This is a genomic window from Streptomyces sp. SID4985, assembly GCF_009863025.1.
Taxonomy (GTDB): domain Bacteria; phylum Actinomycetota; class Actinomycetes; order Streptomycetales; family Streptomycetaceae; genus Streptomyces.
Window position 1 is genome coordinate 1 of record NZ_WWIR01000696.1, and the last position, 46,346, is coordinate 46,346.

The 46,346-nt window shown below is 70.4% G+C and carries 39 protein-coding genes and 2 tRNA genes; 11 read left to right on the forward strand and 30 right to left on the reverse strand.

Translation table 11 applies throughout. From position 1 onward, the window contains the following. The 4 genes from GTW40_RS32870 to GTW40_RS30765 form a co-directional block, all read right to left on the reverse strand. The coding region (locus GTW40_RS32870) for a hypothetical protein (RefSeq protein WP_202486650.1) at positions 1–186 on the reverse strand (186 nt) is incomplete at its 3' end. 261 nt (positions 187–447) lie between these two features. Next, positions 448–1,230 (reverse strand): TIGR03936 family radical SAM-associated protein, encoded by a 783-nt coding sequence (locus GTW40_RS30755; RefSeq protein ID WP_161183414.1) that lies wholly within the window; start codon positions 1,228–1,230, stop codon positions 448–450. A 46-nt stretch (positions 1,231–1,276) separates the two neighbouring features. Further along, entirely contained in the window at positions 1,277–2,395 is a 1,119-nt protein-coding gene (locus GTW40_RS30760; RefSeq protein ID WP_161183415.1) for a hypothetical protein, read from the reverse strand. 42 nt (positions 2,396–2,437) lie between these two features. Next, entirely contained in the window at positions 2,438–3,052 is a 615-nt protein-coding gene (locus GTW40_RS30765; RefSeq protein ID WP_161183416.1) for a hypothetical protein, read from the reverse strand. Between the two features lie 183 nt (positions 3,053–3,235). Here GTW40_RS30765 and GTW40_RS30770 point away from each other — a divergent pair, with 183 nt between their 5' ends. From GTW40_RS30770 to GTW40_RS30780, 3 genes are all read left to right on the forward strand, one after another. Then, complete coding sequence (locus tag GTW40_RS30770) at positions 3,236–4,453, forward strand: dipeptidyl aminopeptidase (protein ID WP_161183417.1); 1,218 nt, start codon at positions 3,236–3,238, stop codon at positions 4,451–4,453. An 85-nt stretch (positions 4,454–4,538) separates the two neighbouring features. After that, positions 4,539–4,892 (forward strand): DUF805 domain-containing protein, encoded by a 354-nt coding sequence (locus GTW40_RS30775; RefSeq protein ID WP_161183418.1) that lies wholly within the window; start codon positions 4,539–4,541, stop codon positions 4,890–4,892. A gap of 193 nt (positions 4,893–5,085) precedes the next feature. Continuing rightward, a complete protein-coding gene (locus GTW40_RS30780) occupies positions 5,086–5,580 on the forward strand; it encodes a hypothetical protein (protein WP_161183419.1) in 495 nt (164 codons plus the stop codon). A gap of 45 nt (positions 5,581–5,625) precedes the next feature. Here the strand turns inward: GTW40_RS30780 and GTW40_RS30785 are convergent, their stop codons facing one another. The 3 genes from GTW40_RS30785 to GTW40_RS30795 all read right to left on the reverse strand — a co-directional run bounded on the left by GTW40_RS30785 (position 5,626) and on the right by GTW40_RS30795 (position 9,317). Next, positions 5,626–7,668 carry a restriction endonuclease gene (locus GTW40_RS30785; protein ID WP_161183420.1) on the reverse strand — a complete coding sequence of 681 codons (2,043 nt, stop codon included), beginning with the start codon at positions 7,666–7,668 and terminating at the stop codon, positions 5,626–5,628. Between the two features lie 185 nt (positions 7,669–7,853). Next, positions 7,854–8,981, reverse strand: a complete 1,128-nt coding sequence (locus GTW40_RS30790) for a hypothetical protein (protein WP_161183421.1) — start codon at positions 8,979–8,981, stop codon at positions 7,854–7,856. A gap of 9 nt (positions 8,982–8,990) precedes the next feature. Next, complete coding sequence (locus GTW40_RS30795; RefSeq protein ID WP_202486640.1) at positions 8,991–9,317, reverse strand: helix-turn-helix transcriptional regulator; 327 nt, start codon at positions 9,315–9,317, stop codon at positions 8,991–8,993. Between the two features lie 78 nt (positions 9,318–9,395). On the opposite strand from GTW40_RS30795, the gene GTW40_RS30800 reads away from it, so the two are divergent. After that, the gene (locus GTW40_RS30800; protein ID WP_161183423.1) at positions 9,396–9,599 is read left to right on the forward strand and encodes a hypothetical protein; all 204 of its coding nucleotides are present in this window, start codon (positions 9,396–9,398) and stop codon (positions 9,597–9,599) included. 55 nt (positions 9,600–9,654) lie between these two features. Here GTW40_RS30800 and GTW40_RS30805 read toward each other — a convergent pair whose 3' ends face one another. The 11 genes from GTW40_RS30805 to GTW40_RS30855 all read right to left on the reverse strand — a co-directional run bounded on the left by GTW40_RS30805 (position 9,655) and on the right by GTW40_RS30855 (position 25,430). Next, a complete protein-coding gene (locus GTW40_RS30805) occupies positions 9,655–11,580 on the reverse strand; it encodes a TIGR03960 family B12-binding radical SAM protein (protein WP_161183424.1) in 1,926 nt (641 codons plus the stop codon). 102 nt (positions 11,581–11,682) lie between these two features. Then, complete coding sequence (locus GTW40_RS30810; protein WP_161183425.1) at positions 11,683–13,182, reverse strand: CYTH and CHAD domain-containing protein; 1,500 nt, start codon at positions 13,180–13,182, stop codon at positions 11,683–11,685. Positions 13,183–13,449: 267 nt separating this feature from the next. Further along, the gene (gene rodA / locus GTW40_RS30815; RefSeq protein WP_161183426.1) at positions 13,450–14,649 is read right to left on the reverse strand and encodes a rod shape-determining protein RodA; all 1,200 of its coding nucleotides are present in this window, start codon (positions 14,647–14,649) and stop codon (positions 13,450–13,452) included. Then, complete coding sequence (gene mrdA, locus GTW40_RS30820; RefSeq protein WP_161183427.1) at positions 14,646–16,895, reverse strand: penicillin-binding protein 2; 2,250 nt, start codon at positions 16,893–16,895, stop codon at positions 14,646–14,648. The genes rodA and mrdA overlap by 4 nt, the downstream gene beginning before the upstream one ends. A 140-nt stretch (positions 16,896–17,035) precedes the next feature. Further along, positions 17,036–17,710 (reverse strand): rod shape-determining protein MreD, encoded by a 675-nt coding sequence (gene mreD / locus GTW40_RS30825; protein WP_161183428.1) that lies wholly within the window; start codon positions 17,708–17,710, stop codon positions 17,036–17,038. A 13-nt stretch (positions 17,711–17,723) separates the two neighbouring features. Then, the gene (gene mreC / locus GTW40_RS30830) at positions 17,724–18,668 is read right to left on the reverse strand and encodes a rod shape-determining protein MreC (RefSeq protein ID WP_161183429.1); all 945 of its coding nucleotides are present in this window, start codon (positions 18,666–18,668) and stop codon (positions 17,724–17,726) included. A gap of 169 nt (positions 18,669–18,837) precedes the next feature. Then, positions 18,838–19,857, reverse strand: a complete 1,020-nt coding sequence (locus GTW40_RS30835; RefSeq protein WP_014672705.1) for a rod shape-determining protein — start codon at positions 19,855–19,857, stop codon at positions 18,838–18,840. Between the two features lie 337 nt (positions 19,858–20,194). Next, on the reverse strand, positions 20,195–20,608 hold the full coding sequence (gene ndk, locus GTW40_RS30840; protein WP_161183430.1) for a nucleoside-diphosphate kinase: 414 nt from the start codon (positions 20,606–20,608) through the stop codon (positions 20,195–20,197). Between the two features lie 63 nt (positions 20,609–20,671). Further along, positions 20,672–21,031: a DUF4233 domain-containing protein gene (locus GTW40_RS30845; protein ID WP_161183431.1), complete on the reverse strand. Its 360-nt coding sequence runs from the start codon at positions 21,029–21,031 to the stop codon at positions 20,672–20,674. Between the two features lie 11 nt (positions 21,032–21,042). Continuing rightward, positions 21,043–22,548 carry a folylpolyglutamate synthase/dihydrofolate synthase family protein gene (locus GTW40_RS30850; protein WP_161183432.1) on the reverse strand — a complete coding sequence of 502 codons (1,506 nt, stop codon included), beginning with the start codon at positions 22,546–22,548 and terminating at the stop codon, positions 21,043–21,045. A gap of 257 nt (positions 22,549–22,805) precedes the next feature. After that, on the reverse strand, positions 22,806–25,430 hold the full coding sequence (locus GTW40_RS30855; protein ID WP_161183433.1) for a valine--tRNA ligase: 2,625 nt from the start codon (positions 25,428–25,430) through the stop codon (positions 22,806–22,808). Positions 25,431–25,567: 137 nt separating this feature from the next. Here GTW40_RS30855 and GTW40_RS30860 point away from each other — a divergent pair, with 137 nt between their 5' ends. Then, the gene (locus GTW40_RS30860) at positions 25,568–26,602 is read left to right on the forward strand and encodes a hypothetical protein (protein ID WP_161183434.1); all 1,035 of its coding nucleotides are present in this window, start codon (positions 25,568–25,570) and stop codon (positions 26,600–26,602) included. 85 nt (positions 26,603–26,687) lie between these two features. On the opposite strand, the gene clpX is transcribed toward GTW40_RS30860, so the two are convergent. The 5 genes from clpX to GTW40_RS30885 all read right to left on the reverse strand — a co-directional run bounded on the left by clpX (position 26,688) and on the right by GTW40_RS30885 (position 31,433). Then, the gene (clpX, locus tag GTW40_RS30865) at positions 26,688–27,974 is read right to left on the reverse strand and encodes an ATP-dependent Clp protease ATP-binding subunit ClpX (protein ID WP_161183435.1); all 1,287 of its coding nucleotides are present in this window, start codon (positions 27,972–27,974) and stop codon (positions 26,688–26,690) included. A gap of 168 nt (positions 27,975–28,142) precedes the next feature. Next, on the reverse strand, positions 28,143–28,808 hold the full coding sequence (locus GTW40_RS30870) for an ATP-dependent Clp protease proteolytic subunit (protein WP_161183436.1): 666 nt from the start codon (positions 28,806–28,808) through the stop codon (positions 28,143–28,145). Positions 28,809–28,878: 70 nt separating this feature from the next. Then, positions 28,879–29,484, reverse strand: a complete 606-nt coding sequence (locus GTW40_RS30875; RefSeq protein WP_161183448.1) for an ATP-dependent Clp protease proteolytic subunit — start codon at positions 29,482–29,484, stop codon at positions 28,879–28,881. 333 nt (positions 29,485–29,817) lie between these two features. Then, positions 29,818–31,182 carry a trigger factor gene (gene tig, locus GTW40_RS30880; RefSeq protein ID WP_161183437.1) on the reverse strand — a complete coding sequence of 455 codons (1,365 nt, stop codon included), beginning with the start codon at positions 31,180–31,182 and terminating at the stop codon, positions 29,818–29,820. Positions 31,183–31,356: 174 nt separating this feature from the next. After that, a tRNA-Pro gene (locus tag GTW40_RS30885) sits at positions 31,357–31,433 on the reverse strand. 159 nt (positions 31,434–31,592) lie between these two features. On the opposite strand from GTW40_RS30885, the gene GTW40_RS30890 reads away from it, so the two are divergent. Beyond that, a tRNA-Gly gene (locus tag GTW40_RS30890) sits at positions 31,593–31,666 on the forward strand. An 88-nt stretch (positions 31,667–31,754) separates the two neighbouring features. On the opposite strand, the gene GTW40_RS30895 is transcribed toward GTW40_RS30890, so the two are convergent. From GTW40_RS30895 to GTW40_RS30915, 5 genes are all read right to left on the reverse strand, one after another. Further along, positions 31,755–31,949: a hypothetical protein gene (locus tag GTW40_RS30895; protein WP_018545110.1), complete on the reverse strand. Its 195-nt coding sequence runs from the start codon at positions 31,947–31,949 to the stop codon at positions 31,755–31,757. Positions 31,950–32,388: 439 nt separating this feature from the next. Continuing rightward, positions 32,389–32,865: an HD domain-containing protein gene (locus GTW40_RS30900; RefSeq protein WP_161183438.1), complete on the reverse strand. Its 477-nt coding sequence runs from the start codon at positions 32,863–32,865 to the stop codon at positions 32,389–32,391. Between the two features lie 9 nt (positions 32,866–32,874). Next, positions 32,875–34,044 carry a PP2C family protein-serine/threonine phosphatase gene (locus GTW40_RS30905; protein ID WP_161183439.1) on the reverse strand — a complete coding sequence of 390 codons (1,170 nt, stop codon included), beginning with the start codon at positions 34,042–34,044 and terminating at the stop codon, positions 32,875–32,877. 198 nt (positions 34,045–34,242) lie between these two features. Then, positions 34,243–35,052 carry a DNA-formamidopyrimidine glycosylase family protein gene (locus GTW40_RS30910; protein WP_161183440.1) on the reverse strand — a complete coding sequence of 270 codons (810 nt, stop codon included), beginning with the start codon at positions 35,050–35,052 and terminating at the stop codon, positions 34,243–34,245. 131 nt (positions 35,053–35,183) lie between these two features. Then, positions 35,184–35,669, reverse strand: a complete 486-nt coding sequence (locus GTW40_RS30915) for a ribose-5-phosphate isomerase (protein WP_161183441.1) — start codon at positions 35,667–35,669, stop codon at positions 35,184–35,186. Between the two features lie 247 nt (positions 35,670–35,916). On the opposite strand from GTW40_RS30915, the gene GTW40_RS30920 reads away from it, so the two are divergent. Beyond that, positions 35,917–37,341 (forward strand): amino acid permease, encoded by a 1,425-nt coding sequence (locus tag GTW40_RS30920; protein ID WP_161183442.1) that lies wholly within the window; start codon positions 35,917–35,919, stop codon positions 37,339–37,341. Between the two features lie 1,719 nt (positions 37,342–39,060). Next, positions 39,061–41,274 (forward strand): trypsin-like serine protease, encoded by a 2,214-nt coding sequence (locus GTW40_RS30925; protein WP_161183443.1) that lies wholly within the window; start codon positions 39,061–39,063, stop codon positions 41,272–41,274. 108 nt (positions 41,275–41,382) lie between these two features. Here GTW40_RS30925 and GTW40_RS30930 read toward each other — a convergent pair whose 3' ends face one another. Continuing rightward, positions 41,383–41,964 (reverse strand): biotin transporter BioY, encoded by a 582-nt coding sequence (locus GTW40_RS30930; RefSeq protein WP_161183444.1) that lies wholly within the window; start codon positions 41,962–41,964, stop codon positions 41,383–41,385. A gap of 321 nt (positions 41,965–42,285) precedes the next feature. Between GTW40_RS30930 and GTW40_RS30935 the strand changes: the two genes are divergently transcribed. Further along, on the forward strand, positions 42,286–43,671 hold the full coding sequence (locus GTW40_RS30935; RefSeq protein WP_161183445.1) for an amino acid permease: 1,386 nt from the start codon (positions 42,286–42,288) through the stop codon (positions 43,669–43,671). A gap of 138 nt (positions 43,672–43,809) precedes the next feature. Then, positions 43,810–44,457, forward strand: coding sequence for a superoxide dismutase (locus tag GTW40_RS30940; protein ID WP_161183446.1), 648 nt, complete (start codon positions 43,810–43,812; stop codon positions 44,455–44,457). A gap of 124 nt (positions 44,458–44,581) precedes the next feature. On the opposite strand, the gene GTW40_RS30945 is transcribed toward GTW40_RS30940, so the two are convergent. Then, entirely contained in the window at positions 44,582–45,244 is a 663-nt protein-coding gene (locus GTW40_RS30945; protein ID WP_161183447.1) for a DsbA family protein, read from the reverse strand. Between the two features lie 138 nt (positions 45,245–45,382). Between GTW40_RS30945 and GTW40_RS30950 the strand changes: the two genes are divergently transcribed. Then, positions 45,383–46,346 (forward strand): M1 family aminopeptidase (locus GTW40_RS30950; RefSeq protein WP_343245829.1); only part of this gene is annotated, 964 nt, incomplete at its 3' end.

The following is a 46,346-nucleotide window of genomic DNA, read 5'->3' on the forward strand; positions in this document are numbered from 1 at the left end:
GGCCTGCGACTGCTGGGCCGCGGACTCGTCGGCCCCGGTGGCGGGCGTGACGACCTCGGTGGGGGCCTCGGCGGCGGTGGGCGAACCCGCCGGCCGGGAGGCGGCTCGGCGACGCCTGCGCGGGGGCAGGGTGTCGCTCGGGGTGTTCAGTTCGGAACCCTCGTTGGGCTCGGTCGGTTCGAGCATCCGGGCATTTCTCCCGTCAGGCTCCCGGGCGCCGCGCCTGGTCCGGCGCCGGCCTCTTCGGGCCGTCCGCCGTTGACGTCCGCGGCCCGCGCGATGCGCGATGACCGCCGTCCGGGGCGCGGGCGCCGCACGGGAGCACTCAGTGTCCTGTCTCGCCGGTTCCGTACGCCTTGTCGGTACGGCCTGGCGAAAGTCTTCTGGTAGGTGCACCGCCCGACCCAGGTGGCTCCCGAGTACGAGGGCGGCGCTACGGCGTGTGTCCTACACGGAACCTTCCGGCGTCGCCGCCGTCGCGGCGGCAGCCGGTTCGGCCGTCTTGGCCTGGGCTGCCTCGCGGTCGGGCGCGAGCGGGTCGGTCACCGTGCCGGTCTCTTCATCGAAAGGCCCCTGCGCCAGCCTGGTCACCGCTGCGGGGACCGGCGGCGCCAGGTCGGCCACGGCGCGGAGACCGGACAGGACGTCGTCGGGTCGTACGGCAGGCGTCACGTGCCGAACAACCAGGCGCAGTATCGCACAGGGCCGGTCCTCCGGCCTATCAGCCTGCGGCTGCGTCTCCACGATCTCCAGGGAGGAGACGGCGGAACGGCAGTCGAAGGTGCGCACGCCGTTCTTGGTCGTGCGCTGCACCTCGACCGTGTCGGCCGCGTGGAAGGCGTCGACCGCGCGGCGGGCCTCGGCCGGGTCCACGCCGTCCAGCCGCAGCTCCCACAGGGAGGCGGCGAGCCGGTCGGCGAGGCCGGAGGTGTGGGCCTCGACCGCGTCGGTGATGTCCAGTCCGGCGGGCATCGACTCGTCGAGCAGGCCGCGCAGGGCCTCGGGGTCGCGCGGCGCGGTCAGGGCGATCTCGAGGTACTCCGCCTCACTGCCCGTGCCGGTGGGTGCGGCATTGGCGTACGACACCTTCGGGTGCGGCGTGAACCCCGCCGAGTAAGCCATGGGCACCTCGGCGCGGCGCAGCGCGCGCTCGAAGGCGCGCTGGAAGTCGCGGTGGCTGGTGAACCGGAGGCGGCCGCGCTTGGTGTAACGCAGTCGGATGCGCTGCACCGCGGGTGCGGGCGGTGGGCCTTCGGGCTGTCGCTTGCCCAGTGTCCTAGTCCTTCGTGAGTGCGGTCGTACTGCTACCAAGAGTACGTGTGCCGGGCTCGTGAGGTTCCCGCCGGTCCACCGCGACCGGGGGGCGGGGGTCGCCGAGGAGCATCCGGCGCAGGTCCCGGCGGGCCTGGCGGACGGTGTCGCGGGCGGTGGTGAGGGCCTGCCGCGAAGCCTGTCCCACGGCGCGCGCGACCTGTGCGGCGGGCCGCAGGACGTAATCGCGCACGACGTGTCCGACGGGGGTGAGGACGGTGCGGTACACCCATCGGACGGGTTCCACGAAGATCCACCGGAAGAGTGTGCCGAGCGCGCGTCCGACCGCCAGCGAGATGCGTCCGGCGATCCGCCAGGCGTGTCCGAGGGCGTCCGCGATCTCCCGCCCGACGACGGCGAGAACCCGGCCGACGGGCAGCAGGACCCGGCGCCAGAGCCACCCCGCGGGCAGCACCAGCAGGACGCGTGCGGTCCAGTACAGGGCGGTGCCGACCCCGGTGACGACCACGTCCGCGAGCCAGGACAGCCCGTGCCCGGCCGGTACGAGCACCCAGGTCCACAGCCAGAGGGCGGGCAGCACGAGCAGCACGCGCGCCGTCCAGTACAGGGCGATGCCCACTCCGGCCGCGACGGCCCGCGCGCACCACGCGACCGCGCGTCCGACGGGCGCGAGCACCCGGGCGTACAGCCACCCCGCCGGGACGACCAGCAGGTAGCGCCCCAGCCAGGCCAGCGCCGTGTACACCGCCGTGCCGACGACTCGCGCGAGCCACCCGGTCCCCCGGCCCAGCGGAGCGAGCACGCGCGCGTACAGCCACCGCGCCGGTACCACCAGGAGGAGGTGGCCCAGGAATCCGATCCCCTGGGCGACCGGCACGACGACCCAGCGCCACAGCGCCACCCACGGCCACACGAAGAGCGCCCGGCCCAGCCACAGCAGCGCGCGGCCCAGCGGGCGCAGCAGGGCGTCCCTCAGGAAGCGGCCGACGACGGTGAGGGCGTCCCACACAAGGCGTACCGGCACCACGAGCACGAGGACGACGATCCGCACGGGAACGCGGATCGCCACGGCGAGGCATCCCCCGGAGTACGCGGGCGTGGTGGGCGGCTTGTCCAGGTCCATGCCCGTACAGACGCAGGAGCGGCCGCCATGGATGCCTCCGTCTCACCCCTCCGCCACGGCGGTACGGCTCGCCTTGTACCGGTCCGGATACCACTGGGTGAAGCGGACGGCACCGACCAGCAGCGCGATCGGGACGACCCAGTTGAACCAGTCGTCCTGGTCGGGGAAGCGGATCGCGAGCCAGGTGAAGAGCGTCATCAGGGCGAAGGCGAGGCCCCACACCGCCGTCAGGACCATGTTGATGTGTTTGAAGACGGGCGAGTCCCAGTACTGACGTGGGGTCGACTCGCGCGCGTACTGCGCGGTGAAGGGGTCGGCGAGCAGGGAGCCGAGCGCCACGACGGCGACCAGGCCGTTGGAGATGACCTGGGCGTACGTCTCCACCCACAGCAGCTCGTCCCGGCTCAGGGCGAGCGCGAGGACCGCGAGTACGGCGAAGAAGACGATGCCCGTCACGTCGAGGACGCGGATCCTGCCGTGCAGCAGGTCCTGCGCGGCGAGGAGGAGGGAGGCGACCAGGGCGGCGAGCGCCGCGTACTCCCAGGTACTGGGGCTCGCGACGACGCCGAAGATGATCCAGGGGGCGAAGGAGAGGAACACACTGCCCGTGCCGACGGGCTTCTTGGCGGGGGCCTTCGTCGCCGTCTGCTGGACCATGGGGTTCCTCCGGTGACTCGCGTTTCCCTCGTTCGGCTCACGCTTTTCTCGTTTCATGGTCGCGCCGAGCGGGCCGGGCCGCACGCGCGCCGCCCGTGTGCGCACGGCCCGCGCCGCCCCTACCGTGGAAGGTGCGTTCCGGATGCGCGGGGGTCGGCACGGTCTGTCCCGGGAGCAGCCTCCATGAGCTACCGCTTCAACGAGAACGACCAGTTCAACTACGAGGTCCAGCTCGCCCTCGGCTCGGTGTGGCGGCGCGGCGCCGACGCGGGCGAGGTGCTGGCCACCGCCGCGGGGGTGGCCGACGGGGACGGCGCGGCGTGGTTCGACGCCTGGACGGAACTGGGGCGCCGGGTCAGCGAGGACGCCGACCGCTGCGCGGCCATGGGGCATCCGCTCAGTGCCCGCGCCGCCTGGCTGCGCGCGGCGGGCTACTTCGGCACCGCCCTGGTCGCCGCCGACGCGCTCCAGGGCGGCGGGAAGCGGGCCGCCGAGGTGTTCGCGGAGCACCGGGCCTGCCTCGACCGCTTCCTGCACGCCTGCGACCCGCCCGCCGAGCGGGTCGCGATCCCGTACGAGGACACGACGCTGCCCGGCTATCTGATCAGCCCGCCCGGCGCCGACGACGCCCCGCTGCCGACCCTGATCGTCAACAACGGCAGCGACGGCCCGCTGACCGCCGCCTGGACGCTGCTCGGCGCGCCCGCCGTGGAGCGCGGCTACCGCGTCCTGCTCTTCGACGGCCCCGGCCAGCAGTCGATGCTCTTCGACCGCGGGGTGACCTTCCGGCCCGACTGGGAGAACGTCATCACCCCGGTCGTCGACTATCTCCTGCTCCGCCCCGACGTCGACCCGCGCCGACTGGCCCTGGCCGGGATCAGCCAGGGCGGCTACTGGGTGCCGCGCGCGCTCGCCTTCGAGCAGCGCGTCGCCGCCGCCGTCGCCGACCCGGGGGTGGTCCGGGTGTGCGACAGCTGGTGGCAGCAGCTCGGCCCCGATCTGCGCGGGCTGTGGGAGTCCGGGGACCGGGACGCCTTCGACGCGATCATCGGGGAGGCGCTGGAGCAGAACCCGTCGCTGGCCGCGGTGTGGCGGTGGCGGGCCCGGCCGTACGGCATCGATGCGCCGTACGACCTGTTGACCGAGGTGGCCCGGTACGACCTCACGTCCGTCCTCGACCGGATCACCACTCCCCTGCTGATCACCGACCCCGAGGGCGAGCACTTCTGGCCGGGCGCCTCCCGGCGGCTGTACGACGCGCTGCCCGGCCCCAAGTGGCTGGTCCGCTTCACCGAGGAGGAGGGAGCGGACCTGCACTGCGAGCCGCTGGGACGCGCGCTGTTCGAGCAGCGGATCTTCAACTGGCTGGACGCGCGGCTGGGGACTCCGGCACGCACCTGAAACAGGGACACACCAGACTCTGGCGATCAATCATGACCGCTGCTTCCATGGAGCTCAAAACCAGAAACTTCACTGGGGGGCGAGTATGCACTGGTACGTCGACGTCCTGAAGAAGTACGCCGTCTTCACCGGCCGCGCACGGCGGCAGGAATACTGGATGTTCTTCCTGGTCAACCTGGTCATCGCGATCGTCCTGTCGATCGTCAGCCGGATCATCGGCACCATGGCCCTCAGCTGGATCTACAGCCTGGCCCTCTTCCTGCCCGGCCTCGGCGTCGCCGTCCGCCGCCTCCACGACACCGGCCGCTCCGGCTGGTTCGTTCTCATCGGCCTGATCCCCTTCATCGGCTGGATCATCCTGATCGTCTTCCTGGCCCAGGAGGGCCGCCCCGACCCCAACGAGTACGGCCCGAACCCGAAGTACGCGCCTGCGGTCTGACGATCAGTCAGATATAGGGAGGGGGCCCCGCCCGAGCATCCGGCCGGGGCTCCTTCCGCGCGCCGGGCCCACCCTCAGGTTCCCCTCAGAAACAGCCCCACTCGCTTGTGGCGGGCACGAACGCGCCCCTAGCGTCCGGGTGTCCGACGGCGACCACGGCGGACGCCTGGAGACTCACGAGGGGGAAGCGCATATGAGGTTCGGTGTGGGCCGGGCAGGGGTTCTCGCGGCCGTGCTGGTGTCCGTGTGCTTGACGGGCTGTACGGCCGGCACCGGCGGCTCGGGCGGCCAGCCGCACCACCGGGTGACCGCCTCCGCGTCGCCGGGCGCGACCCCGGCGGCCGAGAGGAAGCTCGCGGCGCAGGCGCGGGCGGCGCTCGACGCGAGCGGCGCCGGGCACGCGTCCATGGTCGAGTCAGGCGTGGAGCGCGTCTCCGAGGGCGTTCACACCGAGCCCGGGACGCAGTCGGGACGCGTCTACCGGCTCACCGTCGTCTGTGCCGGACAGGGCACGGCGAAGGTCACGCTCACGTCGGGCACGCCGGGCGCGCCGGTGCGAGCGAGGGCGGTTCCCTGTGATCGGTCCGAGGTGTTCGAGCGGTTCACGGGCGCACGGGGTGTACGGATCGATGTCGACGGGGACACCGGGGCGACCGGCATGATCGCTTGGCGGATCAACAAGGTGTGATCATCTGTCGCCCCGGTCACGGTCGCCGGGGCGATGGAAGCCGCCTCACTCCACCGCGATCCCGTGGTCCGCGAGCAGTTCGGCCAGGCCGCCCGGGTAGCCGCGGCCGCCGAGGACGAAGTCCCAGTCGCCGGTCGGGCGGCGGCGGAAGGAGCCGAGGACCAGGGCGGTTTCGCCGGGGCGGCCCTCGGAGACCTCCAGACGGCCGAGTTCGGCGAGGGCCGGGTCCAGGAGGCGGATGAAGGGGGCCGTGAAGCCCGAGAGGTCGGCGTGGGGGTCGGCCTCCGGGTCGACCGCGGCGACCAGGACGAGCCGGTCGGCCTCGGCGGGCAGGGCGTCGAAGGAGACGCGGACGGCCGCCTTGTCGGGCGGTGGGGCGGGCACCGAGCGGACGGACCCGTCCGGGGTGGCGGGGTTGTTGAAGAACACGAAGTGGTCGTCGCCGAGCACCCGGCCGCCCCTGCAGACCAGCGCGCACACGTCCAGCGCCACCTCGCCGGACCAGGACATGCCCAGCACGTTGTAGTCGCCGAGCGGCGCATCGGCGGCGGGACGGCCCGCGCGCTCGCCCAGCCGGCCGTGCAGCCCGTGGCGGTGCAGCAGGTCGACCAGTTCGGGGCCCGAGATCAGCTCCAGCGGCTTGCCCCGCGCGAAGGTGCGCGAGCCGGGCCCGAAGCCCGAGGTGGTCACGAGGACGCCCTTGTTCGCGCCGGTGTCCTGCACGGTCCCGTACAGATCCCGCACCGCCGTCGGCGGCACCGTGTTGCGGTACCGCTTGACCTGCACGACGATCTGCCCGCCCCGGATCGGAGCCGGATCGACGGCGTGCACGTCCACCCCGCCGTCGCCCGACCGCTCGGTCGTCACCGCCTCCATGCCCATGGCCCGGAACAGTTCGGCCACCAGCGACTCGAAGGCGATCGGGTCCATCTCGTAGAGGTCCGGCTCCTCCCCCGTGGGCGCGTGCTCGCCGGGGCCGACGCGTACGTCCTCCGGCCTGCGGCCCGCCCGTACCGCCACGAGCTGGTCCGGCCGCGCCGAGAGCAGACCCCGCAGGGCCTCCGTCAGACAGCTCACCGGGTCGGCCTGGGCGAGGTGGAGAGCGGTGAAGGTGTCCTTCGGCGCCATGACCGTCGCCAGACAGATCAGGGCCTGTCTGCCCGTCGCCGGATCGTGGTCGTCGACGACGCCGTTGACCGCGACCGAGTCCAGCGCCCCGAACTCGTCGGCAGCGAAGACCTGTTGGACCACCAGGAGCAGACACTGCGCCAGCACCTCGCGGTACAGCGTCCGCCGCTGCCCCACCGGGCGCGGTGTCTCCTTCTCCTGGTCCAACGTGGGCATGTACCGCACCGACTTGGCCTCCGGCACCACGGCGAACCCCGGCAACTCCCAGTCCAGCACCAGCTGTCGGGCCACCGGGTCGTACGCCGCGCGCGGCACGCACGGGAAACCGCCGGGCCACGCCGTGGAAGCCCGCAAGGCGGCCCCGAAGTACGCGACCACCGCCTCCGGTTCACCCCGCCGCACACTCTCGGCGGCCTCCGCGACCCCCGCGTTGTGCCGCCGGACCTCGGCCAGCCGGACCGCCATCCGCTGCTCGTACTCCCGCTGCCGCACGGCGAGTTGCAGCTGACGCCGGGACTCGGCCGCCTGCGCCGCGAACCAGTCGTGCTCGAACCGGGTCCGCGCGTCCGCCTCCGCCTGCGCCCGCTGCGCCGCCGTCCAGCCGCCCCGCGCCGCCCGGTACCGCTCCGGATCGGGCATCCGCACCGGCCACCCCAACGGCCCCGGATCGAACGGCTCGACCTCCTCCGCACGCATCAACCGCGCCACCCGGAACACCGGAGCACCGCACCCGGCCGCCAGCAGCCCCCGCAGCGCGGCCACCCGGGCCTCCAGCTCCTCCGTACGCCGCCGCGCCTCGGCCTGCCGGAACTCCCGCTGACTCTGCGCGAGTTCCCGCTCCCTGGCCCGCGCCAGGCGCTCCCGTTCCCGCTCCCGCCGCGCCTCGTCCTCACGCAGACGCTGCTGCTGACGCTGCGCCTCCGCCCAGACCCCCGCCAGACCAGAAGAGCGACGACTCATCCCCTGCAAGCCCTCCCCAGGACATCGGCACCGCCGACCCCACCCTCCGGCTGCCCCCAACCGGACGTAACCGGACGACTCTAACCGCACGGAACGATCCGTACATCCCTTTGGAGCATGGAGGTTCGGAACCCTGCCGGATCGCACCGGATCCCGGCGGATCCAGCCGGGTTCCGCACCCGGTTCTACGTCGGCTCCTCCGTCCCGTCGTCCGGGCGCAGGGTGCGCCAGGCCCTCCGCGCCCGCGACTGGACGTACGCGCTGAGAAGGGCGAGCGGAAGGGCGGCCCAGGTGACGAAGGTCAGACCGAGCCAGCCACGGACGAACAGGAGGACGATCGTGTCCACCACGACCGTGAAGCCCGCGCAGACGAGATCGGACGCGACGATGCAGTCGATCAGCTGGAGCAGACCCGGGCGGCGCCTGCCCTCGCGGGGCGCGAGCAGCCCCTGCAGGAAGGGGATGGTGCGCAGGATCAGCCGCAGCCGGAACGCCCCGATCACGTTGCTCAGCGCATAGGCGAGCCGGACCAGACGCTTCCTGGCGCCCGCGAGGTCCTGGGCCATCTCGGTCTCGTAGTCCGCCGCGTACTCACCGCCCACGATGTGTCCGGCCAGGATCGCCAGCCGGGCACACACCGCGTCCACGAGCGCGTCGACGCGCCGACGGCGCGGCGGAACGGCGACCGGAGGGACGGGGGCTGGAGAGACGGGGGATGGAGAGACGGGGGATGGAGGAACAGCCGTCGGCGGGACGGCCGTCGGAGGATCGACCACCGGAGCGACGGCCACCGGCGCAAGGGTCGTCGGAGGAACAACCGTCGGCGGAACCGTCGTTGGAGGGTCGGCCACCGGAGCGGTGGTCGACGGGGGTCCGGCCGCCGGGGGACGCACCGGCGACGGGTCGGCCGCCGGGTCGCCGTCGCCGTCCGGTCCGGCGGCCTGCCGAGGAGGCGTCGCATCGGGCACGGTACCGGCAGAGGCGTCCTCTCCAGCACCACCCTGCGGCGGCGAGGACGGCGGGCCGTCGGCCGCCAGCAGCCTGCGGCCTTCCCGAATGATCATCAACGCGTAGAAGAAGCGGAGGAGTCGGGGTGCCTCGAGATGGTCGTTGACCATCTCCTCGATCCGTTCGTGGAGCGCGTCGTCGCCGACGGACCGGGCGAAAGCCTTGACGCGCTGCTCGACGCGGCGGACGGACCGCCGGGTCAGCCAGTGGAACAGCTCCAGGGGGAACCTGCTGAGCATCAGCACGGTGCCGATGATCACTTGCACGACCCAGAAGTTCGGGTCCTGCAGGTACTCCAGCCCCATCCTCACTCCTTAGGCAAGTCCCGTCTCCGGGCGGTGGTGGGCGGTCCGGGACTCGCGCGCGGCACGCTCCCGCAGCGCGGCGCGGGCGTGTTCCCGCCCCATGGGGGTCAGCTGGTAGAACCGGCGCCGCGCGCCGCGCACATCCGGCCCCTCGTCCTGCTCCCAGACACTGGTGACCCACCCGATGTTCTCCAGGCGGGCCAGGATCGGGTACACCGTGCCGGTCATCAGGCCGGTGCCCTGCGCGATCTTCAGTCCGTACAGCTTCTCCGGGCCCTGATAGAGGACATCAAGCACCTCCAGGGTCGCCTTCGTCATCCTCGGGTTCTGCGCCATGCCGCCAACTCTACACATCTAGAGTCTAGATATGTAGAGTTGGGCTCCTAACTCTATACATCTAGAGATGGAGGCGACATGGCGCGCGATCACCGCCTGACGGGGCTGTGGGTGGCCGTCTCGGTCCTGTTCGGCCTGTTCATCGGCGCGGCGGCGGCCCTGCTCAAGTGGAGCGACAGCCACGGGGTGGCGGCGGCCCTGCTCACCGGCGGAACCGCCTGCGGCGGGGCGATCACGCTCGCCCTCGTCGTCATCAACACCCTGCGGCGCGGCACACCGTAGGCCAGAAACGGCTGAACCCCCCTCGGAGCGAGGGGGGTTCAGCCATGCGTGCGGGCTACTTCTTGACCGCGAGCGGCAGCAGCTTCTTGCCCGTGGGGCCCACCTGGATCTGGGTGTCCATGGCGGGGCAGACACCGCAGTCGAAGCACGGGGTCCAGCGGCAGTCCTCGACCTCGGTCTCGTCGAGGGCGTCCTGCCAGTCCTCCCAGAGCCAGTCCTTGTCGAGACCGGAGTCGAGGTGGTCCCAGGGAAGGACCTCCTCGTAGGTGCGCTCGCGGGTGGTGTACCAGTCGACGTCGATGCCGAAGGGGGCGAGCGCCTTGTCGGCGCAGGCCATCCAGCGGTCGTAGGAGAAGTGCTCACGCCAGCCGTCGAAGCGGCCGCCGTCCTCGTAGACCGCGCGGATCACGGCGCCGGTGCGGCGGTCGCCACGGGAGAGCAGGCCCTCGACGATGCCGGGCTTGCCGTCGTGGTAGCGGAAGCCGATGGAGCGGCCGTACTTCTTGTCGCCCCGGATCTTGTCGCGGAGCTTCTGGAGGCGGGCGTCCGTCTCCTCGGCGGAGAGCTGCGGGGCCCACTGGAACGGCGTGTGCGGCTTGGGCACGAAGCCGCCGATCGACACCGTGCAGCGGATGTCGCCGGAACCGGAGACCTCGCGGCCCTTCTGGATGACGTGCGTCGCCATGTCGGCGATCTGCAGGACGTCCTCGTCGGTCTCCGTCGGCAGACCGCACATGAAGTACAGCTTCACCTGGCGCCAGCCGTTGCCGTAGGCGGTGGCGACCGTGCGGATCAGGTCCTCCTCCGAGACCATCTTGTTGATGACCTTGCGCATGCGCTCGGAGCCGCCCTCGGGGGCGAAGGTGAGACCGGACCGGCGGCCGTTGCGGGTCAGCTCGTTGGCCAGGTCGACGTTGAACGCGTCGACGCGGGTCGAGGGCAGCGAGAGGCCGATCTTGTCCTCGGTGTAGCGGTCCGCGAGGCCCTTGGCGATGTCGCCGATCTCGGAGTGGTCCGCGGAGGACAGGGAGAGGAGGCCGACCTCCTCGAAGCCGGTCGCCTTCAGGCCCTTGTCGACCATCTCGCCGATGCCGGTGATCGAGCGCTCGCGCACCGGACGCGTGATCATGCCCGCCTGGCAGAAACGGCAGCCGCGCGTGCAGCCGCGGAAGATCTCGACCGACATCCGCTCGTGGACCGTCTCGGCCAGCGGCACCAGCGGCTGCTTCGGGTACGGCCACTCGTCCAGGTCCATGACGGTGTGCTTCGACACGCGCCACGGGACGCCGGAGCGGTTGGGGACGACGCGGGCGATACGGCCGTCGGGCAGGTACTCCACGTCGTAGAAGGCCGGGATGTACACCGCGCCGGTCTTCGCCAGGCGGAGCAGCACCTCCTCGCGGCCGCCGGGGCGGCCCTCCGCCTTCCACTTGCGGATGATCTCCGTCATGTCCAGCACGGCCTGCTCGCCGTCACCGATGATCGCCGCGTCGATGAAGTCCGCGATCGGCTCGGGGTTGAAGGCCGCGTGGCCGCCCGCGAGGACGATCGGGTCGTCGATGGTGCGGTCTGCGGCGTTGAGCGGAATGCCCGCGAGGTCCAGCGCCGTGAGCATGTTGGTGTAGCCCAGCTCGGTGGAGAAGGACAGCCCGAACACGTCGAACGCCTTCACCGGGCGGTGGCTGTCCACCGTGAACTGGGGCACCTTGTGCTCGCGCATCAGGGCCTCCAGGTCCGGCCACACACTGTATGTGCGCTCGGCGAGGACGCCCTCCCGCTCGTTCAGTACCTCGTAGAGGATCATGACGCCCTGGTTGGGCAGACCGACCTCGTACGCGTCCGGGTACATGAGGGCCCAGCGGACGTCTGAGGATTCCCACGGCTTCACCGTGGAGTTCAGTTCCCCACCGACGTACTGGATCGGCTTCTGCACATGCGGGAGCAAAGCTTCGAGCTGCGGGAAGACCGACTCGACGGACATCGCGGCATTACCTTCGTGAGCTGACGGGGGTGCCCCCGGCCGGAGGCTGGGGGGAGGGGTGACCATCCAGCGTAACCCGGTCGGCGCAGTCCTCCGTACCCTTCAGAGCGGGAAGCGGGACACGATCTTCCGCCACCGTCCGGGCAGCTCCGCCTCCACCCGCTCCGCCCGCCGCTCCTCGCGCCCGTACAGCACCCCGTAGGGAAACGCGTTCTCCCCCGCCCCGTGCGCCACCGCCGCCAGCTCGCGCAGGGTGCGGCGGGCCATGACCGCGTCCTGGTGTTCACCGAGGAGGGTGGTGAGGGACTTCATGGACTTGACGAGGGCGCGGGCCGGGGCGCCGAGGGCGTCTGCGGCCGCCTCCGCGCCGTACCGGGTGCGCTTGGCCTTCTTGCGGGCCTCGTGCAGCGTGCGGTCGCGCTCCTCGCCGGGCGGCAGCTCCAGGGCGGTGTCCATCAGCCGGGAGAGCTTGGCGAAGTCCGTCCGCAGGGCTTTGCTCAGGGTCTTCCCCGGCTTGCGCGCGGCGCCCTTCAGCAGGGGCGGGTCGGTGAGCAGGGCGTCCAGGGTGTCGAGGAGGGCGAGGTAGCGCGCGGAGTCGAGTACGCCGATCAGCTGGGCCCGGGTGCTGTGGTGGCGGGCGGTGGCCCAGCCGGTCAGGCGCTCGTGGACGGGTCCGGTGACCAGGTCGTCGGGGAGACCGGCGAGGTCGGCGGTCAGGCGCTCGGCCAGCACCTCCTGGTCGCGGTCGAGGCCGAGCTCCCCGGCGAGCCACTTCAGCTCGGCCGCGAGCGGGGCGGTGACGGCGGGGTCGAGCACGCTGGGGAGGCCGCGCAGGGCGGAACGGGCCCTGCGGGTGGCCACGCGCATCCGGTGCACGGCGTCGGGCAGGTCGCGGCGGACGGCGGGGTCGCCGGAGAGGATCGCCTCGCGCTGCTCGCGCAGATAGGCGAGGACGTGGTCGCCCGCGGTCACCGGAGCGGCGGGGGCACCGGCACCACTCCCCCGGCCGCCGGTCTCCGCCAGCGCGCGGGCGAGCTTGGACGGCGACTTCGACGGCGTGAGCCCCGCCGCCCGCAGCCGCTTCTCGATCCGGTCCAGGAGGGCGGGGTCGCCGCCATCGGCCAGTTCCACCTCGGTCTCGGTCCAGTGGGCGGTGCCGCCCGCGCGGTTGAGCCGCTCGGCGGTCACGGTGTCGGTGCTCGCCTCGGCCAGCAGGGTGCCGTCGGCGTCGAGCAGGTCGAGGACATGGCGGGCGCTGCGGAGCCGGATCACGGGGACCAGCCCGACGCCGCGGACCCGGGAGCGGACCAGCGCGGCGATCTCCTCGGGCACGGTGTCCGACAGCGGCGCCCGGATCTCGTCCCGGACCCCGGGGGCGACGGGGAACTTCACATGCCACCCGGCGTCCCCGCCCCCAGTGCGGCGGCGCAGGGTGAGGGAGGCGGCGGCGAGCCGTTCGTCGGGGGTGTCGTAGTAGGTGGCGTCCAGTTCGGCCACGCCCCGGTCGGCGACCCGGGCCACCCCGGCGGTGCCGGTCACCTCGGGGAAGCCGCCGTCCCCGCCCTCGTACTTCCGCTCCACTTCACGCGTCACGTCCGCCATGCACCGAATCTAGAACGCCCCCGCGACCGCATCCACCCCCCGGACACGCCGAAGGGGCGGGAGTGGACCTCCCGCCCCTCGCCGCACCTCCGAGCCCGACCGAAGGCCGCCGGTGAGCCGCGCCGTATGCCTCGCCCGGCCCCGACCGTCCACCCCCGACCGGTTCGCCCCCACTCGTGGGCCCCGCTCGTGGGCCCCGGCCGTAAGCCTCGGCCGAACCCCGACCGTATGCCCCAGCCGTGAGCCCCCGTCGAACCGCCGGAGGCACTACGCCGACATGGGCCGCTGCACCCTGATCGACTGCAACAGCCCCACCGCGATCCAGACCGCGAACATCGACGAGCCTCCGTAGGAGACGAACGGCAGGGGGAGACCGGTGACCGGCATGATGCCGAGGGTCATGCCGATGTTCTCGAAGGACTGGAAGGCGAACCAGGCGACGATCCCGGCGGCCACGGTCGTGCCGTACAGCTCGGGGGAGTCCAGGGCGATACGGCAGGCCCGCCACAGGATGACGCCGAGGAGGACGATTATCAGGCCCGCGCCGAGGAAGCCCAGTTCCTCGCCCGCGACCGTGAAGACGAAGTCGGTCTGCTGCTCGGGCACGAACTGGCCGGTGGTCTGCGAGCCGTGGAAGAGGCCCGCGCCGGTCAGTCCGCCGGAGCCGATGGCGATGCGGGCCTGGTTGGTGTTGTAGCCGACGCCCGCCGGGTCGAGGTCGGGGTTGGCGAAGGCGGCGAAGCGGTTGATCTGGTATTCGTCCAGGATGTGCAGCTGCCAGATGGCGACGCAGCCGAGGACTCCGGTGAGGAGCAGGCCGAAGATCCAGCGGTTGGAGGCGCCGGAGGCGAGCAGCACGCCCAGGATGATGGCCACCATGGCGAGGACCGTGCCGAGGTCGGGCATGAGCAGCACGATCATGATCGGCACGGCGGCCAGGCCGAGCGCCTGGAGGACGGTGCGGTGGTCGGGGTACGGCTTGTCGCCCGCGTCGACCCGGGCCGCGAGCAGCATGGCCATGCCGAGGATGATCGTGATCTTCACGAACTCGGCGGGCTGGAGCGAGAAGCCGCCGCCGAACACGATCCAGTTCCGGCTGCCGTTGATGGTGGCGCCGAGCGGGGTGAGGACCAGCAGCACCCCGAGCAGGGAGACGCCGTAGAGGACCGGCACGGCGTTGCGGAGGGCGCGGTGGCCCAGCCAGACCGTGCCGATCATCAGGGCGACCCCGATGCCGAGGTTCATCAGATGCCGGAGCAGGAAGTAGTACGGGTCGCCCTGGTTGATCTCCGTGCGGCCGCGGGTCGCGGAGAAGACCAGCAGGGAGCCGATCAGGGACAGCGCCAGGGCCGCGAACAGTATCGGCCAGTCGAGCCGCCGGGCCACGGAGTCGCGGGCGAGGAGCCTCGTCCAGCCGGCCCGCTCGGGGCCGTATCCGGAGACGGAGAAGCTGTTGGTGCCGGTCATGTGCGCGTCCTCCGGCTTCCCCTCCGGCGGGGCCGCCTGCGGGTGTTGCTGTTGGTGTTGTCCGTGGGCGCGGTGGCCGCGGGCTGGTCGTCCTCGGCGTTGGTCGCGTTGTTCTTCTGGGCGGCCTCGACGTCCTTGGCGGGGTCGCCGACGATCTTGGGTGCGACGACGGTGCCGTCGGTGCGGACCTTCGGCAGGGTCTTCTGCGGCTGGGGCAGCAGGGCCTTCTTGTTGTCGATGGAGCCGTCGCCCTGGACGCCGTAGAGCGCGCTGTAGATGTTGCGCACGGCCTCACCGGAGGCTCCGGAACCCGTACCGGCCTGGGCGATCGTCATGATCACCGTGTAGTCCTTGGAGTAGGTGGCCAGCCAGGAGGTGGTCTGCTTGCCGTAGACCTCGGCGGTACCGGTCTTGGCGTGCAGCGCGATCTTGTCCTGCGGCCAGCCGCCGAACTTCCAGGCGGCGGTGCCTCGGGTGACGACGCCCGCGAACGCCTCGTTCATGCCCTTGAGGGTGGCCTTGCTGACGGGCAGTCGGCCGGTCTTCTTCGGCGGGATCGGCGTGACCGTCTTGCCGTCGGGGCTGATGACCGCCTTGCCGATGGTCGGCTGGTACATCGTGCCGCCGTTGGCGACGGCGCCGTAGATCACGGCCTCCTGGATCGGCGTGACGAGGGTGTCGCCCTGGCCGATGGAGTAGTTGATCGAGTCACCCTCGCGCATCTTGTTGCCCTCGAGGCAGTTCTCGTACGCGATCATCTCGACGTAGGAGCCGTTCTTCTTGCCGTACTTGCACCAGGCGTCCTTGTTGGCCTTCCAGTAGTCCTGCTTCCACTGGCGGTCGGGGACGCGGCCGGTGACCTCGTTGGGGAGGTCGATGCCGGTCTCCTTGCCGAGGCCGAACTGGTGGGCGGCCTTGTAGAAGAAGTCCTTCGGCTGGCCCTTCTTGGGGTTGATGCCGCCGTCCTTCTTCCACTGCTGGTCGGCGAGGTAGTAGAAGACGGTGTCGCAGGAGACCTCGAGCGCGCGGCCCAGCGGGATCGGGCCGAAGCTCTCGCCCTCGAAGTTCTTGAAGACCTGGCTGCCCACCGAGTAGGAACTCGTGCAGGGGTAGCGGCCGTCGAAGTCGTAGCCCGCCTCGACCGCGGCGGCGGTGGAGATCACCTTGAAGGTGGAGCCGGGTGCGGCCTGGCCCTGGATGGCCCGGTTGAGCAGCGGGTAGTCGGAGTTCTTGCCGGTGAGGGTCTTGTAGTCCTTGGCGGAGATGCCGCCGACCCAGACGTTCGGGTCGTAGGTGGGGGCGGAGGCCATGGCGACGATGCGGCCGGTCTTGGCCTCCATGACGACCACGGCGCCGGAGTCGGCCTTGTAGTTGGTGCCGGTGATCTTGTCGAACTGCTGGCGGGCGACCTTCATGGCCTTGTCCAGTTCGTACTCCGCGACGCGCTGGACGCGGGAGTCGATGCTGGTGACCAGGTTGGAACCGGACTCGGCCGGGTCGGCCTTGGCCCTGCCGATGACGCGGCCGAGGTTGTCCACCTCGTAGCGGGTGACACCGGCCTTGCCGCGCAGTTCCTTGTCGTACTGCCGCTCCAGGCCGGAGCGGCCCACCATGTCCGAGCGCAGATAGGGCGAGTCGGTGTCCTTGGCCTTCTGGATCTCGTCGTCCGTGACGGGCGAGAGATAGCCGAGGACCTGGGAGGTGTTGGACTTGCCGGGGGCGCCGTAGCGGCGCACGGCCTCGGGTTCGGCGGTGATGCCGGGGAAGTCCTCGGCGCGCTCGCGGATCTGGAGGGCCTGCTTGGGGGTGGCCTCGTCGGTGATCGGGATCGGCTGGTACGGCGAGCCGTTCCAGCAGGGCTGGGGGGTCTTCGCGTCGCAGAGGCGGACCTTCTGCACGACGTCCGCGGCCTTCAGGCCGAGCACCCCGGCGAGCTTGGCGAGGACCGCCTTGCCGTCGTCCTTCTGCTTGAGGAGGTCGGTGCGGGAGGCGGAGACGACCAGGCGGGTCTCGTTGTCCGCGAGGGGGATGCCCCGGGCGTCGAGGATGTCACCGCGCACGGCGGGGTCGACGACCTGCTGGACGTGGTTGCCGGAGGCCTCGCGCTGGTACGCGGCGCCCTCGCGGATCTGGAGGTACCACAGGCGGCCGCCGAGGGTGCCGAGCAGGGAGAGGACGAGGATCTGGATGACGACGAGCCGGATCTGGACCCTTGGGGTCCGTCCGGTCTCGGGAATGTTGGTCACTGCGGCTGCCTCCCCCTCTCAGTGCGCGGACGCGGATGCGTGGACGCGTACGTGAACGTGTGTGCGTACGAACGATGAACGCGGGGCCGGTGTCGGCCCGTTCCCCCAAAGCTGACTCTTTCGGGTGAAGTCGCCCGCTGTCACAGCCGCTTGACCCCCTTGATGCGTCCGACCCGGGCGGAGCGGGTGCGGGCCTTGGCCTTGAGGGTGCCGAGGCCGCTCCGCCCGCCGACGCGCAGGCCGGTGCCGGAGGAGAGCCAGCCCGAGGAGATGTTCCCGGCCTTGACGGACGGGCCGTTCTCGGTGAGCGGGTCGTTGTCGGTGCGGCGGGCCAGCCACATGACGCCGGGCACGACGAACGGCGCGAGCAGCAGGTCGTAGAGCGCGGCGGAGAACAGCAGCCCGGTCAGGCCGACGTGGCGGGCGGCGGTGTCCCCGACGAGGGCGCCGACGCCCGCGTAGAGCAGCGTGGAGCCGACGGCGGCGGCGACCACGACGGCCATCGGGCCGGTCGCGGACTTCAGCCGGCCGTTCTCCGGCCTGACGAGCCCGGCGCAGTAGCCGATGACGCAGAGCACGAGCGCGTAGCGCCCGGCCGCGTGGTCGGCGGGCGGGGCGAGGTCGGCGAGGAGTCCCGCACCGAAGCCGACGAGGGCGCCGCCGACATGGCCGTAGACCATGGCGAGGCCGACGACGGTGAGCAGCAACAGGTCGGGCACGGCGCCGGGCAGGTGCAGCCGGGCGAGGACGCTCACCTGGATCACCAGGGCGACGACGACCAGTGCGGCGGCGAGCAGAATGCGGTTGACGCGCATGGTGGTTCGGCTCCTACTGCTGCTGCTCGTCGGTGGACTCGGGCGCGTCGGCCGAGGGGGTGACCGTCACGGTCACGGTCGGCGTCGGGACCGGCTTGGGCTTGCTGGGCAGGACCTCGTCGCGCGGGTCCTTCTTGGGTCCGGAGACGACGACGCCGACGATGTCGAGCTTGCTGAAGCCGACGTACGGCGTGACGTACAGGGTGCGGGTCAGGCCGCCGCCGGAGGGGTCGACGCGGGAGATCACGCCGACGGGCACGCCGGGCACGAACGGCTTGTCGGCCTGCGAGCCGAAGGTGACGAGACGGTCGCCCTTCTTCACCTCGGCCTTGCCGTTGAGGAGTTCGACGCGCAGCGGACGGTCGCCCTGCCCGGAGGCGAAGCCGAGTTCGTCGCTGCCCTCCAGCCGCGTGCCGACGGTGAAGTCGGGGTCGTTGGCGAGGAGGACGGTGGCGGTGTCGGGGCCGACGGTGGTGACCCGGCCGACCAGTCCGTCCCCGTTGAGCACCGTCATGTCGCGCTTGATGCCGTCGTTCGCGCCCGCGTCGATGGTGATGGTCCAGGAGAAGCCCTGGGCCGCTCCTATGGCGACGACCTGGGCGCCCTTGATGCCGTACTGGCCCTCACCGGCGATCTTCAGCATCCGGTCCAGCTGGTTGAGGCGGCTGCGGTTGCGGTCGTCGCTGCCGAGCTTGGCCTTGAGGGCCGCGTTCTCCTTCTCCAGTACGGCGAGCCGGTCGTGGCGGGTGCCGGAGTCACGGACGGCGGAGACGGCCTCTCCGACCGGATCGACCGCCGAGGCCAGTCCGTTCTCGATCGGGCCGAACGCCGCGGCAGCGGCATGCCGGGCGCCGTCGACCGGCGAGTTCCGGCCCCCGCGGATGTCCACCGTGATCAGTGCGAACGCGATGGCGATCAGCAGGACCAGGAGCAGCCGGCTCTCTTTCGTGTCCCTCACGTGCGGCGGCCGTGCCTTCCTCTAATAGGAATTCGAGGACTGCCGGAAAAACGCCAACACGAAAGGAAGCGCCAATCCGAGCGGTCCGTTTGCGGGAGCTTATGCCTCTATATCAACGATCCGCCGCACGAGCGAAGAACGTCTCGTACGGCGGAATCGAAGTGTTACGTCATCTGCGCGGCTGCGCGTCCAGCACCTGCTGGAGTGCCTCGAACTCCTCGACGCACTTGCCGGAACCCAGCGCGACGCTGTCGAGCGGGTCCTCGGCGATGTGGATCGGCATTCCGGTCTCGCGGCGCAGCCGCTCGTCGAGGCCGCGCAGCAGGGCGCCGCCGCCGGTCAGCACGATGCCCCGGTCCATGATGTCGCCGGACAGCTCCGGCGGGCACTTGTCCAGGGTCGTCTTGACGGCGTCGACGATCGCGTTGACCGGCTCCTCGATCGCCTTGCGCACCTCCGCGGCGGAGATGACGACGGTCTTGGGCAGGCCGGACACCAGGTCGCGGCCCCGGACTTCGGTGTGCTCGTCGGTGTCGAGGTCGTACGCCGAACCGATCGTGATCTTGATCTGCTCGGCCGTGCGCTCACCCAGCAGAAGGCTGTACTCCTTCTTGATGTACTGGATGATCGCGTTGTCCAGTTCGTCGCCCGCGACGCGGATGGACTGGGCGGTGACGATGCCGCCGAGCGAGATGACCGCGACCTCCGTGGTGCCGCCGCCGATGTCCACCACCATGTTGCCCGTGGCCTCGTGGACCGGCAGGCCGGAGCCGATGGCGGCCGCCATGGGCTCCTCGATGATGTGCACCTGGCGCGCGCCGGCCTGCGAGGACGCCTCGATGACGGCGCGGCGCTCGACGCCCGTGATGCCCGAGGGCACGCAGACGACGACGCGCGGACGGGCGAGATACCGCCGCTTGTGGATCTTCAGGATGAAGTAGCGGAGCATCCGCTCGGTGATCTCGAAGTCGGCGATGACGCCGTCCTTCAGCGGGCGCACGGCGACGATGTTGCCCGGCGTCCGGCCGATCATCTTCTTGGCTTCGGCACCGACCGCGAGGATGCCACCGGTGTTGGTGTTGATGGCGACGACGGACGGCTCGTTGAGTACGATCCCGCGACCCCTGACGTACACCAGCGTGTTGGCGGTCCCGAGGTCGACAGCCATGTCACGGCCGATGAACGACATTGAGTTCCCCATCAGGATTCGTCTGGCCTACCCACGAGCTTTTGAGGGCTTTTCAGGTAGGCGAGGTGGGTGCGGTGACGTGAAGGGTTCCATCGTAGACGCGCCTTCACGGACATCGCGCGAGGGTCTTCGCCATTGTCAGCAGATGACGCGGCGCCTCGCTTGTGGAGACGGCCCATCGGGGGCACACGTTCCCCCGATCGCCAACGCATATGCCGAGGGACGGCCGAAATCGTACGGCCGTCCCAGGTCCGGGGCTTCGGCCGGTCTGACGATCCCTCAGAAAAATTCTTGGAAACTCCGCACGGCGTAGCCCGGACGGGCCGCCGGGCACCGGTCAGACACGGCCCGGGAAGAAGATCTTCACCTCGCGTTCGGCCGACTCCTCGGAGTCGGACGCGTGGATCAGGTTCTCGCGGACGATGACGCCGTAGTCACCGCGGATGGAACCGGGCGCCGCGGCGATCGGGTCCGTCGGACCGGCGAGCTGCCGCACACCCTCGATGACCCGCTCACCCTCGACGATCAGGGCGACGACGGGGCCGGAGGCCATGAACTCGACGAGGGGCTCGTAGAACGGCTTGCCCTTGTGCTCGCCGTAGTGCAACTCCAGGGTGTCCTGGTCCAGCGTGCGCAGCTCCAGCGCCGTGATCCGCCAGTCGGCCTTGCGCTCGATACGGCTGATGATCTCGCCGGTCAGGCCACGACGGACGGCGTCGGGCTTGAGCAGGACGAGGGTGCGCTGGGTCACGGAAGACTCCTTAGGACTGACGTGTGCGGTGGCACGAGGTTACAGGGCGTGTCGTGGCGCCCGTCACGCAGCGTCAGGCGTGGAGGTGGGGTCGGCCGCGGCCGCGAAGCGGGCCTTCGCTTCGTCCACCTTTCGGCCGTAGTGCACCGACGCCCACCACAGGGCGGCGAAGACCGCGCCCATGATGTACATCATCGGCACGAAGATCCCCGAGACGATCAGCGCGAGCTGGAGGGCCCAGCCGAGGGCGACGCCGCCCGGCCGGGTCACCATGCCGCACAGCAGCACGGACAGGGCCATGGCGATCCCGCACACCAGCCACACCGTGGACATGGCGAGCGAGGGGTCCTTCATGGCCACCAGGCCCGCGAAACCGATGATGAAGAACTCACCGATCAGCGTCGATGAACAGAGCGTACGCACGACGGAACCTCTCAGCCCTTCCCGAGCAGCAGGCGTGCCTCGCCCACCGTGATGACCGAACCGGTGACGAGCACACCGCCGCCCGCGAACTCGCCCTCCTCCTCGGCCAGCGTGATCGCGGCCTCCAGGGCTTCCGGCAGCTGCGGCTCGACCTGGACGCGGTCCTCGCCGAACACCTCGACGGCCACGGCGGCCAGCTCGTCCGCGTCCATGGCGCGGTGGCTGGAGTTCTGCGTGATGACGACCTCCGCGAAGAGCGGCTCGAACGCCTCCAGGAGTCCGCGCACGTTCTTGTCCGCGCTCGCGCCGACCACACCGATGAGCCGGCTGAAGTCGAACGCCTCGCGCACCGCCTCGGCGGCGGCCTCGGCACCGGCCGGGTTGTGGGCCGCGTCCAGCACGACGGTCGGGGACCTGCGGACGATCTCCAGGCGGCCCGGGCTGGAGACGGACGCGAACGCCTTGCGCACGGTGTCGATGTCCAGCGGCTGCGCGCGCTCGGCGCCGACGCCGAAGAACGCCTCCACGGCCGCGAGGGCCACGGCGGCGTTGTGCGCCTGGTGGGCGCCGTGCAGCGGGAGGTAGACCTCCGGGTACTCGCCGCCCAGGCCGCGCAGGGTGACCAGCTGTCCGCCGACCGCGACCTGCCGGTCCACCACGCCGAACTCCAGACCCTCACGGGCCACGGTGGCGTTCTCCTCGACGGCCTTCTTCAACAGCACCTGCGCCGCGTCCACCGGCTGCTGCGCCATGATCACGGTCGCGTCCGGCTTGATGATCCCGGACTTCTCGACGGCGATCTGCTCGGGGGTCTCCCCCAGCCGGTCGGTGTGGTCGAGCCCGATGGGGGTGATCACGGCCACGTCGCCGTCGATCACGTTCGTCGCGTCCCAGCTGCCGCCCATGCCGACCTCGACGACGGCGACGTCCACCGGCGCGTCCGCGAAGGCGGCGTACGCCATGCCGGTCAGCACCTCGAAGAAGGACAGCCGGTACTCCTGGGAGGCGTCCACCATCTCGATGTACGGCTTGATGTCCTGGTACGTCTCGATGAACCGCTCGGCGCTGATCGGGGCGCCGTCCACGCTGATCCGCTCCGTCACGGACTGCACGTGCGGGCTGGTGTAGCGGCCCGTGCGCAGCTCGAAGGCGCCGAGCAGGGCCTCGATCATGCGGGCGGTGGAGGTCTTGCCGTTGGTGCCGGTGATGTGGATGGACGGGTACGTGCGCTGGGGCTCGCCGAGTACGTCCATCAGCGCGGCGATCCGGGTGACGGAGGGCTCCAGCTTGGTCTCACCCCAGCGGCTCGCCAGCTCCGTCTCGACCTCGCGCAGGGCGCGGTCGACCTCGGGGTCCTCGGGGCGGGCCGGCACGTCCGCCTGCGGGGGGCCGCCCTGGGTACGCAGGGTGCGGCTGCCCGCCTCGATCACGGCGAGGTCGGGGTCGCGGTCTGTCTCCTCCGCGATGATCTCGTCGAAGGGGTCGGGGCTGTCGTTACCGGGCTGCTCGTCGCTCACGGGGCCAGTTTACGGACGGGTGGGGTGGTTGCGCGTGGTGGTCCGGCTGCGGGTGCGTTGTGGCCGTTCGCGCAGTTCCCCGCGCCCCTAGGGGGTTGCAGCTCAGCGGCGCTGAAAAGCCACTCCCACCCAGCTGCGGGCAGTCGTGCCGCTGGGGGCGGCACGGGTGGGCGCAGCGGCACCCCGCACGCGCGGGCAAGCGACAAGGCCCCCGGCGCAACCAGAGCACCAGGGGCCTTGCTTAGAACCGCGTTCGCTTACGCCTGCGGCAAGCGGTCCAGCTGGGACTGGAGGCGGGTCATGTCCTCTTCCGCCTTGGCGAGACGGCCGCGGATCTTGTCGACCACCGCGTCCGGCGCCTTCGCCAGGAACGCCTCGTTGCCGAGCTTGGCCGTGGCAGCCGCCTTCTCCTTCTCCGCGGCGGCGAAGTCCTTCGCGAGCCGCTTCCGCTCCGCCGCGACATCGATCGTGCCGGAGAGGTCGAGAGCGACCTCCGCACCGGCGACCGGCAACGTCGCCGTCGCCGTGAAGGACTCCCCCTCCGGCTGGAGGCGGAGAAGCTGACGGATCGCCGCCTCGTGCGGAGCGAGGGCCGTACCGGTCAGCGTGAGCCGCGCAGGCACCCGCTGGCCGGGCTGCAGCCCCTGATCCGCGCGGAAGCGGCGGACCTCGGTGATGACCGACTGGAGGGACTCGATCTCCCGCTCGGCGGCCGCGTCACGGAAGCCGGAGTCGGTGGGCCACTCGGCGATGACCAGCGACTCCCCGCCCGTCAGCGTCGTCCACAGCGTCTCCGTGACGAACGGGACCACCGGGTGCAGCAGCTTGAGCGTGACGTCGAGGACCTCACCGAGGACCCGCTTGGAGACCTCGGCCGCCTCGCCGCCCGCCTGGAAGGTCGTCTTGGACAGCTCGACGTACCAGTCGAAGACCTCGTCCCACGCGAAGTGGAACAGCGCGTCCGAGAGCTTGGCGAACTGGTAGTCCTCGTAGAGCGCGTCGACTTCGGCGACCACCGAGTTGAGGCGGGAGAGGATCCAGCGGTCCGTGGCGGACATCGCCGACGGCTCCGGCAGCGGGCCCTCGACCGTCGCGCCGTTCATCAGCGCGAAGCGGGTCGCGTTCCAGATCTTGTTGGCGAAGTTGCGCGAGCCCTGGACCCAGTCCTCGCCGATCGGCACGTCGACGCCCGGGTTGGCGCCGCGCGCGAGGGTGAAGCGCAGGGCGTCGGAGCCGTACTTGTCCATCCAGTCCAGCGGGTTGACGACGTTCCCGAAGGACTTCGACATCTTCTTGCCGAACTGGTCGCGGACCATGCCGTGCAGGGCGATGGTGTGGAACGGCGGGGTGCCGTCCATCGCGTAGAGGCCGAACATCATCATCCGGGCGACCCAGAAGAAGAGGATGTCGTAGCCGGTGACCAGGACGGAGTTCGGGTAGAACTTCGCGAGCGACTCGGTCTGCTCGGGCCAGCCCAGGGTGGAGAAGGGCCACAGGCCGGAGGAGAACCAGGTGTCGAGGACGTCGCTGTCCTGGTGCCAGCCCTCGCCGGTGGGCGGCTCCTCGTCGGGGCCGACGCAGACGACCTCGCCGTTCGGGCCGTACCAGACGGGGATGCGGTGGCCCCACCACAGCTGGCGCGAGATGCACCAGTCGTGGAGGTTGTCGACCCAGTCGAAGTACCGCTTCTCCATCTCCTGCGGGTGGATCTTGACCTTGCCGTCGCGGACCGCGTCACCGGCGGCCTTGGCGAGCGGGCCGACCTTGACCCACCACTGCATCGACAGGCGCGGCTCGATGGTGGTCTTGCAGCGCGAGCAGTGGCCGACCGAGTGGGCGTAGGGCCGCTTCTCGGCGACGATCCGGCCGTCGGCGCGCAGGGCGGCGACGATGGCGGAGCGGGCCTCCAGGCGGTCCAGGCCCTGGAAGGGGCCGGGGGTGGTGATGACGGCGTGCTCGTCCATGACGGTGATGGACGGCAGGTCGTGCCGCTGGCCGATCTCGAAGTCGTTCGGGTCGTGGGCGGGCGTCACCTTGACGGCGCCGGTGCCGAACTCGGGGTCGACGTGCTCGTCCGCGACGACCGGGATGGAGCGGTCGGTCAGCGGGAGCTTGATGAGCTTGCCGATGAGGTGCTGGTACCGCTCGTCCTCGGGGTGGACGGCGACGGCCGTGTCACCGAGCATCGTCTCGGCGCGGGTGGTGGCGACGACGATGGTCTCGTCCCCGTCGCCGTACTTCATGGAGACGAGCTCGCCGTCGTCGTCCTGGTACTCGACCTCGATGTCGGAGATCGCGGTGAGGCAGCGCGGGCACCAGTTGATGATGCGCTCGGCGCGGTAGATCAGCTCGTCGTCGTAGAGCCGCTTGAAGATGGTCTGGACGGACTTCGACAGGCCCTCGTCCATGGTGAAGCGCTCGCGGGACCAGGCGACGCCGTCGCCGAGGCGGCGCATCTGGCCGGAGATCTGGCCGCCGGACTCGGCCTTCCACTGCCAGACGCGCTCGACGAACTCCTCGCGGCCCAGGTCGTGGCGGGACTTGCCCTCCTTGGCCAGCTCGCGCTCGACCACGTTCTGGGTGGCGATGCCGGCGTGGTCCATGCCGGGCTGCCACAGGGTCTCGAAGCCCTGCATCCGCTTGCGGCGGGTCAGCGCGTCGATGATCGTGTGCTCGAAGGCGTGGCCCAGGTGGAGGCTGCCGGTGACGTTGGGCGGGGGGATGACGACGGTGAAGGGCGGCTTGTCGCTCTTCGCGTCCGCCTCGAAGTAGCCCCGCTCCACCCAGCGCTCGTACAGCGGCCCCTCTACATCGGCCGGCGCGTACTGGGTCGGCAGTTCGGTGTCGGGCGCTGATGGCTGCTGCTGAGCGTTCTCGGTCACGGGGGTCAGTTTAGAGGTGCCGGGGGGTGGTCCCGAAACGCGTTTGTTCTGTAACGGTGCGGCCCCCGGTGCCGTGCCCCTGTCACGGCTGGGCCAGGATGGCGGGGACACAGGAGCGTGTGGAGGGGAACCGAGGAATGAGCAGCAACCAGCCGGGCCCGTACGGCGGACCGCCCCAGCAGCCGGGTCCGTACGGCCCGCCGGCCGGGCAGCCCGGCCCGTACGCCCAGCCGGGCCCCTACGGCCAGCAGCCGCCGCCCGCGCCCCGGCCCGGCTACGGCTATCCCCCGCAGGGCGCGGCTCCGGTACCGCCCCCGCCGCCCCCGCCCGGGGCTCCGCAGCCGGGTTACGCGTACCCGCCGCAGGGCGTGCCGCCGCAGCAGAACCCCTACGGGCAGCCGCAGGCCCCCTACGGGCAGCCGCAGCCGAACCCGTACGGCCAGCAGCCGCCCTACGGCCCGGCGTCCTACGGGGCTCCGCAGGCGCCGGTGCCTGCCGGGGGCAAGAAGAAGACGGGGCTGATCGTCGGGGCGGCCGCGGTGGCGGTCGCCGTGGTCGTGGGCGCGTTCTTCGCGTTCAGCGGCGGCGGGGACGGCTCGGTCGCGGACGACGGCCCGCACAAGCTGGTGACGCCCTCGCGGGTGCTCTCGGAGTACAGCAAGGGCAAGAGCGACGCGGGCGCCATGACGCAGGACGACCTGAAGGACGCCGAGAGCTGGGGCGTGCAGGACCCGAAGGACGTGACCGCCGAGTACGCGGCCGGGAACGAGGCGAACCCGCTGAGCAAGAAGCTCATGGAGTTCGGCGGGGTCTACGGCACGGTCGCCGATCCGGCGAAGACCGTGGACGCGATGTTCGCGTACCTGAAGGACCAGGGGAACAAGGACCAGGCGAACAAGTACAAGCTGGAGGGCGAGCCGCAGACGTTCACGCCCTCGGCGCTCGGGGACGCCGTGCTCAAGTGCCAGCACGCCAAGGTGGCCACCAACAGCACCGCCAAGGGGATGCCCGCGCAGATGACGGTCTCCGTCTGTGTGTGGGGCGACCACAGCACCATCGGTTTCGTGATGCCGATGGACATCGCCACGCTCGCGGCGGGCCGCCCCAGCGACCTGGAGGCGGACGCCGACCTGGTGGCGCGGCTGCGCAAGGAGATCCGCGTCGCGGCCTGACCGCGGCTGTGGCCTCACGGCTCATGCGAAGGGGCCCCCGTCCGGTGCGGACGGGGGCCCCTTCGCATGTGTAGCGTGCCGCGTACTAGGCGGTCTTCTGCTCGCCCTGGCCCCGGCCCCGGGAGTCGCGGGGGATGAGGGTCGGGTTGACGTTGGAGTGGACGACGTCGGCCGTGATGACCACGCGGGCCACGTCCTTGCGGGACGGCACCTCGTACATCACCGACATCAGCACCTCCTCCATGATGGCGCGCAGGCCGCGCGCGCCGGTCTGGCGGAGGATGGCCTGGTCCGCGATGGCCTCCAGCGCCTCGCGCTCGAAGTCCAGCTCCACACCGTCGAGTTCGAACAGGCGCTGGTACTGCTTGACCAGGGCGTTGCGCGGCTCGACGAGGATCTGGAGCAGGGCCTCGCGGTCGAGGTTGTGCACCGAGGTGATGACCGGGAGACGGCCGATGAACTCGGGGATCATCCCGAACTTCACCAGGTCCTCGGGCATGATGTCCTCGAAGATGTTCTTGGCGGCCAGCTCGCGCTTGGAGCGGATGGTGGCGCCGAAGCCGATGCCCTTGGCGCCCGCCCGGGCCTCGATGATCTTCTCCAGGCCCGCGAAGGCACCGCCCACGATGAACAGGACGTTCGTCGTGTCGATCTGGATGAACTCCTGGTGCGGGTGCTTGCGGCCGCCCTGCGGCGGGACCGAGGCGGTGGTGCCCTCCAGGATCTTCAGCAGGGCCTGCTGGACGCCCTCGCCGCTCACGTCGCGCGTGATCGACGGGTTCTCGCTCTTGCGGGCCACCTTGTCGATCTCGTCGATGTAGATGATCCCGGTCTCGGCCTTCTTGACGTCGTAGTCGGCCGCCTGGATGAGCTTCAGGAGGATGTTCTCGACGTCCTCGCCGACGTAGCCCGCCTCGGTGAGCGCGGTGGCGTCCGCGATCGCGAAGGGGACGTTCAGCATCCGGGCGAGGGTCTGCGCGAGGAGGGTCTTGCCCGAGCCCGTGGGGCCGAGCAGGAGGATGTTCGACTTCGCCAGCTCGATGGCGTCCTCGCGGCCCTGCGCGCCGCCGTTCTCACCGGCCTGGACCCGCTTGTAGTGGTTGTACACCGCGACCGAGAGGGCCTTCTTGGCGGCCTCCTGGCCGACCACGTAGCCCTCGAGGAACTCGTAGATCTCGCGGGGCTTGGGCAGCTCCTCCCAGCGCACCTCGCTGGTCTCCGCGAGCTCTTCCTCGATGATCTCGTTGCAGAGATCGATGCACTCGTCGCAGATGTACACACCGGGCCCTGCGATGAGCTTCTTGACCTGCTTCTGGCTCTTGCCGCAGAACGAGCACTTGAGCAGATCGCCGCCGTCACCGATGCGTGCCACGGTGTGCTTCCCCTTCGCCTGGGAGACGCCTGGACGCTACGGCCCTGCGGCTCCTGGTGCTGCCTTATGTCCGACGGTACCTTGCCCGGGGCCGTGTTCGGGGCCCCCTTGGCAGGGTTCACTTTGACGTGGACCCTGCCAAAGCGGCCCAGAAACACACGGCCGCGGTCAGCGGACCGCCTCGTTGTTCATCTTGCGGGTCGAGATGATCTGGTCGACGATGCCGTACTGCAGCGCCTCCTCGGCCGTGAGGATCTTGTCGCGCTCGATGTCCTCGCGGATCTTCTCGATCGGCCGGTTGGTGTGCGTGGCCAGCATGTCCTCCAGCTGCTCACGCATCCGGGTGAACTCCTTGGCGATGATCTCCAGGTCGGAGAGCTGGCCACGGCCCGTGGAACCGGCCGGCTGGTGGATCAGCACACGGGAGTTCGGCAGCGCCATGCGCTTGCCCGGGGTACCGGCGGCCAGCAGGATCGCCGCGGCGGAGGCCGCCTGGCCCATGCACACCGTCTGGATGTCCGGCTTCACGAACTGCATGGTGTCGTAGATGGCCGTGAGGGCCGTCATGTCACCGCCGGGGCTGTTGATGTAGATCGAGATGTCACGGTCGGGGTCCATCGACTCCAGGCACAGCAGCTGCGCCATGACGTCGTTGGCGGACGCGTCGTCGATCTGGACACCGAGGAAGATCACGCGCTCTTCGAAGAGCTTCGCGTACGGGTCGTACTCGCGGACGCCCTGCGAGGTGCGCTCGACGAAGCGGGGAATGATGTAACGGCTGTCGGGGCGGGGGCCCTCGTACATACCGCTGGCGGCGCCGGGGAAGTTGCTCATGGGGTGTTCACCGTCCTGGTGGCGTTCTGGGGGCTTTCAGTGGTGGCGGTACGTGGCGCGGACGGGCCGGTCAGGCACCGGTGCCGCCGCCACCCGGAACACCCGAGGCGTGCGTGATGATCTCGTCGATGAGACCGTACTCCTTGGCCTCCTCCGGGGTGAACCAGCGGTCGCGGTCGCCGTCGCGGATGATCGCCTCGACCGTCTGGCCGGAGTGCTGGGCGGTCAGCTCGGACATGCGCTTCTTGGTGCGCAGCAGGTACTCGGCCTGGATCTTGATGTCCGAGACCGTACCGCCGAGGCCCGCGGAGCCCTGGTGCATCATGATGTCCGCGTGCGGCAGCGCGAAGCGCTTGCCCGCGGCGCCGCCGGTGAGCAGGAACTGGCCCATGGAGGCCGCCATGCCCATCGCGATCGTGACCACGTCGTTCGGGATGTACTGCATGGTGTCGTAGATCGCCATGCCGGCCGTCACCGAGCCGCCGGGGCTGTTGATGTAGAGGTAGATGTCCTTCTCGGGGTCGGCCGCGAGGAGGAGCAGCTGAGCGGTGATCTTGTTGGCGATGTCGTCGTCGACCTGCTGGCCGAGGAAAATGATCCGCTCGCCCAGCAGCCGGTTGTAGACCTGGTCGCCGAGGCCACCACCGATGGAGGGCTCGCCGGCGGCGGAGGGCATCAGATTCGTCACGTAATCCACCTGCTCGTCTTACGACGGCGCCGGGGCCGTCTCACGTCGTCCTGCGTTTGTCCTGCGGGGCTTGGCGGGGGGTCCGGTGGGCTCCCCTGCCCCTCGTTATTCATGGACCCTAACGCTCTGGTCCCCCCGGGGAATCCCGGAGAAGCGGGTGTTCGCCTCCGGCGTAGTGGCATGGGGGGTTGCGGTGCGTTGTCCAGTGCGGGTGCGTTGTGGCTTGTCGCGCAGTTCCCCGCGCCCCTGAAAAACAAAAACGGGAAGGGCCCCCCGGGATTGCTCCCGGGGGGCCCTTCGCCGTCAGAGGTGCCGTGAGGCTCAGGCCTCCTCGGTCTCCTCGACCGTCTCGGTGACCTCGGTGGTCTCCTCGTCCTCGTCGTCCAGGTCGATGACCTCGCCGTTGGTGTCCTTCACCGTGGCGGCCTCGACCACGACGGCCAGGGCCTTGCCGCGGGCGACCTCGCCGACGAGGAGCGGAACCTGGCCGCCCTCGACGACGGCCTGGGCGAACTGGTCGGGGGACATGCCGGAGGACGCGGCGCGGCGCATGAGGTGCTCGGTGAGCTCCTCCTGGTTGACGCCCAGGTTCTCCTTCTTGACCAGCTCGTCGAGGACGAACTGGGTCTTGATGCCCTTGACCGCGGACTCGCGGGTCTCGGTGTCGAACTCCTCGGCGGTCTTGCCCTGGATCTCCAGGTACTTGTCGAGGGTCAGACCCATCTGGCCGAGCTGGTGGTGCTCCAGGTTGTGCTTGCGGGTGTTGACCTCGTCCTCGAGCAGCTTCTCGGGGACCGGGACCTCGACCAGCTCGAGGAGCTTCTCCAGCACGCGCTCCTGGGCCTGGGTGGCCTGGTCGTACTGCTTCATGTCGGTCAGGCGCTTGCGGCTGTCGGCCTTGAGCTCGTCCAGCGTGTCGAACTCGGACGCCAGCTGCGCGAACTCGTCGTCCAGCTCCGGCAGTTCACGGGCGGCGACCTGGGTGACCTTGACGGTGACCTCGGACTCCTTGCCCGCGGCGGAGCCGCCCTTCAGCTCGGAGGTGAAGGTGGCCTCCTCGCCGGCGGACAGGCCCTTGACGGCCTCGTCGATGCCGTCGAGCAGCTCGCCCGAGCCGATGGTGTACGAGACGCCCTCGGCGACGCCGTCCTCGAGGACCTCGCCGTCGACCTTGGCCTGCAGGTCGATGGTGACCACGTCGCCGTCCTGGGCGGCGCGCTCGACCGGGGAGGTGGAGGCGAAGCGCTCACGGAGCTGCTCCACGGACTTGTCCACGTCCTCGTCGGTGACCTCGATGGCGTCGACCTCGACCTCGATGCCGGAGTAGTCCGGGATCTCGAGGGCGGGGCGGATGTCGACCTCGGCGGTGAAGTTCAGCGTCTCGCCGTCCTTCAGCTCGGTGATGTCGACCTCGGGCTGGCCCAGCGGGCTCAGCTCGGCCTCGTTGACCGCCTCGGTGTAGAACTTCGGGAGCGCGTCGTTGACGGCCTCCTCCAGCACGGCGCCACGACCGAACCGCTGGTCGATGACGCGGGCCGGGATCTTGCCCTTGCGGAAGCCCTTCACCGTGACCTGCTGGTTGATCTTCTTGTACGCCGCGTCGAGGCTGTCCTTGAGCTCCTCGAAGGGCACCTCGACAGTGAGCCGAACCCGGGTCGGGTTCAGGGTCTCCACGGCGCTCTTCACGGTTCGGTCTCCTTGTGGCTGACTTCTTGGGTTCTGCCGGAGCCAGCGAGGCTCGGCGGATAGCCGCCCGGAGGAGTACGTAAGCCATGAGGCCGGGCACACGGGCGCGCAGCTTGCATAGTAACCGCAGCCGGTCAGCGCCCCAAAAGGCGATCATCACAACGCCGTGAGCCGTGGTCGGGGTGGCGGGATTTGAACCCACGGCCTTCCGCTCCCAAAGCGGACGCGCTACCAAGCTGCGCCACACCCCGTCTGGTGCGAGACGTAGGGTACATGCCCACGCCACCTGCGGCGCCCGCATAAAGAGTGATGGCGCGCGGACACCCGCGCCGGGCGGCACGTTGGCCTCCGCGTCGGCGGACCCGCTACGATGCTCCAGTGCCGCGGTCACCGACCGATGGCGCGCTCTCGCGGGCGTAGCTCAATGGTAGAGCCCTAGTCTTCCAAACTAGCTACGCGGGTTCGATTCCCGTCGCCCGCTCCACACGGCTCGGGGCCGGGTCGGAGGCATCGTCCTCCGCCCGGCCCTGACGCGTTCCCGGGGCCGGGTCTCCGCCCGGAAGCCGATCGGCTCAGAAACTGATCGAGTTGATCGTCTCCGCTATCGAGTTCATGAAGCGGCTGATGGACGGCGCCATGCCGGTCGAGGCGAGGAAGAAGCCGAAGAGGATCGCCACGATGGCGGGACCGGCCTTGATGTTCCCGCCGCGGATCAGCACCACAAGGATGATCGCCAACAGCAGCACCACAGACAGTGAAATGGCCACAACTGATCACACCCTTGGTTCGGTCGGCGCTCCGGGCCCGGAGGCACCGCCCTGCGCACCTCCGCCAGAACCATCGTGCCACCAACGGGCCCCAGGTATGCGGCCGCTGACAGGTTGTCGGACATCCGTCCGTCCCGGACGATCCTCCGCGTGATGGTTCGGCACACCGTGCCCGCTCAACCGGGAAATAAAACAACCGAGTTGGTTTCACTATCCACACATCGCGTGCGCGGGGAATTCGAATGAGCAACGCCAAGGAACTGTATGCCCCCTTTGGTCGGTACGAATCGGGGCATCGGGGGTGAACCAATGACCCGTACGGGAGCACCAGTTCGTGAATCGAGAAGACAAGTCAGATGAATCCCGGGGTATTTGAAGGCGATATCCCGGAGCCCTCCGCCGGGGCACGCTGTACGGCTCGGTGACGCTGTCGCGGTCGTTACCCCGGGAGCGGGCCCAGTCCGAGGAGCGCGCGCATCCGTGTGTACTTCGCGGTCAGCCGTTCCCGGGTCGCCTCGTCCAGGACGGCGAGCCGGGCCGGGTCGGCGTTGTGCGCGAGGTCCGCCCGCTTGACCAGCAGGGCGCCCGGGGTGGCGAGAATGCGCTGCGCGTACGCCTCGGGCGGTTCGCCGGGGTGCTTGGTGACGGCTCGTACGATCGCCTTCGTGCGCGGGGTGAGGGCGGCCGCGGTGAGCCATTCCTCGCTCAGCGCGTCGTCCTCGACGGCGTCGTGGAGCCAGGCGGCGGCGATCTGTTCGTCGTCCCCGCCGAGTCGTCGTACGCCCTCCGCGACGGCGGCGAGGTGTTCGGCGTAGGGGCGGCCCGCCTTGTCCGTCTGGCGGGCGTGGGCGGCGCGGGCCAGGGTCTCGACCTGGGCCGGGGTCAGCGGCTCGTCGGCCGGCGGCTCGTCGTCCATGTGTGGGCCCTAACGTGAAGTGGCCGATGCCTCGCGGCAGATGAGCAGCAGGGCGCGGTCGTCGTTGACGTCCTTGGCGACGGCCTCGATGAGGTGCCAGGCGGCGCCGTGGAAGCCGCCCGCGACATAGCGGTCGGCCTCTCCGGTGAGGCGGTCGATGCCCTCGACGATGTCGCGGTCGGAGGTCTCCACCAGGCCGTCGGTGAAGAGCATCAGCACGTCGCCGGGGCGGAGCGAGCCCTTGACGGCGTCGAACTGGGCGCCGTCGTACACCCCGAGCAGCGGGCCCTCGGCGGCCTTCTCCTCCCAGCGGCCGTTGCCCGCGCAGAGCTGGAGGCCGGGCGGATGGCCCGCCGAGTACAGCTCGTAGTCCCCGGAGTCCAGGTCGAGGACGAGGTGGATGGAGGTGGCGAAGCCCTCGTCCCAGTCCTGGCGCAGCAGGTAGCCGTTGGCGGCGGTCAGGAAGGCGTGCGGGGGAAGCGAGCCGATCAGGCCGCCGAAGGCGCCGGAGAGCAGCAGGGCGCGGGAGCCCGCGTCCATGCCCTTGCCGGAGACGTCGGTGAGGACGACCTCCAGGGTGCGGCCGCCGTTGGTGCGGGCCGCGACGACGAAGTCGCCGGAGAAGGACTGGCCGCCGGCCGGGCGCAGGGCCATCTCGTGGTGCCAGCCGCGCGGGAGCTTGGGCAGCTCGCTCTGGGCGCGGATACGTTCGCGCAGGTCGAAGAGCATGGTGCCGCCGCGCCGCCAGGGCACGCCGACGCGGCTGCGGAACTGCGCGGTGAGCAGCCCGAAGAAGCCGCACGCGGCGACGACGAGGACGACGCCGGGGGTGACTCTGGAGGGGCCCTCGGTGTACGGCCCGAGGCTCACGGACTCCACGATCAGCGCGGCGGCGGCCGCCGCGTACAGGCCGAGCAGGCTGGCCGGGCGCAGCACCAGGCCGCCCGCGATGATGGGCAGGACCAGGGTGGCGGGTGAGCACCAGACCGAGTTGCCCAGTGTCATCGCCATGAGCACGGGAATGGTGACCAGGAGACCGACGAGGGCGATCCAGTCGGGGCCGTCGCCGCGGAAGTAGTCCACGGCGCTTCGGCGCAGCGCGACCCGCACCCGGTGCCACTGCATCCTGCACCGGGCCGTGAACGTCTCGGCCTTCGCGCGCCGCTCTCCTGCTGCCATCAGTTCGCGACCCTATCCATCGGACCAGCCGCTTGGCACGGGAGGTCCCACTTGTCCCCCGTGCGAGGCTCCACTTGGTGTTTCAACTACACATTGGCGTTTCAACTACACAGTGAACGGTACGGAGCGCGTTCGCGCTGCCACCCGGCGGAAATTGGCCGTTCCGTCATCAACGGGCCCGGCGCGCGGGCGGGTTGCTCAGCCCTTCTGGCAGGTGGGGCACCAGAAGAGGTTGCGGGCGGCGAGCCCGGCGGTGCGGATCTCGGCGGCGCAGATGTGACAGGGCAGGGTGGCCCGGCGGTAGACGTAGACCTCGCCGCCGTGGTCGTCGACGCGGGGCGGGCGGCCCATGGCCTCGGGGGTGTGTTCGGGGCGCACGGTGTCGATGCGGTTGTTGCGCACGCCCTCGCGCATGAGGTCCACGAGGTCGGCCCAGATCGCGTCCCACTCGGCCGGGGTGATGTCCCTGCCCGCGCGGTAGGGGTCGATGCCGTGCCGGAAGAGGACCTCGGCCCGGTACACGTTCCCGACGCCCGCGACGACCTTCTGGTCCATGAGTAGTGCGGCGATCGTCGTACGGCTGCGGCGGACGCGGGCGTAGGCGGCGGCCGGGTCGGCGTCGGCGCGCAGCGGGTCGGGGCCGAGCCGGTCGTGGACGGCGCGTTTCTCGTCGTCCGTGATCAGGGCGCAGGTGGTGGGGCCGCGCAGGTCCAGGTACGCGCTGTCGTTCGCCAGGCGCAGCCGGACGGTGTCGGTGGGCGGCGGCGCGGGGGCCGGGCCGTGGGCGACCTTGCCGAAGAGGCCGAGGTGGATGTGGATCCAGTCGGTGTCGCGGAAGCCGAGGAAGAGGTGCTTGCCGTGGGCCTCGGTGGCGGTGAGCGCGGCGCCGTCGAGCAGGGCCGCGGCGTCGGCGAATTTGCCCTGCGGGCTGCTCACCCGGGCCGCGGTGCCTTCGAAGCGCTCGGCGCAGTCCTGCGCCAGGCGGTGGATGGTGTGCCCCTCTGGCACGGCCGGGCGTCCTTCCTGCCAGTCTTCCTGCTGCTGCTCCGCCGGGCGCCCGGTCCCCGTACCCCGGCCGCCCGCCGTGCCCGGGTGACGGGTGCGGCGGGCGGCCGGGGTACGGCGGGACGGGCCCGGTGTTACGACTGGGGGTGGTGAGCGGGGATGGGCGGCAGCTCGCCGGTGTTCTCGTAGTTCGTCAGCATGTCGATGCGGCGGATGTGACGCTCGTCACCGGAGAAGGGGGTGTTGAGGAACACCTCGACGAACTTGGTCGCCTCCTCCTCGGAGTGCATCCGCGCGCCCACCGCGACGACGTTGGCGTCGTTGTGCTGGCGGCCGAGGGCGGCGGTCTCCTCGCTCCAGGCGAGGGTGGCACGCACCCCCTTGACCTTGTTGGCGGCGATCTGCTCGCCGTTGCCGGAGCCGCCGATCACGATGCCGACGGCGCCCGGGTCGGCCGCCGTGCGCTCTGCGGCCCGGAGGCAGAAGGGCGGGTAGTCGTCCTGGGCGTCGTAGATGTGGGGCCCGCAGTCGACGGGCTCGTGCCCCGCCGCCTTCAGCCAGTCGACGAGGTGGTTCTTGAGTTCGTAGCCCGCATGGTCGGAGCCGAGATACACGCGCATGTACCGAGTGTGACACGCCCGATTCCGGGCAGCAGCTCCGGGTTCGGTAGGGGATATGTGAGCCAGGCCATAGAAGCTCAAGAAAGCCTCAAGTAACAATCCGGATTCAGAGGTTCCCGAATTCGTTTCCCTCGGATTCACTGAACCGCCTCGCACACCGCTCGTGCGAGGCCCCGTACTCCGTCGTTTCACGCGACCCCCACGGGTCGTACGGGAAATGCACCACAGGCGCAAAGGAAATCCGTCCATGACCCCTGGTTCGGGACTTCAAGCAGGACTCAAGAACCGCCATCTGTCGATGATCGCGATCGGTGGCGTGATCGGCGCCGGCCTGTTCGTCGGCTCCAGTTCCGGTATCGCCACGGCGGGCCCCGGCATTCTGCTGTCCTACGCCCTCGTCGGCACCCTCGTCGTCCTCGTGATGCGGATGCTCGGCGAGATGTCGGCGGCGAATCCGACCTCCGGCTCCTTCTCGGCGCACGCCGACCGGGCGCTGGGCCGCTGGGCGGGCTTCTCGATCGGCTGGCTCTACTGGTTCTTCTGGGTCGTCGTCCTCGCCGTCGAGGCGACGGCAGGCGCGGGCATCCTGCACGGCTGGATACCGGCGGTCCCGCAGTGGGCCTGGGCCCTGATCGTGATGGCCGTGCTGACGGCCACGAACCTGGTCTCCGTGGGCTCCTACGGCGAGTTCGAGTTCTGGTTCGCCGGGATCAAGGTCGTGGCGATCGGCGCGTTCATCGTGATCGGCGCGCTGGCCGTGTTCGGCGTGCTGCCGGGCGTGCACAGCGACAAGGCCGGGCTGTCGAACCTGACCGCGCACGGCGGCTTCCTGCCGCACGGTCCGGGCGCGATCCTCACCGGTGTGCTGCTGGTCGTGTTCTCCTTCATGGGCAGCGAGATCGCCACGCTGGCGGCCGGCGAGTCCGAGGACCCGCAGCGCGCGGTCACCAAGTCGACCAACAGCATCATCTGGCGTATCGGTGTCTTCTACCTGGGCTCGATCCTGGTCGTGGTCTCGCTGCTGCCGTGGAACGACCCGTCGATCGCGAAGGACGGCTCGTACGTCGCCGCCCTCGGCTCCCTGGGCATCCCGCACGCCGACCAGATCATGCAGTTCATCGTGCTGACCTCGGTGCTGTCCTGCCTCAACTCGGGCCTGTACACCGCGTCCCGCATGGCGTTCTCGCTCGGTGACCGGGGTGACGCGCCGAAGGCGTTCGCCCGCACCAACTCGCGTGGTGTGCCGATGGCGGCCATCCTCGCGTCCGTCGCGTTCGGCTTCCTCGCGGTCTTCTTCAACTACGCCTACCCGAAGACGGTCTTCCTCTTCCTGGTCAACTCCAGTGGCGCGGTGGCCCTGTTCGTGTGGCTCGTCATCTGCTTCTCGCAGCTCCGCATGCGGAAGATCATCCAGCGCGAGGCGCCGGAGAAGCTCGTCGTCAAGATGTGGCTGTACCCGTACCTCACCTGGGCGACCGCCGCGCTGATCGTCTTCGTCCTCGGCTACATGCTCACCGACACCAAGGGCGAGAGCAGCGGCCGCGTCACGGTCCTGCTGTCCCTCGGCGTGGCCGCGGTCGTGATCGCCGTCGCCCTGATCAAGGAGAAGGTCGCCGGCGGGCGTCCGGCTCCGGCGGTCGAGGAGGAGACGGACAAGGTGGCGGTCGGCTGACGCCGACGGCACCACGAGTGACCTGAGAGGGGAGGAGGCCCGCCACGGGCTTCCTCCCCTCTGGCGTGCGCGGCTCCGTCCGGAGTGGCGGACGGGGCGAGAAGCGCCCTTGACCTTGTCGTGCTCGAACGAGTCGGCAGGCTCCGCCCCGGCGCCTTGGCCGCGCGGGCCGCTGCGGCTGCCTGGGGCGAGTGGGCGGAACGCGTCGCCCTGCGGGCCGCTCCACGGACGGTTGGCGGAGCAGTTCGCGGAACGCGCGGCCGTACTCCGAGAACGGCCGCCTGCTGTGCCGCCCTGTCGCCCCGGGCCCGCACATCCAGGGCAGACTGCTCGGCGGCACGCGTGTTCGCCCACTCCTGATCCTCGTCATCGCCGGACAGCGCGGAACGGGCCGCCTCACGCGGCCGCGGACCTTGCGCCCGAGGGCGACGGCAACACCGGCGTCTCCTGCCTGCAGCGCCAACTCGGCCTGGAAGATGAGGCACTTCGGCGCCGGTTCGACCTGTGCGATGCAGTTGCTCCAACTCGATGGCCTGACCCGCGCACTGGCAGGCCCTCTCAGGCGACCGCCGCCGCACTGTTGGCGGCGGCGCGACGGGGACGCTCGTACCGCGCGGCAGGAAGCGGTGAGGGCCACGCGGGCCGCGTTGCCTTTCAAGCTTGAAGCCGTCGGCAAGAATACGCAGGGCGGCCCAAAGCTTGGTGTCTAAAGCGATCCATCGAGATCGACCAGCGGTCAACGCACATATGACGGAAATTCCGCCGACCGGAGTGCTGCGCAGGAACACGCGGGCGCTTAAGCGAGGGCGCGACAAATTCGCGCCGCAGTCTCATGCCCGTAATGGACATCCGAAGAATCACCCGCCCTCACGCCGCCGACGATCGCAGAGAGCATGCGGCAAGAAGGGGCAAACGGACCAATTTCCACATCCCGGATGATTACTCGTGTCACACACACCTACCCTCCCGCATGACCATTCCAACCCCGCAAGACGTTCATCGAGGATGATCTAAACCCTCACCTACTTGTGAGGTACGCCACTTTCAATAGGGGTGGTTTGTACGTATTTGCCCTACCCAAACGGCTGGACAAAGATCAATCCTTTGCGATTACATAGCGCAGCCCATGGGGTTCTCGACGGCAGGTCCGGAAACCCACTCGGCCGCATCGAAGCGCAAGGTTTGCTCCGTCTGCCCGTTTCCGTACGCGGTGCCGCCGAGTGAACAAGAAGACCGTTAAATCTCCATTCTCGCGGGGGAACGGAGGACCGTTTTCGGCCAATGGAGGGGGTGGGGAATGCGATCTCGCAAGCCGACCCACCCCGATCACCAGGACGCCCGGTTAAGTCGAAGCCCTGAATTACTCTCCCGATTCCGCCGGTCGCGGACAATGACCGGCCCCGTCCCGAGCCCCGGGATATCTGAACATTCCGGGCACCCGACGGAAACGTCGAGAACGTCGAGAACGTCGAACAGGGACGAACATCGCGCGCCGCGCGCCGGTCACCGGCGAAGGCTTCGACTCCCCGCAGGCCGACAGGCTCCCCTCGGCCCGGGTCGAGACGACCGCCGGTGTCGAGGAGCACACCCACACCATCGACAGGAACAGCTTCGCCCCCGCGCTCGTGGAGATCCGCACTTCCGCGTAACTCCCCCCGCCCGCCCAGCTGTTCGCCGTCCGGTGTCTCGCCGGACGAAGACCTTTGTCACGAGGAATTCATGGTCACCCCCAACGCCAGACCCTTCCGGCTCGCCACCATCGCCGCCGCTCTCGTCGCGACGCCCTTCGTGCTGACCGCCGCGCCCGCGCAGGCCGTCACCGGCACCGTTCCGTCCGACGCCACCTACGCCGCCACCGCGCGCCTGGACATCGGCGACAGCACCCGGGGTTGCTCCGGCGTGCTGGTCGACACCGAGTGGCTGCTCACGGCCGCCAGTTGCTTCGTCACCGACCCCGCCACGAGCCTCACGGTGCCCGCGGGCAAGCCCGCGCTGAAGACCACCGCGACCATCGGCCGTACGGACCTCGCGGGCACGCAGGGCGAGGTCCGCACGGTGGTGGAGCTGGTGCCCCGTACCGACCGCGACGTGGTGCTGGCCCGCCTGAACCGGCCGGTCACCACGGTCGCCCCGCTCGCGCTGTCCGCCACGGCCGCCACCACCGGTGAGGACCTCCAGGTCGCCGGGTACGGCCGCACCGCGGACGAGTGGGCGCCGATGAAGCTGCACACCGGCACGTTCACCGTGGGCGCCACCGACGCCACCACCGCCGCGGTCACCGGCAAGAACGGCGTCGCCATCTGCGCGGGCGACACCGGCGGCCCCGTCGTCCGCACAGAGGCGGGCGGCGCCAGGCTCGTCGCCCTCAGCAGCCGCTCCTACCAGGGCGGTTGCTTCGGCATCCCGGGCACCGAGACGCGCACCGACGGCGTCGGCACCCGGGTCGACGACCTGGGTGGCTGGATCAGCTCCAAGGCCGGTGCCACCCGTATCACCGACTTCAACTGCGACGGCGTGGAAGACATCGCGATCGCGGACCCCGAGGCGAGTGTGGGCGGTGACGCCAAGGCGGGTCTCGTCCGTGTCGTCTACGGCGGCGGCAAGGGCACCACCGAGATCAACCAGGACCTCGACTGGGTGTCCGGCGGCTCCGAGGCGAACGACGGCTTCGGGTCGGCGATCGACACCGTCGACTACAACGAGGACGGCTGCACCGACCTGGTCGTCGGCACCCCGGGCGAGGACCTCGGGAGCGCGACCGACGCCGGTATGGCCGACGTGCTCTACGGCGCCCCGGGCGGCGTCGGCACCGGCGCGCAGAAGGCCACCCACTTCGAGCAGGGCGCCGGTACCGGCACGCTGCTCGGCAGTGTCTCGGAGACGGGCGACCGGCTCGGCGCCGCCATCGCCGCCGGTGCCACCGCCTCCGGCGAGCCCTACGTCGCGATCGGCGACCCGGGTGAGGACCTCGGCACCATCGTCGACGCGGGCTCGGTGATCTACGCCCACGCCAACACCAACGTCGGCATCAGCCAGGACAGCACCGGCGTCCCCGGGGCCGCCGAGACGGGCGACAAGTTCGGCAGCGTCATCGCCGCCGACGCCAACCACATCGCCGTCGGCGCCCCCAACGACGCCATCGGCGCCGACACCGACGCGGGCAACGTGATGGTCTTCGACCAGAAGCTGAACTCCGAGGGCAAGCCCACCGCCCTGTTCGGCATGGACCAGGACCTCGACACCGTCTCCGGCGGCGCCGAGGCGGGCGACCTGTTCGGCAAGTCCCTCGCCCTGGTCCCGTACCGCCCCTCCGGCTCCGCCACGGCCACCGACTCGATCCTCGCGGTCGGCTCGCCCGGCGAGGACCTCACGCTCGACACCGCCAACAAGGCCGACGCCGGTAACGTCATCACCTTCCAGGTCAAGGCCAACGGCACCTTCACCCAGCTCAAGGCGATCGACACGGGCACGGCCGACGACGACGTCTCCGGCACCATCGAGGCCGGTGACCAGTTCGGCTCGTCCGTGACCGCCGTCAACACCGCGCCCCGCGCGGTCGGCACCGCCGCCACGATGAGGCTCGCCGTCGGCAGCGTCGGTGAGGCCATCGGCACGGAGGCGGGCGCCGGTTCCGTCCAGACGTTCCCCCTCCTCGGTGCCCCCGGCGCCAGCGACCGCTGGATCCAGGTCGGCGACAGCGCCGGTATCCCCGGCACCCCGACCGCCGGCCAGAAGCTGGGCTCCAGCATCCGCTTCACCGGCACCCAGCTCTACGTCGGCATGCCGTTCGGCCCCAGCGCCACGGGCGCCCTGTACGCCCTGCCGATGTCCAACGTGACCGCCGGAGGCACCGCCGCCCCGGTCACCGCCTACCAGCCGGGCACCGGCGGCCTCCCCGCCGTCGGCACCCGCTTCGGCGCCAGCGCCCGCTGACGCGGAAGCGGCACTGAGGCACTGAGGCACTGAGGCACGCATAAAAGAAGCCCCGAGGACCGCTGCGGTCCTCGGGGCTTCCGGCGTCCGGCGCCGACGGTTCCGGTGTCAGCGCTTGGCGGCGAACTTCCAGGCCGTGGGCAGCGCGCCCATGGCCAGGGCGGCCTTCAGGGCGTCGCCGATCAGGAAGGGAGTCAGACCGGCCGCGATGGCCTGGGTCAGGGACATGTGGGCCGCGAGGGCCAGGTACGGGACGCCGACCGCGTAGATGATCGCCTCGCCGAGGAGCATCGTGCCCGCCATGCGGAGCGGGGAGCGGTCCGCGCCGCGGCGGGCCAGGGCGCCGACCGCCGCCGAGGCGAGGATCATGCCGAGGACGTAGCCGAAGGAGACCGCGCCGGAGCCCGAGCCACCCTCCGCGAACCACGGCACGCCGACGACGCCCGCGACCGCGTACAGCGCGAGGGAGAGGACACCGCGACGGGCACCGAGCGCGGTGCCGACGAGGAGCGCGGCGAAGGTCTGGCCGGTCACCGGGACCGGGGAGCCCGGCACCGGGACGGCGATCTGGGCCGCGAGTCCGGTGAGGGCGGCGCCGCCGAGCACGAGGGCGGCGTCGCGCACGCGGGACGCAGGGATGAGGTCGGCGAGGACTGCGCCGGGGCGGGCGATGACGCTGGCGGTGCTCATGGGGACTCCGCGGGTGTGTGGGCAGGTGACAACTCACCGACGCTATACCGGCGGCCAACCCCCGATCACCGTCCGCGCTCGACAAAGGCGTGAACAGGCGCTTGGTGGGCTCCGGACAAAGGATGCCGGTTACACCGGGATCGGCGTGACGCCCGTCACCCCGGCTGGGTGGCCGGGGCCACCCAGGTAAGTGGACGCACACATTCCGTAAGTGATTTGTCCGTATCGTGGGCGCTTCCCGCGTCCGCTCCCGGAAACCGCCCAGACTGGTGGAGTTTTTTTACCCTCTGTCGGACTACCGGACTGGACGAGCCCCGCCCCATGCCCAGCACCACCACGCAGACACCGCCACAACAGCGGGAACAGGGCGCCCCCCTCGCCTCCGGCCTCAAGCAGCGCCACCTGTCCATGATCGCCCTGGGTGGCGTGATCGGCGCCGGTCTCTTCGTCGGCTCCGGCGCGGGGATCGCCGCCGCGGGTCCCTCCATCGTCGTCGCGTACGCCCTCTCCGGCTTCCTCGTGCTGCTGGTGATGCGGATGCTGGGCGAGCTGTCGGCGGCGTACCCGTCCTCGGGCTCCTTCTCCGCGCACGCCGAGCGGGCGATCGGCCCGTGGGCCGGGTTCACGGTCGGCTGGTCGTTCTGGATCATGCAGTGCACGGTCGTCGGCCTGGAGGGCATCGGCGCCGGGAAGATCGTCAGCGGCTGGCTGCCCGGCACCCCGCAGTGGGCCTGGGTCGCCCTGTTCATGGTGGTGTTCTGCGGCGCGAACCTGGCCGCCGTGAAGAACTTCGGCGAGTTCGAGTTCTGGTTCGCCGCGCTGAAGGTCGGCGCGATCGTGCTGTTCCTGGTCCTCGGCGTGCTGGCCATCGCGGGCGTGCTGCCCGGCACCCACTCCCCCGGCGCCTCCCACCTCAGCCACTTCCTGCCGAACGGCGCCCAGGGCCTGGTCCTCGGCCTGCTCGCGTCGGTGTTCGCGTACGGCGGCCTGGAGACGGTGACCATCGCGGCCGCCGAGTCGGAGGACCCGGTGCGGGGCGTCGCCACCGCCGTCCGGACCACGATGTGGCGGATCGCGCTGTTCTACATCGGCTCCATGGCCGTCGTCGTCACCCTCGTCCCCTGGAACTCCCCGGAGGTCGTGGCGCGCGGCCCGTACGTCGCCGCCCTCGACAGCCTCGGCATCCCCGGCGCGGGCCGCGTCATGGACGTGGTGGTCCTCGCCGCCCTGCTCTCCGCGATGAACGCCAACATCTACGGCTCCTCGCGCATGCTGCACTCCCTGGTCGGCCGGGGTCTCGGCCCGAAGGCGTTGGCGAAGGTGACCGACGGGGTGCCGAGGATCGCCGTCCTGGTCTCCTCGGTGTTCGGCTTCGCGTGTGTGCTGCTCAGCTACTGGCGCCCGGACGACGTGTTCATGTGGCTGCTCAACATGATCGGCGCGGTGATCCTGGTCGTCTGGATCTTCGTCGGCGTCTCCCAGCTGATCCTGCGCCGCCGCGCCGAGCGCGCGGGTGCCGAGCGGCCCGCCGTGCTGATGTGGGCGTTCCCTTGGCTGACCTGGGCCGCTCTGCTCGGCATGGTCGTGATCCTGGTGCTGATGGCCCGGCAGCCGGACACCCGGGCCCAGCTGTACTCCACGGGCGGCCTGACGCTGGCCCTGGCGGCGGGCGGCTACGCCTGGCAGCGGGCGCGCGCCAAGCGCTGAAGCCCGCCCGCGCACGACGAAGGCCCCCACGAGCGACACGTGGGGGCCTTTGTCGTGCCCCGGGCACCCATCGACCGCTTCTTGTTGCTACCGTGCAGTTGCAAGTTCTTTGCAATAAGCCTCGGAGGGGACCCGTCCATGCCCGTCTACACGCTGCCAGAGCTGCCCTACGACTACGCCGCGCTCGCCCCCGTGATCAGCCCCGAGATCATCGAGCTGCACCACGACAAGCACCACGCGGCGTACGTGAAGGGCGCCAACGACACCCTGGAGCAGCTCGCCGAGGCGCGGGACAAGGACGCCTGGGGCTCGGTCAACGGGCTGGAGAAGAACCTCGCCTTCCACCTCTCCGGGCACATCCTGCACAGCATCTACTGGCAGAACATGACCGGTCCGAAGGAGGGCGGCGGCGAGCCGCTGGCCCAGGACGGCGTGGGCGAACTGGCCGACGCGATCACGGAGTCGTTCGGCTCCTTCGCGGCCTTCAAGGCCCAGTTGACCAAGGCGTCGGCCACCACCCAGGGCTCCGGCTGGGGCGTGCTGGCGTACGAGCCGCTCAGCGGCCGGCTGATCGTGGAGCAGGTCTACGACCACCAGGGCAACGTCGGCCAGGGCTCGACCCCGGTCCTGGTCTTCGACGCCTGGGAGCACGCCTTCTACCTCCAGTACCGCAACCAGAAGGTCGACTTCATCGAGGCCATGTGGCAGGTCGTGAACTGGCAGGACGTGGCCCGGCGGTACGCGGCCGCGAAGGAGCGGGCGGACGTGCTGCTGCTGGCTCCCTGAAGTTTTCCGAGCGTCCCGCCTCGTGATCGTCTTCTCACCCCTCACGGCGGCGGGCGGAGAAAAGGTCAGGGCCCCCGCGAAGTCATGCCCGCGGGGGCCCTGCCGTACGTGCGTACAGGCGTACCTACAGGTTGCTGAAGTCCGGCCCCTGCGTCCGGGTCCGCTTCAGCTCGTAGAAGCCGGGGACGGAGGCGACCGCGAGGGTGCCGTCCCACAGGCGGGCCGCCTGCTCGCCCTTGGGGGCGGGGGTGACGACCGGGCCGAAGAAGGCGATCTGCTCGCCGTCGGGGCCGGGGACCGCGATGACCGGGGTGCCGACCTCCTGGCCGACCTTCTCGATGCCCTCCTTGTGGGAGGCGCGCAGCTCGGCGTCGAACTCGAAGTCGGTCTGGTCGAAGTAGTCGATGAGGTCGGCGGGCAGGCCCACCTCGGCGAGCGCGCCCTCGACGGCCTCGCGGGTCGGGCCCTCGCCGTCGTTGTGGATACGGGTGCCGAGCGCGGTGTAGAGCGGGCCGAGGACGTCGGCGCCGTGCTTCTGCCAGGCGGCGGTGACGACCCGGACCGGCTGCCACGCCTTGGTGGCGAGCATCTCCCGGTACTCCTCGGGCAGCTCGTCGATGCGGTCCTCGTTGAGGACGGCGAGGCTCATGATGTGCCAGCGGACCTCGATGTCACGGACCTTCTCCACCTCCAGCACCCAGCGGGAGGTCATCCAGGCCCAGGGGCACAGCGGGTCGAACCAGAAGTCCACCGGGGTCTTGCCCGACGTGGTCGCGGTCTCGGACATGTCTCTCCTAGCGAAACGGTCTTTACCGGCGGCAACATCGCCTCCGGCCCCGCAATTCCCCGCTGCCGCCGGTCAGGACCGCATGGCAGGATCGTGCCGTTCAGAGCCTGAATCTCGCGACCACAAGGGAGTGCCGCCGTGCCCGGTGAGAATCTGTCCCGCGACGAGGCCCGGGAGCGGGCCGCGCTGCTGTCCGTCGACGGGTACGACGTGTCGCTCGACCTGCGTTCCGCCGTCGGTGACGCCGACGACGCCACCGGTCCGCGCACGTTCCGCTCGGTGACGACGATCCGCTTCGGCTGCGCCGAGCCGGGCGCCTCCAGCTTCGCGGACCTGATCGCGCCGTCGGTGAACGCCGTGACGCTCAACGGCCGTGCCCTGGACCCGGCCGAGGTCTTCGACGGCTCCCGGGTGCTGCTGACGGACCTGGCCGCCGAGAACGAGCTGACGGTGGACGCGCAGTGCGCCTACTCCCGCACCGGCGAGGGCATGCACCGCTTCGTGGACCCCGAGGACGGCGAGGTCTACCTCTACACGCAGTACGAACCGGCCGACGCCCGGCGGGTGTTCGCGGGCTTCGAGCAGCCGGACCTGAAGGCGCCCTACCGCTTCGAGGTGCGCGCGCCCGAGGGCTGGCGGGTGTGGAGCAACGGCGCCGGTGAACTCACGGACGGCGTCTGGAAGTTCGCGGAGACCAAGCCCATCTCGACGTACATCACCTGCGTGGTGGCGGGCCCGTACCACTACGTCACGGACTCCTACGAGCGTGTCCTGGAGGACGGCTCCAAGCTGGAGATCCCGCTCGGCGCGATGTGCCGCAAGGGTCTCGCGCCGTACTTCGACGCCGACGACATCTTCCTGATCACCAAGCAGGGCCTGGACTTCTTCCACGAGAACTTCGACTACCCGTACCCCTTCGGGAAGTACGACCAGGCGTTCGTGCCCGAGTACAACCTCGGGGCGATGGAGAACCCGGGTCTGGTGACCTTCCGCGAGGAGTACATCTTCCGCGGCAAGGTGACGCAGACGTCGTACGAGGCGCGGGCCAACGTCATCCTGCACGAGATGGCGCACATGTGGTTCGGCGACCTGGTCACCATGG

Coding starts and splice junctions, on each gene's coding strand:
- GTW40_RS30760 (WP_161183415.1), bottom strand. CDS start 2,395: ATGGACCTGGACAAGCCGCCCACCACGCCCGCGTACTCCGGGGGATGC.
- GTW40_RS30765 (WP_161183416.1), bottom strand. CDS start 3,052: ATGGTCCAGCAGACGGCGACGAAGGCCCCCGCCAAGAAGCCCGTCGGC.
- GTW40_RS30770 (WP_161183417.1), top strand. CDS start 3,236: ATGAGCTACCGCTTCAACGAGAACGACCAGTTCAACTACGAGGTCCAG.
- GTW40_RS30775 (WP_161183418.1), top strand. CDS start 4,539: ATGCACTGGTACGTCGACGTCCTGAAGAAGTACGCCGTCTTCACCGGC.
- GTW40_RS30780 (WP_161183419.1), top strand. CDS start 5,086: ATGAGGTTCGGTGTGGGCCGGGCAGGGGTTCTCGCGGCCGTGCTGGTG.
- GTW40_RS30785 (WP_161183420.1), bottom strand. CDS start 7,668: ATGAGTCGTCGCTCTTCTGGTCTGGCGGGGGTCTGGGCGGAGGCGCAG.
- GTW40_RS30790 (WP_161183421.1), bottom strand. CDS start 8,981: ATGGGGCTGGAGTACCTGCAGGACCCGAACTTCTGGGTCGTGCAAGTG.
- GTW40_RS30795 (WP_202486640.1), bottom strand. CDS start 9,317: ATGGCGCAGAACCCGAGGATGACGAAGGCGACCCTGGAGGTGCTTGAT.
- GTW40_RS30800 (WP_161183423.1), top strand. CDS start 9,396: ATGGCGCGCGATCACCGCCTGACGGGGCTGTGGGTGGCCGTCTCGGTC.
- GTW40_RS30805 (WP_161183424.1), bottom strand. CDS start 11,580: ATGTCCGTCGAGTCGGTCTTCCCGCAGCTCGAAGCTTTGCTCCCGCAT.
- GTW40_RS30810 (WP_161183425.1), bottom strand. CDS start 13,182: ATGGCGGACGTGACGCGTGAAGTGGAGCGGAAGTACGAGGGCGGGGAC.
- rodA (WP_161183426.1), bottom strand. CDS start 14,649: ATGACCGGCACCAACAGCTTCTCCGTCTCCGGATACGGCCCCGAGCGG.
- mreD (WP_161183428.1), bottom strand. CDS start 17,710: ATGCGCGTCAACCGCATTCTGCTCGCCGCCGCACTGGTCGTCGTCGCC.
- GTW40_RS30835 (WP_014672705.1), bottom strand. CDS start 19,857: ATGTCGTTCATCGGCCGTGACATGGCTGTCGACCTCGGGACCGCCAAC.
- GTW40_RS30860 (WP_161183434.1), top strand. CDS start 25,568: ATGAGCAGCAACCAGCCGGGCCCGTACGGCGGACCGCCCCAGCAGCCG.
- GTW40_RS30870 (WP_161183436.1), bottom strand. CDS start 28,808: ATGAGCAACTTCCCCGGCGCCGCCAGCGGTATGTACGAGGGCCCCCGC.
- GTW40_RS30875 (WP_161183448.1), bottom strand. CDS start 29,484: ATGCCCTCCGCCGCCGGCGAGCCCTCCATCGGTGGTGGCCTCGGCGAC.
- GTW40_RS30900 (WP_161183438.1), bottom strand. CDS start 32,865: ATGGACGACGAGCCGCCGGCCGACGAGCCGCTGACCCCGGCCCAGGTC.
- GTW40_RS30905 (WP_161183439.1), bottom strand. CDS start 34,044: ATGGCAGCAGGAGAGCGGCGCGCGAAGGCCGAGACGTTCACGGCCCGG.
- GTW40_RS30915 (WP_161183441.1), bottom strand. CDS start 35,669: ATGCGCGTGTATCTCGGCTCCGACCATGCGGGCTACGAACTCAAGAAC.
- GTW40_RS30920 (WP_161183442.1), top strand. CDS start 35,917: ATGACCCCTGGTTCGGGACTTCAAGCAGGACTCAAGAACCGCCATCTG.
- GTW40_RS30925 (WP_161183443.1), top strand. CDS start 39,061: ATGGTCACCCCCAACGCCAGACCCTTCCGGCTCGCCACCATCGCCGCC.
- GTW40_RS30930 (WP_161183444.1), bottom strand. CDS start 41,964: ATGAGCACCGCCAGCGTCATCGCCCGCCCCGGCGCAGTCCTCGCCGAC.
- GTW40_RS30935 (WP_161183445.1), top strand. CDS start 42,286: ATGCCCAGCACCACCACGCAGACACCGCCACAACAGCGGGAACAGGGC.
- GTW40_RS30940 (WP_161183446.1), top strand. CDS start 43,810: ATGCCCGTCTACACGCTGCCAGAGCTGCCCTACGACTACGCCGCGCTC.
- GTW40_RS30945 (WP_161183447.1), bottom strand. CDS start 45,244: ATGTCCGAGACCGCGACCACGTCGGGCAAGACCCCGGTGGACTTCTGG.